Here is a 44,760-nt window from a genome sequence, read left to right on the forward strand (position 1 = left end):
AAATCTTTGAAAACTGAGTTTGAAGATATTGATTTGAAATTTGATAATTTATCCCATGAAAAATTGATGGATAAATTGGCTATTTTCCAAAAGATTGTTAAAGATATAAAAGGAACAGTCATATTAAAAGGTAAAAACGATTTAATTTTCAAAGGTAACAAATTAAGAGTTAATAAAACAGGAAATCAAGGAATGACTGTTGGAGGAACGGGTGACTCTCTTGCAGGAATAGCTGTAAGCTTATTATCTCAAGATCTATCTTCTTTTGATGCAGGAGGATTGAGTACATACCTAAATGGTAGGGCCGGAGATTTAGCTATGGAAAAATACGGAAATGGATTCAGAGCATCACAACTCAGTGAATTTTTAGGTTATTTAATGAAAGGTAATTGAGGAATTGAAATAAAATTATTTTGGCTTTGTAGAAATCATGTTTGAATTTTTGTATTGTAATGTTTTTGTGTGGTGATATATGTCATAATAAGTGTTTTTGAGTTCAGTTTCTTTATTTTTTTTAGTTGATTACGTATTTTGGTTAATAGCTTTGTTTTGCTGTTTTTTTTATCATTTGTTCTTTTGATTGAATTGTTATTATAATTTTTATATTTTATTGTTGATAGCTATTGTTTTAAATTTTATTTGTTTTTATTTTTATATATGGGAGGGTCGGCCAAAAATAGCTTTTTTCAAAAAAAAGTTTCTTCTTTTGCTAAACAAAAGATTTTCCTAAGATTTTGACAAGCCGATATGGAATTTTGGCCGACCCTCTATGGATATTATATATTATTAGGTATGTTGTTATAATTTGTTATTTTGATTTTGATATTGTTGTGTATAGATATTATCTTTTTGTAGGTTTTTATTATAAATAGTTCGTATTTTTATAGTAGTTAATTATATATAGTATTAATTATTTATGTAAGTTAGAATAGTTATTCATGATTTGAATAATATATATATATATATATATATATATATTGGTGTAATGTTTAGTATTGAAGTATAATTACACGATGATGATAATTGGTGAATTAATTATGTATATCATTTTATTATTTTTTGGGGTTCATTGATGAGAGAAATGTTCTATTAGTATTTATTGATTAACTAATTTTTGAGAGTGTAAATTTTTGTGGAGTTTTTTCTAAAATTTTCAGTTTTAATTATAAATGTTTATAAATGAAAAGTGATTTTTTTCAAAAAACTCCACACTTTTTTACACTCTCTAATTTTTTTTGGAATTTTTCTCTGATTAATGGGTTTTTGATAGATAAAAAATGATCATAGTTCTGGTAATAATGATATAATCATCTATAATTAATCTGAGCTTTGTCTGTTTAGATAGTTATCTGACATAGGGATTCATAATTTCTATGTTTCATAATCCATTAATCAAAATTTTAAAAAAGAATTTTTTTTCATTTTGGAGGTGAAAAAATATGATAATGAAAAATAAAAATACAATAACTAATAAGTTTGAAACGAATAACTATTTTCCTAGTGGAACTCGTTTAAAGAATGTGGTACTTGTAACCTTCTTGTTTTTGTGTTTTTTTGCACTATTGTCTGGTGCTAGTGCTGCTAACTTTAATAGTTCTTCTACTAATCAGGAAGTCCAGGATTTCCTCAGTGATACATCTGCGGGCGACAATGAGGTTGTTTTTGAGGAAGGAGATTATAACCAATTCACTGGTTTAACTGTTTCAAGAAGTGTTAATATTTCATCCATTGGTCAAGTGAATATAGTAGGTACTACTGGTACACTATTTACTATCACTTCACCGAACGTGAAAATAGTTAAATTGAATATTAGTGGATATACAACAGCTATTAATTCAAACACAGGTAATCTATCAGTTATTGGTTGTAATATGAGTACAGCTAGTAGTAGTGTCTCTTTGTCTGGTAACTCTTTAACTGATGTATTACTGGAAAATAATACTATAATTTCTTCTGTAACTGGCACCTCTGGTGCTGTAAATGTAGGTGCTACAGCTGGTTCAGTTGTTAACATTACAATTAAAGGTAATAATATTACAGGTAACAGTTCATCTCAAGGAGTAGGTGTGCGTTTCAGCGTTTCTAGTTGTAATAACACTCTAATTTCCGAAAACAACAACATCACAATAGGATCAGGTCGTGGTTTTTATTTGACTCTTACCAATAGTAACAACACCATAACTATCAGCAACAACAACATCACAGGAGTAGGAAACAGTGCTGTTGCTCTGTCTGCAGCAACTAGTAACAACACCATAATCATCAATAACAACAACATCACATCAGCAGTCTCATACGTTGTTACTCTGTCTGCAGCAACCAGTAACAACAACATAACCATCAGCAACAACAACATCACATCAACATCAACAGGAGCAAATTCGGCGGGTGTTAATCTGGATGTAGCAACTAGTAACAACACCATAACTATTAACAACAATAACATCACAGCAACATCAACAGGAGCAAGTTCGCAGAGTGTTAGGTTGGCTGCAACCAATAGTGACAACACCATAACTATCAGCAACAATAATATCACAGCAGCATCACAGGGTAGTTATCTGAATGTAGAAACCAGTAACAACACCATGACAATCAATAACAACACCATCACAGGAGCATCTGGATACGGTGTTGCTCTGTTTGCAGAAGCCAATAGTAACAACAACATAACCATCAATAACAACAACATCACAGGAAAATCCTCATACGGTATTTCTCTGACTGCAACCAATAGTAACAACAACATAACCATCACCAACAATAACATTACAGGCACCTCAGGAGCATCTGGATACGGTGTTGCTCTGTCTGTAACAACCAGTAACAACAACATAACCATCGCCGACAACAACATCACAGGAAAAACCTCATACGGTGTTCAGTTGTCTGCAGCAACCAGTAACAACACCATAATCGTCAATAACAACAACATCACAGGAGCATCTGGATATGGGGTTCTTCTGATTGCATACACCAGTAACAATACTATCAGTTTCATTGATAACATTATTAGGGGTACGAATTATGGTATGTATGTTAACTGCAATAATAATCCAAGTTTTAGTGGTTTGTCTGTAGTGAATAACACTTTGAATGCTAGTAACTCTAATGGTATTGGTATTGGGTTTGTTAATCTTAATCCCTCTGATTTAAGTGATATCTTAGTTTCTGGTAACAACATTTTTGCTGGAACAACTCTTGGTACTGGTATTAATTTTGATACTGGTCTTAATTCTGTAAATAATGTTACTATTAATTATAATCGTGTTTTATCTGGCACTGGTTTAAATATTCCATCTATGGCTAGTGGTATAGATGCGAGCCTTAATTGGTGGGGAATTAACAATATAACTGGTAAAATTGTGGGTATTAATACTAGTAATCATTATATTTTGAATATTACTAACTCTAGTAGTTTGAATGATGTTCATGTTGGTGATAATGTTAGTTTTTCTCTGTTAGTCTTGAATGATACTTTGAATAATACTGGTGTTGGTAATTTACCTGATTTTGTTATTAATGGTAACTTTAGTGGTGTAGCTTATAATTCCAGTCGTAATAGTAATTTTACTTATCTGTGTCCTGTTTCATCTTTAGGAATTCAGACTGTAAATGCTTCTTTAGATGGACAATATGTGAATATAACTTTTTACGCGATAAAAAATTCTACGAATTCTACTATTGTTATTAGTCCTAATCCTGCTCAAATTGGTGAAAATGTCACTGTTAGTGGTGTTTTAGCTAATCATACAGGTATTGATTTTGTTAATGTTACTGTTGATGGTACGCTATTTAATGTGACTGTTGATGGTTCTGGTTATTGGGAGTTAAATTACACTACTAATCGTAGTGGTACTTTAGATATTGTTGTTAGTTTTTCCGGTAATGATAATTATACAAGCTTTAGTAATGGTAGTATCTTTAATGTTACAAAGGCTAATGTAACTATAAACATTAACTTACCGAATAATGCTACTTATGGAGGAAATTCTACTATAAACGGCAATATAACTTCTAATGGTAACTTAATAAATGGAACATATAATATCGAAGTAGTTATCGGTGATGTAGTTTACAATGTGACTGTTATTGATGGTGTTTGGAGTTTAATAATACCTAATACAAGTGCAGGAATAGCTAATGTTGATATATTTTTCTCTGGAAACAGTAATTACAATGATGCAGCAATAGCTGCTAATTATACTGTTGCTGCGAAGAATCTTGGAACTAAAATCACAATAACTTCAACAAGAAACGGTAATAAAATTACCTATAAAATCACACTCAAAGACAGTGAAGGAAATATATTAGGTAATCAAACTATTAGTTTAGCTATTGCAGGTAAAAATGTGAATGTTAGGACAAATAGTCAAGGGATTGCACAGTACACATACACAGCAACTAAAGCAGGAAAATACTACGCAAACGCAACATACAACGGACTAAACACTGAAAACATCATCTATGGCTCTTCCAGTGCAAAATCCAACAGTATATCAATCACAAAAACAAGTATAAAAATCTACCTCATCAAAGTAAGTGCTAAAACCGTAAAATATCATGGAAAAAGATACAGAGTCTATTATAAAACTTATTATCTTAAAAATTATGGTATTTTAACAGGTTCTAAACTATTCCAGAAATCTTTAAAAGGTTTCACACTAAGCAAAATCAGCAAAACAAGCAACATAAAAACAAACTACAACAAAACCAAAAAAATCCTAAAAACTACCGTCAAAAACCTCGCACATGCAAAAATAGCCAAAATCAAAATAAAATTCTACAAAAGAATCGCATAAAAAAAACCTTTAGCCAATATAAAAGCTAAAAAAAAACCAAAAAAAATTTAAAAAAGGAGAGGATAAATTAATTTTTTTCCATTATTCTCTCTTACTTTTTTTTGTTAAATTGGACAAGAATTTTTTTTTTTTGAAGGTTGTGATTTCTTTTTTTTAGAATATTATGATGTTTTTTTGGTGATATATTTGTATATTTCTTTGTATATTGTTGATATAAGGTTGATGTCATTTTGAATTTTTCTATAATCTTCTGGTTTCGACTTGTTTATATTTTTTGTCATGTTTTATGGGTAAAAGGTATTTCAACTATTATTTTTTTCTTTATAAGTTTCTTTATTTTCTTTTTTTCTCTATGTTGTATTGAAATTTTGATTTGATAAGCTTTTTTTTCAATGTTTACACTTTAATTGACATTAATAGATTTAATTTGTTTCCATATCAGTATTTTTCCTGTAAATTTAGAAGTAATTTCATCAAAAGATGCATGATTCACTAAATTTTTCATGAAACAGCAAGGATAGTTTTTATTGGGATCAAATCTAAAAAATCAGTAGGAATTAGAAAAGTTTGATCAATCTTGTCTTATGTAAACCATAATCTTATCATTGAAAAATTTATTTTAGCTATATAAATAATTTATCAAAAATAATATCTAAATTTAAGGATTTTAAACAATAAAAATATTAAAATAATTGTTTCCTAACTTTTAGATCATAAAACATGTGAAATAGCATATTTTCTTTTTTTAGAGGGTGAAAATAATGAATTATAGTATCATGACAATTTAAATATTAATTTATTTATATTTCTCAACAAAATTATTAAAAAGTATTTTATCTTCTTAATTCAATCTTAAACCTTTTATTTAATCTTACTCTATAAAATCTATATTAATAAAATTATAGAAAAAATTAAATTGTCTTAACAATAGTATCTATATTGAAAAGTTTAAAAATAAATCATGAAAACAAAATTATAACACCCAAAATATAATCTCTACAGAGCTATTATTTTAAAGAATTAATTATTAAAAAATAATTATTAAAAAATATTGATATAAATCGTAAATATGTGTATTAATATAAAAATAAAAGAGATAATGATTTTTTTAAAGAAGTTCCTCTTTTTCCTCTTTTTCTAGACTTGCCCAAGTATTGGAATCACATGTAGGGCAAGGTGGAAGTGCTGGAGATCCATTCTCAATTATCATCTCTTCACTAAAATAATCACATGGAGAGCGAATTGAAAACACTCTGGATTCTTCATCGATCACTATTTCTTCACCACAATAATCACATTTATAACTTCCATAACCTGGTTCATCACTATATGCATAGTTTTCCATTTTAAACACCTCTGATCTGTTTTTTTATTTATAATAATGATTATTGGAAATATAAGCATTACATTACTATTTTATGATATTTAAATTTTCACCAAAGATGAAAACTTCCATTAATTATTGAATGTTGATATTTAAAAATAAAAATAAATAGCTATTGATTTTTATAATAAAAAATATAAATAAAATTTTAAAAGGTATTGATTTGAAAATTTTTTAATACTCTTATTTTGTCAATATAAATGATATTAAGGAACTATTTCATGAACAATTATGTAAAAGCTATTTTTAAAAGTAGACCTAATAGATTTATAGCTAATGTGGAAATCAACGGCGAAGAAACTGTTGCTCACGTTCCAAATACTGGAAGATGCAAGGAATTATTGTTGGATGGAGTTACTGTTTATTTGCTTCCAAGTAATGATCCTAAAAGAAAAACAAAATACACAATTCACTTTGTAGAAAACAATGGAGTTTTAGTATCAATTTACTCACAGTTAGCTAATACGATTGTATATGATGCAATAGTAAATAATAGGATAAAAGAACTTAGCTATTATAATCATCACAGTAGGGAAAAAACGGTTGGAAATTCACGAATAGATATCCATCTCTCTAATGATAATGGTGAACAATGTTACATTGAAGTTAAAGGAGTGACTTTAATAGAAAATGGAATAGCTAAATTCCCAGATGCTCCAACAACACGGGGAAAGAGACATCTTGAAGAGTTAATTGAACTTAAAAAGCAGGGACATAGAGCTATTGTCTTCTTTTTGATCCAACATCCAAATGGTGACAATTTCGAACCAAACTGGCACAATGACCCAGATTTTAGTCAAACATTGGTTAAAGCAGAAAAACATGGGGTTGAGATATTGGTTTATAAAACAAGAAATACTTTAAATAAAATTGAAGTTATTGAGAAAAGTTTAAAGTATGATTTGAAAAGAAAAAGTTTAAAGTAACTTTTTTCAAAATTTTAACTTTTAAAATATCTAAATCTGAAAATCCACATCTAATCACATCTATCTACTTTCATCTAAGTAATAATATGGGTATTGTTTCGTTTCAGCATCTCATATTTTGATTAAACATATTCAGTTAATCTTTCTTTACTTAAATTACATTTTTTTTATTTTGACAATTATATTCCATATTTAGTTTTATAAATATCTATAATAGTTGTTATTTCTGTTCATATAGTTAGTAATCTTATTAATCATGCTTTCCTATATGTTGAATTTTTAGTTAATAATATGTTAATAATATAATATCGCAGTGAATTACTATGATATTCATGTCTTTCATCAATTACAGGTTCATCTGCAATTTTAAAAATTGCTAATTAATTATTAAAAGCAAGTTATTTCTTCAACTGCAGCAATTCTAAGTAAGATGTTCTTTCAAAACCACTATTCACGCCTAATTTGTTGAATATATTAAATATGTTATCTAAAGTATCTTGGTAATCAGTTCCGTCGTCTAAATCTGCTTCTATTTCCATGTATGGTTGGAGTCCTTCAACTTTATCAAGACTTATGATGTATTCATCCAATTTATAGATAGTTCTGTCTTTGATAACAATAGCTGCTTGAACAAATCCTAAGTTGGTGAATATACTAGCTATTTTACTGGCATCTTGGATTCCTACTTCTATTTCTTCTCTTGTTTTACTTGATTTGTTTAGTTTTGGTCCTTTGTATGTTATAAAAGTAGAAAGGTTTTCATCAATTGTCACTTTTCTTATTCTCAAAGCTTCGTCTGTTTTTGCAAAATCACGTAGAGGACTATTAAAATAGCTATCTTCTTGATGCTCTATATGACTTTTTTTAGCTCCAATTACTTTTAATTTATTTATTACATAATCAAAATCATTTATTTTAGCTTTAACTTCAACTTCTATCATAATATCCCTTAAAATATTTTCTATTATTAAAAATTTGTTTCTTATATTAATATGAATTTTAACTATTTCTCTTATTAAATAAAATGTTTAAAAATTATTATTTTTTTTAAATAGATCGTTTTTAACTTCATTAAATATTAAATAATCATTATTAAACTATTATTATTCAAATAAAATATTTTTAATTCTTTAATCATTATATAAATTATTATTAAATTCTTAATTTTTAAATAAAATATTATTAAGTTTTTAATACTTATATAAATTATTATTAGATTCTTAATTTTTAAATAAAATATTATTAAGTTTTTAGTACTTGAATAAGTTATTATTAAATTCTTAATTACCAAATAGAATATCTTTAATTTCTCAATTATTATATTTTATAAAATCATATTCTAATTATTTAATTTTTTATACTATATTTATACTATTTTTCTAACTTTATTGAAAAATTATTTATAATATATTGAACATATAAATTTAGTAATAGCAACTATCATATTAGAATATAAATTTCTTGAGTTCTATTATGAAATAATTATTACTCATATCTTTATTACTATTATATATTTCATTTTATTAAGTATGGTTTATATAAGATTATTTATATGAATTTTTATATTTTGAAATTTTTTAAATAGGTTTATATATCATATAAATAAAAAATTGATATAAGTAATAATTTACTTATTTTTTTTTAAAATTTGATTGGGAGGTATATTAACTTGACTGATGTTGATATCAAAATAGAGAACATTGTAGCTTCTGCTAGCATTGGAAAGGATATAGAGTTAACTGAAGTTTCCGCAGCTTTAGAAGGTGTTGATTTTAACCGTGAACAGTTTCCGGGATTAGTCTTTAAACTTAAAGAACCTAAAACTGCAGCACTAATTTTCAGTTCAGGAAAATTAGTTTGTACTGGGGCTAAGTCTATAGAAGATTCTAAATTAGCTATTAAAAAAACTGTTGATATGATGAGGACTATTGATAAAGACATTCCTCATGAATTTGAAATTAAAATACAAAATATTGTAGCTTCTGCTAACTTGGAAGCAACCCTAAATTTAGAGTCAGTAGCTCTAGAATTAGAAAATACGGAATACGAACCTGAGCAATTCCCAGGATTAGTTTACCGTTTATCAGACCCTAAAGTTGTTTTATTATTATTTGGTTCAGGAAAAGTTGTTTGTACTGGTGCCAAAACAAAAGATGATGCTAAACTCGGTGTAGAAAGGGCCTACGATCGACTTAGCGAGTTGGATTTAATATAATTGGTGATGTGATTGATTAAACTTGTAGTATTTGACTTAGATAATGTTATTATTGATGGTGAAGCCATAGATGAAATCGGGAAATTAGTAAACGTTGAAGAACAGATTGCGGAAATCACCGAACAAGCTATGAACGGTGATTTGGACTTTGAAACATCTATTAAAGAAAGAGTTAAGCTTTTAAAAGGAGCTTCAGTCGATGAAATTAAAAAAATTGGAAATGAAGTAAAACTCATGGAAGGGGCTGAAGAAGCTATTAAAGGTTTGAAGGACGAAGGTTTTGAAATAGCTGTTATAAGTGGCAGTTTTGACTTAATTGCAAACCCTTTGAAAGATAAGCTTAACTTAGATCATGTTTTTACAAATTCTTTATTAGAAAAAGACGGATTATTAACTGGAGAAGTTGAAGGTCCTCTAGTCGAGGGTACTAAAGCTGATGTTCTAGTTAACCTCATTGAAGAGCAAGATATTTCCTTAGATGAATGTGTTGCTGTTGGTGATGGCGCAAATGATATTTCTATGATAGAAATAGCTAAGTATGGAATTGCATTTAATGCAAAACCAGCTGTTAAAGAAATAGCTGATATCATCATAGAAAATAATGATTTAAAAGAAGTTTTATTTTTTATAAATAATTTAAACGCTGATTCTGATGAACTAGAAGAATCAACCGAATTAACTGAAGAAATAGCTGAAGACACTGAAGACATATCTAGTGAAGATGTAGCTTCTGAAGCTGCTGAAGTTGTATCTAGTGAAGATGTAGCTTCTGAAGCTGCTGAAGTTGTATCTAGTGAAGATGTAGCTTCTGAAGATGTAGCTTCTGAAGATGTAGCTTCTGAAGCTGTATCTAGTGAAGATGTAGCTCTTGAAGACAATGAGGATGCAACTTCTGAAGTTGCTGAAAATGTATCTGCTGAGGCTGTTGAAACCACATCTAGCGAAGATGTAACTTCTGAGGAAAGTGGAAAAACATCTGAAGAAGAAACTGAAAAAGTATCTGAAGATAAAAAAGGTTCTAAATCTAAGAATAAAAAATCTAAAAAGAATCAGCTTCCTGAAGTAGATTTTGATGTTGCAACTACTCCTGAAGGAGTTAGACAACAAAAAGATGAGAGAGAAGCTCTTATAAGTAAAATAGCTGATGAAAGGGAAGAATTCAACAAAGTTGCAAAAGAACATCGTAAAATTCGAGATGAACTTAATGATAGTCTTAAAGAAAACTTAAAATTAGCTATTGATTTCAGAGATAAACGTAATGAAATAAATAAAGATGTTGAAGCATCTAAAAAATTACGTGATGAAGTTAATGAAGAGCTTAAAAAACTTGAATGGTCTTCTGGAAGAAGAGATAGATTAAAACTCGAAAATGAGATTAAAAAAATTGATAAAGTCATTGAAACTCGAGTTTTAGATATTAAAAAAGAAAATCAACTTGTTAAAAATGCTAATGACTTAAGAAAGCAATTAATGGAAATTAAAGAAGACGAAAAAGTTAAAGATGCTGCTCAAGATCTTAAAAAGGTTTCTGAAGAACATCATGCTAAAGTAGTTGAATTTTCTGAACAAGCTCAAGAATTCCATGAAAATATGCTTAATTACTTCAGAAAAACTGATGAAATTAGGACCACTGCAGATGAAGCACATAAAAAGTTCATTGAAGCTAGGAAAGCTGCTTCAAGTAAGCACGAAGAATTTAAGATAGTTTTAAGTGAGATTCACGTTATAAACAAAGCTCTTGGAACAAACAAATCCAAAAGACGAAGATCTGAAAAACAATCTAATACTAAAAAAAATCGTGAAGAAAAAGAAAAAGCTGAAGATATATTTGAAAAGTTCAAACAAGGTAAAAAACTTAGTACTGAAGAGCTTTTACTTTTACAAAAGCATAATATTGGTTAATAGTTTTGTTGCTACTTCAAGTTCAATAGCTAGTATTAACTAGCTATTATTTTCTTAGCTTATTTTTAAACATATCTACATGATTACATAATTTCTTTTCTTTATTTTTTTTCTTATTTTTTTTAATAACTTAATAATCAACATATAATTTTAATTATAAATATATTATTGGTGAGAATGTGCATAAACAAGTTGAAAATTCTAAGTCTAATGACAAAATTGAAAAAATAGAAGTTTGTTATCTATGTGGTAAAGAATTCAATATCAATGAAGATGACGAAAGTCATTACCATTATGGACAATTTCCAATGTGTGATTATTGTAGTGAATTTTATGGTTTTTATAAAAAAGATAGATAATTTATATAATGAGTAGATAATAATTTTAAATAATAAAAAGATAATGACTTTAATTAATTTTTAGATAAACAATTAGATAATACTATTTAATTCACAATTTAAACTTCTTATAATGATTCTAAATAATATTTTTAATATATTCAAATAATCAAGTTTTTAATAATTAAAAAATATATTATTTTTTAAATTAATTTTGATATATCATTCTTCTTATGGCCAATATATATTTTAAAAATAATTAATATTAATAATTAATATTTTAAAAATAATTGTTTTTATAATAATTGACTTAAAAATATTAAAAATATATATTTTAGATAATTTATTTATATACTTATTAACCAATAAATATATTTTAGCTATAGACTAAACTTATTATTTTCAAAGTTAATGCCTAATTGATATACCTCCTAATTGATATACATTTTATTCTAGTATTTAATTTAAGAAAAGCAAAAAGATTAAATAATACTAATTATAATATTTGTATTAAATAGCTTAAATAATAAAACTAAAATAATAAAATTTAATATAATCATAATAATTAGTGGTTGTTATATCATTAGAATAAATTAATTATATGATATACTTATATTATATTGCAACTCAAAATTAAAGTAGAATAATAAAATAGAATATAAATTTGAAAAATATATTGTTTATAAGAAAGTATTATAAGACTATATTATCGATAAGTGTATATTGTTTATAAGAAAGTATTATAAGGCTATGTTATCTATAAGTATATTATTAGTTATATTAATTAATGGAATAAGTTATTAGTTATATTATTTAATGGAATAAGTCGAAAAAGTAATATAATTGCAACTTTAATAATTTATTGAGCATATGAGCTCTTTTTATAATATTGATTATTTATATTCTATTTATAGAGTATTAGGGATTTATTTTTAACAAAATGATAAGTGATACAATGCATGAGGTAATTATCTGCGAAAAACCTAAGTCAGCTGAAAAAATAGCTCAAGCTCTTTCTTCTAAAGCCAAGAAGATGAAATATAATAAGAAGCTTACATATTGGGAGATTAATGAAGATGGTAAGAAAACAAATGTTTTATCAGCAGTAGGGCATTTATATTCTCTTACTCCCACCAATCAAAATGAAAAGGTTTATTTTGATTTAAATTGGGCACCAATTTATGAGATACAAAAAAATAAAAATTATATTAAGGATTATATTTATTCTATTAAGAAATTTTCTAAAGGTGCAGATAAATTTATTCATGCTTGTGATTATGATATCGAGGGAACTTTAATAGGTTTCAATGCATTAAAATATGCATGTGGAGAAGATTCAATAGCTAAAACTTCAAGAATGAAATTTTCAACTCTAACTAAGAAAGATATCATGGATGCATATGAAAATATGATTGATCTTGATATAAATCAGGTTAATAGTGGGATAGCTAGACATATTCTTGATTTCTATTTTGGGGTTAATATTTCTCGAGCTTTAATGAAATCGGTTAGAACAGCTAAATCAAGATTTTTAAAGCTTTCTGCAGGTAGGGTTCAAACACCAAGTCTTTCAATTCTTGTTGATAGAGAAAAACAGATTCAAAAATTTGTTCCAGAACCATATTGGTTGATTAAGGCAGTTTTAGAAGGAGAGATAATAGCTGATCATATTGCAGGAAAGATTTTCAATAAAGAAGAAGCTGAAAAAATATTTGCTGGGTGTAAAGAATCAGATGCTTTAGTCGATGATGTAAAAATAACTGAAACCATTAGAAAACCTCCAATTCCTTTTAACCTAGGTGGATTACAATCAGAATCTTATGGAGTCTTTGGTTTCAGCCCAAAAAAGACTCAAATGATTGCTCAGAATTTATATACTGAAGGATATACTTCTTATCCTCGTACATCTTCACAAAAACTCCCTGCAAGTTTGGAATTTAAAAAAATCTTCAAACAATTGTCTGGCAGGTCTTTATTTAAAGACCATATAAGTAAACTTCCTCAACAAACCAAACCAAATGAAGGTAAAAAAGAAGATGCTGCTCATCCAGCTATTCATCCAACTGGAATTTTACCTGAAAAATTATCTGATGATGAGCAAAAGGTATATCAGCTCATTGTTTTTAGATTCATAAGTCTTTTTGCTGAAAATTCTAAATTAGAAACCATGAAGACTTTGCTTAAAATAGCTGAAGAAGAATTTGTATTTAAAAGAAAAAGAGTCTCCTATCTTGGTTGGTTACAGCATTATCCTTTCCGTAAACTTGAGGATGAATTTTTCCCTAATATCAAAAAAGGAGACCTTATAAAGGTAGAGGATGTATTATCAGAGGAAAAAGAAACTAAACCTCCTGCAAGATACAATGAGGCTTCTCTTATAAAAGAACTAGAAAAAAGAGAACTAGGTACAAAAGCCACTAGGGCAGATATAATAGCTAAGCTATATGATAGAGAATATATTTCCGGTAAAAAAATTGAAGTTAATCAACTGGGAATTAGTATAATAGAAACTTTAAAAGAATATTGTAAAGATTTGACCAGTGAAGAACTAACTAGACAGTTTGAAAAAGAATTACAAGGAATAATGGCTGATAAAATAACCAAAGATAAGGTTATTGGTGAAGCAAAAAAAGAAGTTCTAAGTATTTTAGGAGATATTGAGGATAGTGAAAATAAAATTGGTGAAGGAATTTATAATGCTTATCAAGAAAGTTTGATACTTGGAAAGTGTGCTTGTGGAGGAAATCTTATAATTAGATACTCTCCAAAAACTAAAAGTCATTTCGTAGGCTGTTCTAATTATCCTGATTGTAATATAATATACTCTTTACCAAAAGGAGCCAATGTTCTAAAGAGTACATGTGAAAAATGTGGATTGCCAATGATCTCATTTGGAAAACCCAAGCAAAGAGCTTGCTTAGATCCTAAATGTGGAAAAGATTCTACTAAGACTCACGATTCGGAAATCGTTGGAACTTGTCCTGATTGCCATAGTGATTTATTAAAAAGGTCTGGTAGATATGGTGATTTTGTTGGTTGTAGCTCATTTCCAAAATGTAGATTCACATGTTCGGTTGAAGAGCTTAAAGATTTAAAAACTAAATAAAAATATTAATAAGTTAACTGATTAGTAGTATTGAATAAATTAATATTTAACATAAGTAATTAAATAAATTAATATCTAAATTTTTGAAATTGTCAATAGTAAATTATTTATTTATTAAAATTTACTTATTAAATAAATTTAGATTAGCTTTTTTAATTCTTATAAATTATTTCAATAAAAATGATAATCCTTCTATAAAGTGATAATGTTGCGTCATAGACACAAATATAAAATATTAGAAATGTTATAATATTACAATATATAAAATGAAATTATATATAACATGAATATCATATTATAAAGAATATTATAAAAATTATAAAGTTCTTTAAAGAATAGCTCGTCTTGAAATTAACAAGTTTTAAGAATTTTATTAGTTAGAAATGTAATAGAAATTTACTATAAATTTACTAATATTTAATCATGAATTTTTAAATTTTTTATATTAAAAATTATATTAGATTGAAATCAAGTTTAATTTGTTATTAAATATTAAAATATTAATAAATTAGAATATTATAACTTATATTAGATTGAAATCAAGTTTAATTTATTATTAAATATTAAAATATTAATAAATTAGAATATTATAAATTATATTAGATTGAAATCAAGTTTAATTTATTATTAAATATTAAAATATTAATAAATTAGAATATTATAAATTATATTAAATTAAACTTATAGTAAAAACCGTATTATATAGATTTTATTATAACTTTAATTAAAGTTTTATAAAATTTTTTGAATTTTTTAAAAAATTATATAAAATTATTATAGCTTATGTAATAAATAATGTATTATTAAGAATTATATAATAATTATTTAGATTAAGTATAGCTTATGTAATAAATAATGTATTATTAAGAATTATATAATAATTATTTAGATTAAGTATAGCTTATGTAATAAATAATGTATTATTAAAAATTATATAAAATATATCACTCAAGATTATGAATAATAAAAAGTAAAAATAATGAATGTAATTCATATTCTTATTTGATGAATATTAAATTAGAGGATTTTTTATGGATAAGAAAAAAATACTAACAATACTTAAATCAGTGGCTATTATTTTAGTTTTAGTCTGCTTTGTGTTCTTACTGAGAGCACAAGCATATGATTTGACATTAATTCCTGAAGATCAAAAGTCCATGTTCACTGATTCCAGTGGACTTCCTTATTTCAGTGAAATGGATTCATATTATAATTTACGTTTAACAGAAGATTATATAGATCATGGTTACTTTGGTGATGAAATTAAAAATGGAACGCCGTGGGATAATCTTTCTTATGCTCCAGATGGAAGATCTGCAGCGTATCCTCCAATGATAGGGTATGTAACGGCATTTTTATATTATTTATCTGGGTTCTTTGGTGATTATTCAGTGAAGGAAGTTGCATTTTGGACTGGAGCAATAATAGCTTCATTGGCAGCTATACCAGCTTACATTATAGTTAGAAGAGTAACGAATGATTTTGGAGCCATTTCGGCAGCATTATTAGTTGCATTTGCTCCTAGCTATTTTGCACATACCTTTGCAGGTTTTTTTGATACAGATATGTTTAATGTTATATTCCCTCTATTGATTACATTATTCTTTATTGAAAGTATTAGATTGAAAAGATTGGTCTATAGGATAATATTTATATTAGCTACTGTAGCTTCTTTAGCCCTTTTTTCAGTATCATGGGATGGTTACATATTTTATCCAGCATTGTTAGTTATTATTGTAATAGTTTATTTCATAGCAAGCTACCTTTTCAAATTGCATTTATTTAAACCTTTTAAAGACTATCCAAATAAATTCAGTTGGTTTGTAAATCAAAAAGAAATATTTTCAATAGTTCTCATAGGTATAATTAGCTTTATAAGTTTGGTTCTTATTGTAGGATTTGATTCACTTATAGCAAATATCCAAGGTACTTTAGTTGGAGGACTTTCTCTACAAGATACTGCTGCACTAACATCAAATTATCCTAATGTAGCTATTTCCATTGCAGAACTGCAGATCCCAAATTTACTAGTTGGGGGAATAGTAGGAATGTTTTTAGCTAATTCAGGAGGAGTTATTAATGGTATGGGAGGTATTCTTTCTTTCTTAGGTGCTTTTGCCATTCTATTCTTATTTGCTCAAAGATTATGGTCATTAAAGTCTGATGATTTAAGAACTAGTTCTAAAAAGCCACCTAAAGGAAAGAGAAAAGCTACATCAATAAAGCAGGAAAGTAAAGATAAATCTTTTTTCATCGATGATGATTCTATCGGTAAATCAGGGGATGTTTATGAAACTAAGAGAAACGCACTTCTTTATTTCACTATATTTGCAGTGTGGATTTTTATAGCTATAGTAGCGGTTTCTAGAGGTTCAAGATTTCTTGCGATACTGGTTATCCCAGTCAGTTTATGTGCTGGTATTTTTGTAGGTTATGCTACTTCTTATATTACAAAAAACACTCTTAGTAATTTTAAGTTGGCAGTTATATCATTAGGAGGGGCTTTTTTAGCAGCATTTCCAGTTTTCAGTATAACTAATCAATATATAATACCTTTAGGGTTCTTTGCTGCACTTTCAATAGCTTCATTAGTATTGATTTATGGAATTAAAGGTCATCGCTCTTTAAATCATAAAAACAAAATAGGAACTAATAATAAAAATTCTAAATCAAGATTTATTTCTATCAGAAATTTTGTTGTGATGTTAATTATTTTGTTAGCATTTGTTTCGCCAATGGCCAGTGGAGCTTACCAAGTAGCAAATAATGTTGTTCCAGGTACTAGTGATCCAATGTGGAATGCAATGGAATGGGTAAAAGCGAATACAACTGATAATACTGTTATAATCTCTTGGTGGGATTACGGATATTTATTTGAAATTGCAGGAGATAGGCCGACTAGTTTCGATGGAGGATCTCAGACAGGTGATAGGGCATTCTGGGTTGGTAAAGCTATGACGACGAATAACACGGATTTATCAGCAGGAATATTTGAAATGTTGGCTACAACTGGAGATAACGCTTATCTGGCTTTAGATAATTACACAAATAATACAGGAAAATCTGTTGAAATTTTAGAAAAAACTTTACCACTTTCAAGAGAAGAAGCTAAAACTGCAATGACAGAAGAGTACAACTTAAGTTCTATACAAGCAGATACTATCTTAAAATATTCTCATCCACCTAATCCTACTCCTGTTATATTCGTAGCAAGTTCAGACATGTTAGGAAAAGCAGGATGGTGGACATACTTTGGTAATTGGGATTTTGCTGCTAAAAGTAGTGTAGGCTATCAATATTTAACTGCACAAGTACCAGCTCAATTGGAGAAAATTAACTCTACTGTTAGTCAAGCAACTATAACTAATAGCTTAGAAAATGGTATTGCAGTTCAAACAGTAGTTACTAAAGGAGTTGCAAATAACACTACAAATGCAACTGTTAAAACAGTGTATGAAAATGGAACTCAAATAATTGATCAAAATGGAACACTATATAATCCTTTCCCACTTTATAATAAAATTATCATTGAAGAGGGTATACTCATGGTAAATGAAACAGTAAATGAAAGTGGAAACTTTACTTTGCTTGTTATTGGAAACAATGGTACATATTCCTCCATTATAATGAGTAAAGAATTGGAAAATGCTTTATTTACAAGACTTTTCATATTAGGTGGATATGGTCAAGATAGATTTGAAATGGTTAATATGCAAGATGGAGTATCTTTATGGAGAATTAACCCAAAATCTTAAAAAAAAATGAATAATGGAGGTATGATTCGTGGGATACTTTGAAATGATTTTCAATTATTATCCACTACTTCATACCAATTTATATTTAAATGTATTAATTTGAATATCCTATTTTAATTTACATTGTTATTTACATCATTATTTAATTATTATTTAATCATTAGTTAATTATTTACTAATTATTTAATCATTTAATTATTTACTAATTATTTAATTATTTAATTTATTTACTAGCATGATATTACTATTTTAATAACTTACACTATTTCAATTAGAATTCTATTCTATTCATAATCTTTTTTTCATGAAATATAACCTAAAAATATTCCACAATTAAAATATGAAAGATTCAGAAATATAGATTTAATAATAATCATACTTAATAAGATGATTTAACATAGATACTTAATAAGATTATTATAATATAGTCAAAATTTAGATAATATATTCTAACTTAATTAATATTCAATATTATAGTTAATATCCAAGTGAGTTTAATGGAAATCGATGATAAAATAGCGAAAATTGAAGAAGAAATCCAAAAAACACCTTATAATAAAGCTACATCTCACCATATTGGTAAGTTAAAAGCTAAAATATCAAAATTAAAGGAAGAATCTTTACAACGAAAAAGTTCTGGAACTAAGGGGAAAGGATTTCATGTTAAAAAAAGTGGAGATTCAACGGCAGTTTTGGTGGGATTTCCTTCAGTTGGAAAATCAACTCTTCTAAATGAATTAACTAATGCGGAATCTAAAGTGGGATCTTATCAATTCACAACTTTAGATATTATTCCTGGAATCATGGAATATAGGGGGGCTAAAATTCAAATATTTGATGTTCCAGGAATTATAACTGGAGCTTCTAGTGGAAAAGGAAGAGGTAAAGAAATTCTTTCAGTAGCTAGAACTGCAGATCTTATTATAATTGTTTTAGATGTTTTTAATCCCCAACATTTGGATATTATTATAAGAGAACTTCGTGATATTGGAATAAGACCAAATGAAAAAGAGCCAGATGTTACAATAAGAAGAAAAAAGCTTGGAGGGGTTAAAGTCTCTTCAACTACAGAGTTAACTCATTTAGATGAGAAAACAATAAGATCAATCATAAATGAATATGGTATGCATAATGCTGATGTTTTGATTCGTGACGATGTTACAATGGATCAGTTTATTGACAGTTTAGAATCTAATCGTGCTTATGTGCCATCCATTGTTCTTTTGAACAAAGTAGATTTAGTTGATGATAGCTATTTAAATGAATTGAGGAAAACCATTCCTGACTTCACTCCAATTTCTGCAGATAAAAAACAAAACATAGAATATTTAAAGGATCAAATATTTGAGAATTTAAATCTTATAAGAATATATTTAAAACCACAAGGTAGAAAAGCAGATTACGAAGATCCATTGATTATAAAAAAAGGAGCTAGTGTTATAGATGTCTGTGGAAAGTTACATAGGGAATTTGTAAAAAATTTCCGCCATGCTAAAATTTGGGGAAAATCTGTTAAATTTCCAGGACAAAAAACAGGACCAGACCACATTTTGGAAGATAAAGATGTTTTAAGAGTAATTCTTAAAAAATAATAGCTATCTAAAAAAGAACCATCAAATAAATTCAATTTAAATTCAATTTAAATGAATATAAATGAATTGTTAAACTTAATTGATAAGAGCTATTATTGAAGCTTAATTTTAAAGAGGTTATTAAATTTAATTGAAAGATGGAATAATATGAGTAATAAAAATTCTTCCGATAAAATAGTCTTTATAACTGGAACTCCTGGGGTTGGAAAGACTACGATGGCATTGGAGTTAATTAAAAGGTTATCTAAAAATTTTGATTCAAAGCTTATTAAAATAAATGAGTTAGCTATTGAAAATGGCTTAATTGAAGGTGAAGATTTAGAAAAAGGATATAAAATTGTCAATATAACCGAATTAAATGAAAAACTTCATGAAGTCCTTGATTCTTTTTTTAAAGCTGAAAATAACTTTCAACATGACTATAATAAGGGATCTAACGTTTTAAAGTCAAAAATAGCTATTATTGAGGGTCATCTATCTCACCTCTGTGATAAATGCGATAAAGTCATAGTTCTTAGATTAGATCCAATTATACTTAAGACCAGACTTGAATCCAGAAAATATGGGAAATCTAAGACTTATGAAAATTTAGAAGCTGAAGCATTAGGTGTTTGTTCAGTTGAATCCTTTGAAAAACATGGGGATAAGGTTAATGAAATTAACACATCGCACATGACTAAAGATAATGTATTAGACATCATTGAAGATGTTTTATTCGATAACAAATCACTTCCTATTGGTGAAATTGATTTTTTAGATTGGATATTAAGCTAATATTAAATTATTTTTTGAAATAAATTAAAATGTATTAATCTAATTACAATATATTTTATAAGTCATGAAAATTATATATTATTTAATAAGTTTATAATTAGTTTTACAATGAATTTAGGAAAAGTTTTTTATATAGAAAAAACAAAACATTGTTAATATTCTTCTTGCATTAAAAATGGCCTAGGCTAACTTTTAAGATATTGTTTTAAACTATTTAAATCTTATTAAATTTACCTTATTAATGTTACATTCTATTTTAATAGATTGTTTGCCAATTTATGGGGTCTAAAGTTGAGAAGAGGAAAAAGACCTAAGTGGATGATTGACATAGCTAAAGAACGTATGAATATTCTTTTTGCTATGGCAAAAAGCGAATACAATCTGAATCCAGAAAGATCTAATAGATATGTGTATTTGGCTCTTAAAATATCCAAAAAATATAATACAAAAATTCCTCTTAAATGGAAACGTAACTACTGTAAAAACTGTTACAAGTTTTTAAAACCAGGTACTAATTCCAGAATTAGACTTTCTAATAGTCAAGTGAATATTAAATGTATGGAATGTAATTCAACAATGCATATTCCTTACATGAATGAGAAAAAATTAAAAAGGAGAGCTAAGATTGACACTTACATTATCAAAAAAAGAAATAATGAATAAAGCTCTTCATGCTATGATAATTAACATTGGAAAAGCTGGAATCAATGAGAATGTTATTGAAGAAGTTAAACGCCAGCTTAAAGATAAAGAAATTGTTAAGCTACGCTTTGCTAAAAATGTAGCAGATGAAAAAGAATCTTATATTGATAGCATAGTTCAAGGAACAAGATCCAAACTTATTGACTTAAGGGGAAATGTTGCTATCATTTACAAGAAAAAGCATTAATAGTGACTAGATATTACTATATTACTGGTAATTAGATATCATTGCATCAGTAGTAATTAGATATCATTGCATTAATAGCTATTATTACTTATATTAACAGATAGAATGTTAAACTAAATTTATTAGGAGAATTAAGATGACAACTGTATATGATGTACCTGCAGATTTATTAATAGATCAAGTTGCAAAAGATTTTAATGAGGAAAATACTAAAATAAATCCTCCAGAATGGACAACTTTAGTTAAAACAGGAGTCCATAAAGAAAGAAAGCCAGAAAATATCGATTGGTGGTATGTAAGATGTGCTTCTATTTTAAGAAGAGTTTATATTGATGGACCAGTTGGAATAAATAGTTTAAGAAATTTTTATGGTGGAAAAAAAGACAGGGGAGTTACTCCAGAAACCTTTAGAAAAGGTAGTGGAGCTATTGTTAGAGGAGCTTTACATCAATTAGAAGATGCTGGCTATGTTCAAAAGATTGATGCAGGGAGAATTGTCACTCCTCAAGGAAAATCTTTCTTAGACAAAAATTCTGGTGCTTTAATTAAAGATATTCCTGAACTTGAAAAATATTGATGGATTTGTATTGATTTTTAAATTCATAAAATTTTCATGAGCTAAATTGAATAAAATAAATAGCTCAATTAAATTAAATAACTACTAAAATATTAATTGGGGGCCATAATATGAGTGATCTTGATGAATTGCGACGTAAAAGAATGGCAGAGTTACAGCAGCAAGCTGTAGCTTCTGAGCACCAACAGATGCAACAAATGCAAATGCAACAAGAAATGGAAGCTCAGAAAAAGCAAATCATGATGCAAATTCTGACTCCAGAAGCTCGAAGTAGGTTAGCCAATCTTAAATTGACAAAACCAGAATTTGTAGATCAAATTGAACTTCAATTGATCCAACTAGTTCAAAGTGGGAGAGTTCAAGGTAAAATAACTGATGAACAATTAAAACTTCTGCTTAAACAATTATCTGGTAATAAAAGAGAGATTAATATCACTCGAAAATAATATGAAAGCTTGTGTTCTATATAGTGGGGGAAAAGACAGTTCATTAATGGCTATTCTTCTTAAAAGAATGGGATTTGATGTGGAGCTGATAACAGCTAATTTTGGAGTTTATAAATCTCATATTCCTGCTTCAAAATCTGCAAAAGCCCTTAATTTAAAACATAATGTTTTGGAATTGAATAAAAATATCTTAAAAAATTCTGTTTCTATGATATTAGAGGATGGATTTCCTAATAATGGAATCAGTTATCTCCACAAGGAAGTCATTGAAGAATTATCCAATAAAAATATTTATTCAATCATTGCTGATGGAACTCGTAGAGATGATAAAACTCCAAAATTGAATAAAAATGAAATCAGAAGTTTAGAAGATCGAAAAAATATACAATATGTAAATTTGGATAGTTTTGGATATAAGACAATAGACACTCTCGTTTCAAAGTTCTTTGAATTAGTAAATGAAAAGAGTAATAAAGAAAATAGTTCTGATTATGAAGTTGAAATTCGTTGTTTGATAGATGCCAGTGATGGAAATTCAAATGAAATATTCCCTGAACATTATCAAACAAGGGTCATTGGCTTGAAAAATGAGAATTCTATGTAAAAATATTAATAAAATATTAAAATATTACTAAAAAATTATAACAAATTGTATATAAAACTTACAATATATAAAATATTAAATAAATAGTTAATGCAATTATATTTGTAATATAATTTAGTCAAAATGATTATTGTATAATTATAATTTATAATATAATTAATAGTATATTTATAAAAATATTACTTTATAATAATATTATCTTTTTTAATATATTATCTATTAACTTATCAAAATTACTTATTAATCTATCTTATATATTCATGTTATTCATGAACATATTCTATTACTTTATATATAATATATGGCATTACTTTATCTATGATATATGGTATTACTATATATTTTATATTACTATATTATATTAAAAAATAACCAGATTTAAGACGAATATTATAGTATGGAGAAGATTCCTATATTGAGATGATTCTTATTCATATCTTAATATTTTACAGTGATAATATTTATATGGTGTAAAGATGAGCAGAAATAAACCATTAGCTAAAAAACTAAGGCTTGCAAAAGCTAATAAACAAAACAGAAGAATCCCTATTTGGGCATATACGAAGACTAAACGTCAATTAAGATATAGGGCTAAACCAAGACATTGGAGAAGAAATAGTCTTAAAGTATAGAGTTGAGTAATATGGAAAGAACTTATACAATACCACTTAGAGATGTTAAGAAAGTACCAAGAACTATTAGAGCTTCAAAAGCTATAAGATCAGTTCAAGAATTCTTAACTAAGCACATGAAAGCAGATGAAGTTAAAATTGATGCTTCATTAAATGAAAAAATTTGGGAAAGAGGGATTCAAAAGATACCTTCAAAAATCAAAGTTAAAGCAGTAAAAGATGATGATGGAGTTGTTGAAGCAACTTTAGTTGAATAATGCTTTAGTTGAATAATAATCAATAGCTTGATTATCACTTAATAACTAATTATTATATTAATGGAAGGCAACAATGCTTAAAAGAATTAATCTCACTGGAAATCCAAATTTAGGAGTATATATTACAGTAACGGATGAAATAGCTATTGTTCCTTTTAATCTTCCTGAAATAATGGAAAATAATATTAAAGAAGCTTTAGATATTGATGTTATAAGAACTTCGATAGCTGGGAGTAATTTAGTAGGAGCTTTAGCTATTGGGAATTCTAATGGCATTATAGTTTCTCCTTTTGCCTTTGATAGAGAAATTGAATTATTAGAGTCATATGGGTTAAATATAGCTAAAATTCCAGATAAATATACTGCAGTAGGTAATATAATTGCAGCAAATGATAAAGGAGCTATAGTTAGTCCTTTACTTTCTTCTAAATCATTGAAAATAGTTGAAGAAACTTTGGACATTAGAGTTGAGAGATCTGAAATTGCAGGCTTTGATATTATTGGATCTTTAGTTGCTGTTACAAATAAAGGAGCACTTCTTCACAAAGATGCATCTTTTGCAGAACTTAAATTAGCTAAAAGTGTCTTCAAAGTTGAAGCAGAAATAGGGACTGTTGGAAGAGGAATAGCTCTTGTAGGAGCTTGCTCAATTGCTAATTCTTATGGGGCAATAGTTCCTGAATCTAGTACAGGTCCTGAAATGGCTAGAATTGAAGAAGCATTAGGTTTTCTTGAAGAAATTTAAATAAAAATAACTAATTAATAACTACTAATTTAGATAATAATTAGCTAGTAGTTACTAATTTAGATAATAAATAACTACTAATTACTAATTCAGATAATAGTAACTAATTATTACTAATTTAGATAATAAATAGCTAGTAGTTACTAATTTAGATAATAATTAACTAATAGTTACTAATTTACATAATAAATAACTAGTAACTACTAATATAGCTTAATTTAATAACCAATCATTCAATATTCAATTTACAATTATTTTATAAATTATTTTAATAACTGAGGGATAATATGAAAACAAAGATATATAGAATTCGTGGTAAGTTTGCAATGGCTGATGAAACTAAAGTATTTACTAAAGAGCTCAAGGCCACAAATGAAGAAAACATTTATGAAAGAATTTATTCTGAGTTTGGAAGTAAACATGGAATAAATAGAAATCAAATTAATATTGATGAAATTAAAGAGATTTCAGAAGATGAAATAACAGATCCTTTGATTAAAGCAATATCTTAAGTTTAAGGGTGTTAAAATGGAAGACCAGCAAAGATTAGAAGAGATGATGAATGAGCTTAATTTATATAAAAGCCAGGCGGAGATGTTACAACAACAAGTCGAAGCAGTTCAAAGCTCAATAGCTGAAGTTGAAATTTTGGAGTCTACTTTAGAAGATGTGAAAGATAAAAATTCTTTAGAAACTTTAGTGCCTGTTGGGGCTGGCTCTTTCATGAATGCTGAAATTACAAAGACTAATGAAATTATTATGAGTGTTGGTGCAGGAATAGCTATTCCTAAAACTATTGAAGAAGCTAAAGAAACTATGGCTTCTCAGAAAGAAGAGCTAAATGAAAGTTTAGATAAAATGGTTGATAATTTGCAAAAAATTAGTCAAATTGTTGCTCAGTTATCTCCACAAGCTGAAGAACTCATGAGAAAAGTTCAAAGTGGACAACAAGCACCAATTTAGATATTTTTATCAAAATTAAGTATAACAATATCAATAATAATTTTTTTCTCTCTATTTAGTATTTCATTCTTTATTTTTAGTAATTTCTAGTATTTTTATCTTAATATATTATTATTCACATTTTAATTATTATTTATATTCAAATTATTATTATTTATTATTCTCATTATAATTTCACAATGTTAATTGTTTTTATAGGCACACTTATATTAATAACTTTATTATTATTCTTATTATCCATATCATTATTATTTTTATTAATTTAAACTAATTTTAAAAAAATATAGTTAATTTTAATTAATTCAATTTTCAAATTAAGTATTATATAGTATATTTTATTAAAGATTATATCACCATAATTAGCATAATAATTTCATTAGTCATATTAAAGATTATTTTGTAATTTGTTTTCTATTAATCTTAAAAGGAAGGTAATAATTTGTTTGATTCAATAAAGAAAAAATTTGCAGATGTGAGCAGTAAAATTACTAAAAAAGTATCTGAAGAAGCTGAAGAGGAAGGAAATATCAAAGCTATTGAAGAATCTACTCAAGAAGAATCTATTGAAACTGAAGTACCTAAAACTGAAAATAAACTAGATAAAGAGTTATCATCCAATATAAAAGGAGAAAATAAACTAGATAAAGAGTTATCATCCAATATAAAAGAAGAAAATGAAATAATAAATGATGATGAAGAAAAAAATAAGGATAATAAAAAAGGAAATTCTAAGTTTCTATCATTTATCAGAGAAAAAACTATTTCAGAAAAAGATGTAAATGACATTCTTTGGGAATTAGAACTTTCTCTTTTAGAAAGTGATGTAGCTATTGATGTTGCAAATGTAGTTGTTGAATCTGTAAAAGAAGATTTGGTAGGGAAAAAAATCAGAAGAAGCAGTGATATTGAAAAGCATACTTATGAATCTCTTAAAAAAGCTGTTTCTAAAATAATTTCTATTGATGGAAAAAGTATGACTGAAATGATTGAAGAAAAGAAAGCTAAAGGAGAACCACTAGTTGTAATGTTTGTTGGAATTAATGGAACTGGAAAAACAACTACAATAGCTAAATTAGCTAGTTATTACATGAAAAAAGGTTATACTCCAGTGGTAGCAGCTTCTGATACATTTAGGGCAGGAGCTATTGAACAATTAAACCATCATACTGATAATTTAGATGTTAAAATAATTAAGCATCAGAAAGGATCTGATCCAGCGGCAGTTGCATTTGACGCAGTAGAACATGCAAAAGCAAAAAGAAAAGAATTAGTTTTAATTGATACTGCTGGAAGAATGCAAAATAATATAAATCTCATGGATGAAATGAAAAAGATTAAACGTGTATCCAAGCCGGATCTTGTTATTTTTGTAGGGGATGCTTTAACAGGTAATGATGCAGTTGAACAAGCTACCAAATTCAATGATGCTATTGATATTGATGGTGTGATCCTTACAAAAGCTGATGCTGATTCCAAAGGAGGGGCTTCTCTTTCAATTGGATATGTTATAGGAGAACCTATAATGTTTTTAGGAATGGGTCAAAGCTATGATGATTTAAAAGAATATGACTCTGATTGGATGTTAGAGCAGATATTTAGCTGATTTCTCGGATTGGATGTTAGAGCAGATATTTAGTTGATTTTATTCAATTTCACTTAATAATTGTCCTGATACACCAATATTTTCATCTTTAAGTTCTTTTATTAAAACTGTAACTGTTGATTCTGGTAAATCATAAGCTTCAGCTGTTATTTTGGTTAAAGCTTTTACATATTCTCTTTTTTTATCTAAACTTATTTTATTTGATTCAACAATAATCACTGGCATTTTTATCTCTCCAATTTTTTTATTTCCTATTTTTTATTTTCCATAATTTATATAATTTATATAATTTATATGAATTAAATATTAATATTATTAACCTAATATAATAATATAACATTTCTAAAACATTATAATAATTTTAATATTGAGAATGATTTCATGTAGTTATTATCTTAGTTAAGAATCATATTCATTAAAATGTAGTATTTTATGATATTTTTTAATATGTTAATATTGTGATAGTGTATTAATGGGGGAATATCCATAATCTCTAGAATTAACTCACTAACAACCCCATTTTCTCAAATATTACTATTCCTTGAGAATAATATCATCATTCAATTAAATTAAAAGTAGCAGTGATTAAACATGCTTGGTGAAAAAGAACTTATAAAATTGTTTCCTGATTTTAAAGAATTAGTAGAACCTTCTGGAATTGATTTGGCTCTTGATGAGATATTTGTGCAAAAATCTTCTGGTTCCCTTATTGATAATGAAAAGAATCTACCTGATCTAGAACCATTAAATGGCCCTATTTATACACTTGAATCGCAAACTGCTTATTTAGCCACTATTGATCGGAAAATTAAGATACCAAAAGGATACACGATGCTTTATAAACCAAGATCAACTCTTCTACGTTCATTTGTTTCAGTTCAAACAGCTGTTGGAGATCCTGGATTCTATGGAACTTTGATGTTTATGCTTTATAATCATGGAAAGTTTGACTATAAAATAAAAAAAGGAGATAGAATAGCTCAAGGAGTTGTTTTTGAAGTCGATGGATCTGGGGAATACAATGGTAGCTATCAAGAAGAAGAATAATTTTTCAAAAATAATAAGTTAGTAAAGCGAATAAAATAAGTTAATAATTTAATAAAGTGAATAAAATAACTTAATAAACTGAAAAATAATCAAAGATTAAAATGAATACTTCTAAAGCTTTAGTAGAGATTCTTGAAGAATCAAATATTAATTTCATATTTGGCCATCCTGGTGAACAGATATTGCCTTTTTATAAGGCTCTTAATACCTCTAAAATAAAACATATATTATGTAAAAATGAACAAGGAGCAGCAATGGCTGCAGATGCCTATGCTCGAAGTTCTGGAAATTTTGGAACTTGTTTAGCCACTGCTGGGCCAGGAGCACTGAATATGGTCATGGGAATAGCTACAGCTTTTAAAGATCATGTTCCAATGCTTGTAATAACAGGGGATGTTCCAAATAGCTTCAAAGCAAATAATACGTTTCAAGATGTTGATTTAGTATCCATTTTTGAACCTATAACTATTAAAACTTTCAATCCACATAATGGAAAAACAGCTATTTTAAATATTAAAGAGGCTATAGAAATACTAACAAAAGATCCACGTGGACCAGTTCATTTAAATCTACCTAAAGATGTTTTACTTGATGAAGATATTGGGAAATCAATTAAGAAAAAAATTAATTTTACTCCGAATTATGATTACTCTAATATCGATTTAGTTATTGAAAAATTAGAAATAGCGAAAAAACCATTAATAATTCTTGGAGCAGGAATAAGATGGTCAAAGACTTCTGAAGACATTAAGACATTACTAAATAAATATGATGTTCCAATAGCTACCACATACCATGGAAACGGAATCATCGAAAATAATAATAAATTGAATCTAGGGATGGTTGGTGTTCGTGGAACTTCAATAGCTAACTTTGTATTTAAAAATTCGGACTTAATTTTAGTCTTAGGTGCGAGCTTAAATGAAAGAACGCTGAATGTGGATAATAAGCCACTAACAGAATTATCTGATATTTTTAGAGAATATAAGTCTAAAATCATCCATGTAAATATTGATAAATCTTCACTTAAAGGGAAAATTAATGTCCATGGTGATATTAAAGAAGTTTTAAATTATTTTAAAAATAATGATGGTATTTTTAGTAATATTAGCACAGAATGGATTAATGGAATTTACAAAAATCATTTTGAAGATGAAGATAAATATGGACATAATAATAATGTTCAAATCAAAGATAAATCAATAAAGATTGGAAAAAATGATGTTGAAACTAATAAAAACCTTTTAAAACCTCAAATAGCTATTAAAACAATTTTAAATAATTATCAAAATAGTTATATAGTTAATGATGCAGGAAGCCATACCACATGGGTGACATTATTTTGGGAGCCAAATGAAGGTGGTCAACTAGTTTACTCTGGAGGTATGGCTCCTATGGGTTATGGTTTACCTGGAGCTATTGGTGTTAGTATAGCTAATCCTGAAAGGAAAGTGGGTGTTATCGTCGGCGATGGTGGAATTCAGATGAATATTCAAGAATTAGCCACTATTTTTGAATATAATTTACCAATAACCATATTTCTTCTTAACAATTCTCAACTTGGTATAATAAGACAATGGGAAAAGCTTTTCTATGATATGGATCCTTATGAAGTTAATCTTGAAAATCCTAACTTTGTAGAAATAGCTAATGCTTACCATATTGATTCAAAAAGAGTTTTTACAAAAAATGAGTTGGATATAGCTATTGATGAAATTAAAAATTATAAAAAACCATTTTTAATAGAAATATTAGTTGATGAGGAAGATATACCTTTACCTGGAAATCTCAAAAAGAAATAGTAGTAAAAATACTTTAAAATTTTATTTCAACCTTTTTTTATTTTTAATTTAAAATTTTCTTTCATTTTTATTTCAAACCTTTTTTTATTTTTAATTTGAAATTTTCTTTCATTTTTATTGATGTAGGCGCTTTATATGAATATTGGAGAGATTATAGAAAAATTCGAAGAGTTAGCTGATCCAGAACAAATTGAGGGTATGGCAAGATTTGGAATTAATCCTAAAAATACTTACGCTCTTAGAATGCCAGTAATTAAAAAAATAGCTAAAGAAGCTGGAAAAAGTCATGAATTAGCTATTAAATTATGGGAAATTGATACAAGAGAAACTAGAATCATGGCTTCTCTTGTTGACATTCCTAAAGAGGTTACTTCCAAGCAGATGGATCAATGGGTAAATGAGTTTGATTACTGGGAAATTTGTGATCAGTGTTGTATTAACCTTTTTAGAAAAACAGAATTTGCATATACTAAAGTTTTTGAATGGACTAAAAATGATAAAGAATTTGTAAAAAGAGCGGGATTTGTTCTAATAGCTGTATTGGCAGTTCATGATAAAAAAGCAGATGATGATGTATTTATAGAACTTCTACCTATTATAAAAAGAGAATCAACTGATGGGAGGAAATTAGTTAAAAAAGCTGTTAATTGGGCTTTACGTCAAATTGGAAAAAGAAACCTAAATTTAAACAAAATAGCTATTGATTTTGCAATTGAAATTGACAAAATTGATTCAAAATCAGCTCATTGGATAGCTAAAGATGTAATTAGAGAATTAACAAGTGATAAAGTTCAAAAAAGGCTAAAAATGAGAAAAAATAGATAATTCATATTTAGACTACTATTTTAATTACATTTATTATTTTCAATTGCATTTATTATTTTCATTACATTTATTATTTTCAATTAGATTTATTATTTTCAATTAGATTTATTATTTTCAATTAGATTTATTATTTTCAATTAGATTTATTGTTTTTAATAATATTCATCATTTTTTTCAAAAAATTTATAACGTTCTTATCATAATATAACTATTGTTATATTATAATAGATAAAATGATTAAGAAAAAATATATAAAAAATATATAAAAAGATTATTTTCTATTTATATTTCCTATTTATATTTTTTATTTAATTATTTCTTATTAATATACTCTAATTAATTTAAAAAAGCTTATAAGTTGTTATTATGGGAAAAATAGAGAAAAATTATGAAAAACTTAGTTTTCAAACAAGAGCTATCCATGTAGGTAATAAGATAGATAAAGAAACAAAAGCAATTAAACGTCCTATAACTATGGGGAATAGTTATGAATTGCCTTATGATCCAAGTAATTTAAATTGGAGTAGTGCTGATGGAAATCTTTACACAAGAAATGGTGGTTCTAATCAACAATATCTACAGGAACGAATTAAGTCATTAGAAAATGGTGAGGACTGTATAGTTCTTGCAAGTGGAGTTGCAGCACTATCTGGTCTATTTTTTGCTCTTCTTGAAAGTGGTGATCATGTAATATTTTCAAATGTCACATATATTGCAACGTATCGTTTACTCAATGAATTATTCAATAAAAAATTCAATGTTCAAACAACAATCGTAGATACTTCTGATTCTAAAGCAGTAAAAGATGCAATTCGTCCCAATACAAAACTGATTCACATTGAAACTCCAGGAAATCCAACTCTCTCTATTTCTAGCATAAGAGAAATAGCTAAAATAGCACATGAAAATGATGCATTACTCTCTGTTGATAATACATTAGCTTCTCCATTTAATCAACGCCCTTTAGAATTAGGGGCAGATTTTTCGATTGAAAGTCTCACAAAATATATAAATGGTCATGGAGATTCTATGGGAGGATCAATCACAGGTAAAAAGAAATATTTAGACATTATTCGTCAACAATCACAGGTTAATCTTGGTGCTGCAATTAGTCCATTTAATGCTTGGTTAATAATGAGAGGGTGCGTAACTTTACCACTTAGGATGAAACAACATAACGAAAATGCATTAAGAATTGCTAAATTTTTGGAAAGTCTTCCAATTGTTAGTTTTGTTTCATATCCTGGATTAAAAAGCCATAAAAATCATGAAATAGCTAATTCACAAATGGTGCCTGGCTTTGGTGGCGTTCTTTCATTTGGTCTTAATACCAACCACGAAACACATAATAAATTTGTTAGTAATCTAAATTTAATCACATCTGCAGTTTCACTAGGACATGATGAAAGTTTAATAGTTTTTATCGGTGAAAATGATGAAAGACAGTATTTATATTTTGAAGAATTTCATAATGGCTTTTTCAGACTTAGTGTAGGAATAGAAGATGCTGATGATATAATCGAAGATATCAAACAAGCCTTAAAAAAGATAGGTTTATTATAATTCATGAATAACTTAGCTATTTATAGTTAAGATGCAATGTTCACCTTTAATAGTTTTTTAAACTGTTTTAGAAAAGATTCAATTTTTAATAATTTAAATATAGTTATGGAGATTGAGTTTGAAAATGATAATTTTAGTATAGATACCTAAAATATATCTAATAGATAATAACTATATAAATAAATTATCTAAAATATATATTTTTAATATTTCTAGTTTTTAATTCTTAACTCTATTATTATATCCATATTATATATTTTTAATATTTCTAATTTTTAATTCTTAATTCTATTATTATATCCATATTTTTAATTATAATGAATCAAGGCCGTTTCTGATTATTAAAATATTTTTTCTCCATTTATTTATAAATTTTCTTATGATATTGTATTGATCTTCAATTTTTTTATTTTTAAGATCTTGTAAGGTATCGTTCATTCCTTTTAAACTATTTAGATTGTCTAAAGATATATTGATCTCATAAGTAAGGTATTTAGTTAGTTGACGAAATCTAAACAAAAGTTTTTTATCATTTTCTTCTTCTATGAGTGAATTCAACAAAATTGCAAGTTTTATATTAACTTCAAAAGGTTTTAAAATCTCTTTTCTAAACATACTATAGTACTGAGTCCAATCATCTAAAAAATCACTTGTAGATATTATAAATTCATCATATTCTGATTCTTCTTTATTTATATTTTTAACTACATCTTCTTTTAATTCTCCACTTAATTCATCAGGATTATCAATATCTTCTTTTAATTCTTCACTTAATTCATCAGGATTATCAATATCTTCTTCTTTTTCTTCCCATTCTGAATTGTAAAAATCATCCACTATCTTTTTATTTATTAATTCACTGTAATACGCAGTGAACAACTCTAATTTTTCATTTAAATCAAAGAAAAAAGAAGTTAAATATAAAAAATAGCTATTTATTGAAGGCATTTTTAATTCTTTTTTCATTTTTTCTATTATTTTATGAATCTCTGAGTTTTCATTATCCTTCATATAGAGAATAAATGAGAATCTTCTAAGAGAATTTTTATAATCGAATTCTTCAAAAAGTTTAAAATCATCTAATTCTTTATATCCCAATTTTTCATCATCTGATTGTCCATATTCTAATTTTTTATCCTTTAATTCTTCATATATAACTTTTTCATCATTGGACTGTTTATCTTCTAATTTATCATCCTCTGATTTTTCATTAGCATTTTTAATAATATCTAAATAATTATTTTGGTTCATTTCATTTTTTAATTCATTATTATCTAAAAAAGCATTATTACTTAAATACTCTTCAATTTCATTTATTATCTTTTCAGCTTCCTTTTTCCTAAGATATAATTCTGTCAAGTCATGAACTGCTGATTTACACTCTTTATTTGTTAAATGTATGAAACCTTCTTCTATAAGATAAATGGCAGTATCTTCTAAGGAATTCTTTCCAAAACCTTCAACATATTCTTTTAGAGGGTATTCATTTTCTTCAAATAGCTCAGAAATAGCATCTTGTTCTATTTTTTTAGGTTTAAAATTATAAAGATATTTACCTATAGATGTAAGTAGCACGAAAATTGAGGATAAATTTTCATTGATTAGTGGAGTGTAATGATCGAATAATCTAGTTCTCTTGGCAGTTCTTTTTTCTTGATATATTATATCAGTTAGCTGTTTTTTAATAAGTTTATAAAATTCCTCAGAATCATAATAGCTAGTATATTTGTATCCTTCTGATTTTAAAGATTTTTTAAACCCATGCACTGTTTTTAGAGGATTTTGATTATAATTTTCAAATAAGCTATTTTCTCTATTTGAAAAATAGAAGAATGATTTCTCTTTTTCTTTATCAAAACTTTTGAATTCTCTAATTAAATCATATTCATCATCTTGCAGTGATTTTCTTGCAATTAATATGTATATATTAGAATAATTTTCAATTAATGAATATTCAATACCTTTTATTTTGAAGCAACCTTCTTTAAATTGATAATCACATGCTTCATATTTATCAAAAAGTACATCGGAGATGGATATGGGACTTAAGTTCTCAAGCTCTTTTATTTTCTTTTCAGATTTTTCTTCTTTTAATATCAGCTGTGATATAAAATCTTTTGCATAGCTATTTCCAATTATTTTAAATAAAACTAATTTTTCAGGTTTAATTCTAGAATTTAATTCAATTATAGCTTTTATAAATTCTAATAGCTCATTTTTAGTATTAGGTAATGTTGAAATAAAAATATTTATTATTTTCACATCTGCTTGGCTTTTATAGATCATAAATATTCACACAGCTCTTTACATAATTCAATATCATTAGTTTAATTGTTTCATTGTCCATAGAAATTATAGTAATTAGTTTCTATTTTTTAATTTATAAACATTTTTTAAAGTATTTACTATTTTTTTAAAACATATTTAAAATGGTCATTGATTGATATTTTAGTATTTTTGTAGTGTTAGTATTTCTAATATTTTTGTATTTTTAGTATCTTTAATATTTTTAATATTTTTCTAGCTTTATACTTTAATATACTTATAATAAAAGATTATTTTTCAAGTGCTCTATGAAAATCAGTTAATATTAGTTTAGCTTAAATTGAATAATATGATAACTAAAGTATCATCACTAAAATATGATAACTAAAATGTTATTATTATAACTTATTTCTATTATTTTCATTGAAATAGAGGGGTTACTAAATACTATTAATAATATCAATACTATCAATATTATCAATAATATTAATACTATTAATAATCATAATAGAAATCTGTGGATAATATGACGATTTAAGGGTTTTTAAATAATATACGGATAATATTTAGATATTAAATCATTTTAACATGAAATGCTTATTTGGGGTATGAAGGTTGAATTTAGATATAACTAAGGACGAATTTGATAAGATAGGATATAACCATAATAAAACTAATAGCTTAACAAACTATAAAAATATTCCAAATGAGATCATTGAAAATTTCCCTTTTACTGAACCAAGAAAAGGGCAATTGGAAATAATTTCAGAGATATATCACGCTATAGAAAAAGGATATAAATATATTGTTTTAGAAGCTGGAACAGGAACAGGGAAATCAGTTATAGCTGCTACCTTAGCAAAAATGTACAACTCAACATTTATTTTAACCATGACTAAACAGCTTCAAGAACAGTATTTAAATGATTTTAAAGACCATAATTTTCATGTAATAAAAGGAAGGAATAATTTCAAGTGCATGGAAAAATCATTATATTCTAACTCATATCAAGAAAAATCAAGTTGCAATAATGGAACTTGTCTTGAAAGATATGATTTTAAATGTAAATATGGGTTATCAAACATCGATTCGGCTGATGTTTATGGATTAGAACATGCTTTCAAGTCTTATTATTGGAAAGATGATGTTCATTGCAAATATTGGAGTCAAAAAGCAGAAGGTATAAATTCAGATCTTGTAATAATGAATTATGATTATGCATTGTATGAATTTAATTATCCTCATGATTTTGCAAAAAGGAATCTATTAATCCTTGATGAAGCACATAACATTGAAAAAAAGATAATGGGCTTTGTTGAGCTAGAATTAATAAAAGAAGACTTAGAAAACGAAATAAAATTAAAAATAGCTGATGATGAAATAAAACATATGGAAAAAGAAGGATATGTTTCATGGATAAGCTTTGTAAAATATATAAAAAGAAGATATAACAAAGAATCTAAAAAATTCATAAAAAAAATATCTAAAAAGAAAGATAATGAAACTGAAGCAATAATACGAAAATTAAAAGATGAAATTGACAAATTTAACAGATTCATAAATTATATTGAAAAAGACCCTAAAAATTGGATAATGATTCATGAAAAAGATTCTATATTCTTTAAGCCACTGAAAATTCATGAGTATGCTAAAGATTATCTTTTAAATTACGGAGATATTTGTTTATTCATGAGTGCGACAATTTTAGATTATGAAAAATTTGCAGAGTGGCTAGGTCTTAATAAAAAAGAGGTTTATCATTTAAAAGTTGAAACTCCATTTTCAGTTTCAAAACGACCCATTGAATCAAATAAAACTGTTGACATGACTTATAGAAAATTAAAAAAAAATGCTCCAGAAACATTAGATATTATATCAGAAATCCTAAATAAACACAAAAATGATAAAGGATTGATTCACACTGTAAGTTATAAATGTAAAGATTATTTAATAAAAAATTTAAATAATTCTCGTTTAATAACTCATGATGCAGACAATAGATTTGAAATTTTAAATAAATTTGAGAAAAGTAAGAAGCCATTGGTGCTTTTGAGTCCTTCTATGAATGAAGGAGTGAATCTTCCTTATGATAAATGTAGATTTCAAATTATTTATAAGCTTCCTTTTCCAAGTACAAGTGATAAACAAGTAAGTATGAGGATAAAAAGTGATAGACATTGGTACCCATATCAAACAATAATGAATTTAGTACAAGCATATGGCAGAGGAATGAGGGCTGAAGATGATTATTGCCAAACTTATATAATTGACAGTCGTTTGAAATTTTATGCAGAAAAAAGTCCATTATATAGGCGACTAGTACCTAAATTCTTCAAAGAAGCTATTGCTGAAAGGGAATAAGATAATTGAAATTTATTAGTTGAATGATTTTTCATAATTCACACAAGCATAAAGAATGAATTATAATGAAAAGTTTTATATAAAAAATTAAACATATAACTAATAATGTTATAATAGGTTATTCTTGGAGAAAATCACATGACTACTCGATTTGATGAAAGTACTATAGTTGATTATTTAAATAACTTCAAGAAAGAACATATAAGACGAAATCATAAGTATAATGATAAAATCAAAAAGAGAAAAATCTCTCATGAAGAAATTGTTAAATTTTTAACTGAAGAAGAACCTCTTCTTATTGAGCAACAAGAATCTAAAAAATTTGCTTTATTTTATGATTATAATACTAACTACATTATTAAGATTATAATTGTTCTAAAAGATAAATTTATAAATCTTCCAACTGCACATCCAATAAAAAAAGGCAGCTTTGAAAATATTAAAGAGGGAAAAGAAAAATGAAAAAAAAGGTAATGGAAGTAGATTATGATTATGAAAATGATATTCTATTTGCTTTTTTAGATGACGAATATTATAAAGACTTTGAATACTCAGAATTTTTAGATAGTTCAGTAAGCATAGACTTTGACAAAAAATCTATCCCTATTGGTATTGAAATATCAAATGCATCTAAAAAATTCAATACAAAAAAACAATACCTAAATGATATACTGAGTGGAGCATTATATATTTCAATTCATGAAAAAAAAATTGAATTAAATGTCAACTTATTTGTAATAATCCATAACAAGCCTACTTCTTTAAATCCAATTGATTTAGTTGAAGATAACATTTTAAACATGCCTAACATTGAAACTTCAATGGCAATAGCCTAAAAAATAAAAAATCTCAATATCACAAACTAATAAAGGCTATAACTTTGAGGAGTTAAAATATCACTTTTAATCTTTTTTTAATTAGATTCTACTTAATGTAAATTGGCGTATGACTTAAGTTAGCTATATTAATTATAATTGGCTTTTTATTTTTATTCTATTGTTTTTAATCTTTGTGTTATTCATTATTCAGAATAACATTTTCATAGTAGTCGCTTATTGATCTTTCAATAGCTAGTTGTGGGTCAGCTATTTCATTAAGTCTTCTAGGACCTATTTTTGCAAATCATATTTTTAATTGTTCTATATTAGGTTATGGTATTGATTGAATTATTCTTAATATTCAATCAGTCTCAGCTACATCTGTTAATTGCATTTTTTTATCTTTTGCATGAGAATTTTAAGCGGTTACAATTTGTAACCAGTTTATTTCCTTCATTCAAAGGCTTTTTCAGCACTTTCCAATAATTTCTAGGATATTCACTTTCACTAAGCACATCTATAACAGCTATGACTTAAAAAACCATTCTTCTTTATTTGAATTTAAAAAAGAAATAAGATAAGTGTTTGGATTTAAGAGTAAATGGGGGAAAATGAGATAAGTATTTGGGTTTAAGAGTAAATGGGGGAAAATGAGATAAGTGTTTGGATTTAAGAGTAAAATGAGGAAAGAAATAAGATAAATATTTGAATTTAAAAATAAAAAGAATAAAATAAATAAAAAAAGTTTAGATATAAGATTCACTAACTGCAGATACTCCTGCACCCATGTCTATATCAAAACCTAATTTCTTTAATGTCATTCCTAATGCAGAGAATGTAATAGCTAATTCTTTATAAGTTATATTACCCATGTGTCCAATTCTAAAGATGTTTCCTTTTAAATGATCTTGTCCACCAGCTAATTCTACTTTATATTCATTTCGCATGGTTCCTCTAAGTTGTTTATCTGTCACACCTTCAGGCATTTTAATTGCAGTTACAGTTGCAGAGGAAACTTCTTCTTTAGGGAACAATTCTAATCCTAAAGCTTTAGCTGCATTTCTTGTGGCTTCAGCTGCGGTTTCATGTCTATTTATTCTTTTTTCAAGTCCTTCCTCTTTAATGACTTGTAATGCTTCAAATAATCCGTAGATTAACGTGACTGAAGGAGTATAAGGTGTTTCTGGAGGAGTTCCAGCTCCACTCTTTCTGTATTTCTTTAAATCAAGATAATATGTATTAGAATCAACGGAATCAATGACTTTCCATGCATCATCACTTAAAGTAATAGCAGCCATTCCTGGTGGAGCAGCTAAACATTTTTGTGAACCAGTGAAACAGATATCAATTCCATCTTTGTCAACATCAACACGGTCTCCCCCAAGAGATGATACAGTGTCTGCAACATACAATGCATCATAGTTCCGTAGCAATTTACCAATTTCATCAATTGGTGCAGCTACTCCTGTTGAAGTTTCATTGTGAACTACAGTTACAGCTTTTATGTCTTCATTTTCATCTAAGACTTCTTTAATTTCTTGAGGTTTTACTGCATCTCCCCATTCAATAGCTAATTCCACACTTTCTCCGCCATGGGCTTTAACTATATCTCTAAGCCTTTCACCAAATTTACCCCCAACAACATTCAATACTTTTTCACCAGGGCGTATGATGTTAGCTATAGATGCTTCCATAGCAGCAGTACCAGAACCAGTTAGTAAATAAGATTTATTTTGAGTTTTAAACACGTCTGACATTAATTCTGTAGTTTCTGTATATATTTCACCAAATATAGCACTTCTATGGTTAACAACATCTTTAGATATAGCTCTTAATACTCTTGGAGCTACCGTTGTCGGTCCAGGAAGCATCAATAATGTTTGATCCATTTTTAATATTCCTCCAATTTAAAGATTTAAAGCATTTTTCTATTATTTATGACATTCTTCAACTTTATTTAAATATTAATCATTTAAATAATTTATCAATGATTTCAATATTCTCAGATTTTTTAACTTTAAATTATACTTCTACTTTAAAGATTTCTTATTTTTAAAAATATTTGATTTTTATAAGCTTAAAAACGAAATTTTTATTTTTCATGAAATTTTTTTTACTTTTATAATTTAAAAATCTTTGATTATTAATATTTTATTAGCAAGTATTTTTAAAGTTATTACAAATTTTTAATTTGTATATTTAAAAGCTTTACTATAGGTTATTTTCATTTAATATTTTAATTTTAATTTTTATTACTAGGAATTTTAATTTTTTTATTTTATTTCTACTCTATTTCATTTTTTAAGGTAGAAACAGCTTTATATATTTTAATGGTTAATTAAAAAGCATTTTATTTATATATTTGACTTCTTTGTCAATTTTTAAAATAATGATTTCATGAGGTTTAATTATATAATCAATTAAGAATATTATAATTAAGAATATTATTCTATATTTTCCTTTTCTTTTTCTACAATATCATTTTAAAATAATAATATTTTTTAATTTTTTCAATACCTTTCCATATTGTCTGTAAGGTTTTAGTATTTTTTTAGATAATTTTTTAGGGAATTTTAAGAAATTAATCCTATATTATTTTGTATAAGTTATATCTATGGGGTTTCAATATTGTTTAATGAATTCATGATTATTTTCCACTTTTATAATCATATTATTTTCATAGTTTATTTCATTCTTTAAGGTAGAAACAGTTTTATATATTTATTTATAAGTGGGGGGGGGGGGTATAGTTTGTTTTAGTGGCAATTATGAGCGTATAGCCTTTCAAAAGCTTTATATGGTCTTTTAAATAAACGCATAACTATATAAAAATTAATTATTAGTCATGATTTATTTTAAGGGCATAATTAGCCTTGTGATAGTGGAAGGTGTGAAAATGGATTTAAGAGATTATACTAAATTAGGAATTGGTGCTGGTGTATTAGGGACTATACTTAATTTAGGTAACTTTGTAACGGGTTTACTTAAAGATGTTTTGAATATTTATGCATTGATCTTGTTGGTTATTATTGGTGCCTTAATTATAATTCTCATACATTACATGAACAGTTCAGATGAATCTAAGGACATTAATAAAGTGGGTATTGGACTTGTAATAGCCTTATTGCTAGTTTCAGGCATTTGTTTTGGATTTACTTTAGTTAATAATGATTTACAAAGTAATCCTTCTGGTCCAATTAGTGGTTCAGATGAAGGAAATAATAATAATTCGGTAATTAATACTACTGATTCAAAAGAAAATTATCCATCAGATTATAAGATTGTAATTGATTATGATGGTCCTTATACTTCTGGATATGGAACTGAATTTACTAACGATGATTTTACAACTAGTGGGCGAAAACAGATTGATGTAGGTCAAACATCTCATATTGATGTTGGTGCTAAAAAGTCTGATGGAAGTAATGAACAGCTTACTCTTTCAATCCTTAAAGGAGATAAAGTAGTTGAAACGAAATCAACTACAGATCCATATGGAGAAGTTATTATTAATTTTAAAGAATGAAAAATTAATCATTAGGGGAGAGAATATCATATAATGATCGATCTTTAAAATATTGGGAGTAATTGGTATGGGAGTATTGGATAAATCTGGAAAATATATTAATCTATTATCTTCTTTATTTACTATCCTCATGGCGTTAGTAACTGTTTATAATCTGATTAATAGTTTATTTAATATAATTGAATTTATATTATTGATTTCTATCCTGTTCATATGTATTTTCCTTACTATATTCATAAGAAATAAAAATCTATGTTTACGTGATAAATCAATTATCTTGCTTTCAATAGCTATGATAGCTATTTTATCTAGTACAGTTGGATATGCAGCATATTATTACCAAGATTACAAGATTGTGGTTGATTATAATGGTTCATATACTATGGGTTATGGTTCTGATTTTACTCATGATGATACAAGCAGTAGTGGACATAAAGAATTTAATCTCAATCAGTCCTCCTATATTAATGTTGGTGCTAAAAAGTCTGATGGGAGTGATGGAAAGTTAAATCTTTCGATAATGAGGGGAAATAGGGTTATTGAAAAGGAATCAACTACAGACCCATATGGGGAAGTTATTATTCATTTTAAAGAATAGCTATTTAACTATTTAACTATTTAGCCATTTAACTATTCTTTAGAAGATTAATTAAATCTTTTATTTAGACTAATCATGATTTATTACAATTATCTAAAAATTATTTATCGATATATATTTTGGTGAGTTGAATGTATTTAAAAATCAATTTTAAAAGTATAGGATTTGTATTTTTCTTATTAGTGTTAGCTATTGGAATATCTTATTTTGTTACAAGTGTTGATGCGAAAACAATAGATATAACTACCAATTCCACAACTAATGAAATTAATAGTTTCTTTAATAAGGGAGAAGTAATTGGAAATCAAAAGTTAAGAAATGGTGATACTGTCATATTTCATAAAGGAGACTATGATAATCTACGTTTAAATATTAAAAAAAGAATCACTCTAAAATCTAAAGGTAGTGTATATTTTGGTGGCTACAGGGGAAGTAAGATTATTATAGGAAGCAATGTTAAAGTTAAGGGGTTTAAATCAGATTCCTATAGTTTAACAATGGTTTTAAAAGGCAATAATAATGAATTATCTCGCAGTATTATTAATTGTGAAGTGTTAATAAAAGGATCTAAAAATAAATTATACAAGAATTCAATAACCAATGTAATTATTCAGGGTGGAAAAAACTATTTAAAAGGAAATAAAATAAGTTCAAGGTCTATGGATTATGGTGTATATATATTAGGCTCTAAAAATAGGATTTATAATAACTATATACATGATTCAAATGATGGGATATGTCTAAAAAAAGGATTTAGTAATGTGATTAAAGGCAATGTCTTAAGTAGTAATTATTGGAACGGAATTTACATAATTGGAAGCAATAATAACAAAATAACTAAAAATAAACTCAAGTACAATAATTGCGGAATTTATTATAGATATGGTTATGGGAATAATATCTTTAAAAATCATTTTTACAGAAATAAGATAAGAACACAGAGTTTTTACTAATTTATTTAGTGATAGGGGAGTATTTAATGTTTAATATAATAAATGAAAAGAAAACATTCTTTTTATTGTTAACAGGGTAATAGCTATTTTAACTATTAGTATGGTTGGTGGTGTTAGTGCAGCTGATAAAACAATAACTAATACTACAGATGGTGGTTTGAAAACAGCTATTGATGGTATGGCTTCTGGTGATAGGATAACATTGGATAATGGTGTTTATTCTGGTGTGAATAATAGGGGAATTGTCATTGATAAGGATTTAACTATTGTTGGTAAATCTAAAGATAAAGTTATTATTGATGCTCAGAAAAAAGATAGGATTTTTACCATTGAGTCTGGTTCATTGACATTAATTAACTTAACAATAATTAATGGTTATAGCCAAGCATTTGAATCTGGTGGAGCTATTTCTAATGGTGGGAATCTTAATATAAGTGGTTGTACTTTTAGTAGTAATCAAGCATTTGAATCTGGTGGAGCTATTTCTAATGGTGGGAATCTTAATATAAGTGGTTGTACTTTTAGTAGTAATCAAACGTCATGGGATGGTGGAGCTATTTCTAATGGTGGGAATCTTAATATAAGTGGTTGTACTTTTAGTAGTAATCAAGCATTTGAATCTGGTGGAGCTATTTCTAATGATGGGAATCTCAGTATAAGTGGTTCTACTTTCAATAGTAATCGAGCAAAACTTGACGGTGGAGGAGCTATTTTTAATGATGGGAATCTTACTATAAGTGGTTCTACTTTCAATAGTAATCGAGCAAAACTTGACGGTGGAGCTATTTGTAGTTTTAAGGGTATTCTTAGACTTAATTCAGTTACTTTCAAAAATAATATAGTGGGTAATAAATATAATGCAATAGGTTTATGGTTTGGAGCTAAAGTTTATAAAACTAAAGTAACAATAACTCCTGCTGAATGGAGTAATATTCCTTCTTCAACTAAAAAACCAGATCTTAAAATATCTAAAATCAAAAAGAGTGGTAATTATAGGTATGTTTATATTAAAAATATTGGTAAGGCTGCAGCGGGTAAATCTTATCTTGGTGTTTATGTTGGTAAGAAGAAGGTAAAAACTGTTAAAGTGGGTTTTATTAAAGCTGGAAAATACTTGAAAGTTAAAGTTTTGATAGCTAAAAAGTATAAAAATAAGCAAAAAGTCTTTAAAGTGGATATTAAAAATGTTGTGAAGGAAAGTAATGAGAAAAATAATTCTCTTAAAGCTAAATAGCTAATGAGTAATTTGGATTTTTTTTCATTTTCTTTTTTTTTATGGATAATCATTTAATTATCATTTTTTAATTTTGTTGTTTATTTTTATTCTGCTTTTTGCATGCTTTTATCATTTTTCATTATTATTTATATTTTTTAATTTTAGTTTTCTTATTTTATTTCTATTCTAGTTCATTTTTTAAGATAAGAACAGTTTCATATATTTATTTATAATTGGGGGGGGGGGGGTATAGTTTGTTTTAGTGGTAATTATGAG

Annotated in this window: 37 protein-coding genes (1 of these 37 cut by a window edge); 32 read left to right on the forward strand and 5 right to left on the reverse strand. The window is 26.7% G+C overall.

Annotated features, from left to right (window positions below; all coding sequences use genetic code 11):
• On the forward strand, window positions 1-393 hold the 3' portion of the coding sequence (locus tag MBCUT_RS03160; protein WP_067258786.1) for a bifunctional ADP-dependent NAD(P)H-hydrate dehydratase/NAD(P)H-hydrate epimerase. It extends 1,182 nt beyond the left edge of the window; only the last 393 of its 1,575 coding nucleotides appear in the window; its start codon lies beyond the left edge, outside the window; the stop codon is at window positions 391-393.
• 1,046 nt (window positions 394-1,439) lie between these two features.
• Window positions 1,440-4,802, forward strand: coding sequence for a beta strand repeat-containing protein (locus MBCUT_RS03165; RefSeq protein WP_067258788.1), 3,363 nt, complete (start codon window positions 1,440-1,442; stop codon window positions 4,800-4,802).
• 1,108 nt (window positions 4,803-5,910) lie between these two features.
• On the opposite strand, the gene MBCUT_RS03170 is transcribed toward MBCUT_RS03165, so the two are convergent.
• A complete protein-coding gene (locus tag MBCUT_RS03170) occupies window positions 5,911-6,147 on the reverse strand; it encodes a hypothetical protein (protein WP_067258791.1) in 237 nt (78 codons plus the stop codon).
• 260 nt (window positions 6,148-6,407) lie between these two features.
• Here MBCUT_RS03170 and sfsA point away from each other — a divergent pair, with 260 nt between their 5' ends.
• Window positions 6,408-7,112 (forward strand): DNA/RNA nuclease SfsA, encoded by a 705-nt coding sequence (sfsA, locus tag MBCUT_RS03175; protein ID WP_084270695.1) that lies wholly within the window; start codon window positions 6,408-6,410, stop codon window positions 7,110-7,112.
• Window positions 7,113-7,510: 398 nt separating this feature from the next.
• On the opposite strand, the gene cyaB is transcribed toward sfsA, so the two are convergent.
• Complete coding sequence (cyaB, locus tag MBCUT_RS03180; RefSeq protein ID WP_067258795.1) at window positions 7,511-8,053, reverse strand: class IV adenylate cyclase; 543 nt, start codon at window positions 8,051-8,053, stop codon at window positions 7,511-7,513.
• A 728-nt stretch (window positions 8,054-8,781) separates the two neighbouring features.
• On the opposite strand from cyaB, the gene MBCUT_RS03185 reads away from it, so the two are divergent.
• From MBCUT_RS03185 to ftsY, 18 genes are all read left to right on the forward strand, one after another.
• Window positions 8,782-9,327, forward strand: coding sequence for a TATA-box-binding protein (locus tag MBCUT_RS03185; protein WP_067258796.1), 546 nt, complete (start codon window positions 8,782-8,784; stop codon window positions 9,325-9,327).
• A gap of 12 nt (window positions 9,328-9,339) precedes the next feature.
• Window positions 9,340-11,229, forward strand: coding sequence for a phosphoserine phosphatase SerB (gene serB / locus MBCUT_RS03190; RefSeq protein WP_067258798.1), 1,890 nt, complete (start codon window positions 9,340-9,342; stop codon window positions 11,227-11,229).
• A 179-nt stretch (window positions 11,230-11,408) separates the two neighbouring features.
• A complete protein-coding gene (locus MBCUT_RS03195) occupies window positions 11,409-11,588 on the forward strand; it encodes a hypothetical protein (protein ID WP_067258800.1) in 180 nt (59 codons plus the stop codon).
• A 934-nt stretch (window positions 11,589-12,522) separates the two neighbouring features.
• Window positions 12,523-14,673 carry a DNA topoisomerase I gene (topA, locus tag MBCUT_RS03200; protein WP_067258802.1) on the forward strand — a complete coding sequence of 717 codons (2,151 nt, stop codon included), beginning with the start codon at window positions 12,523-12,525 and terminating at the stop codon, window positions 14,671-14,673.
• A 1,031-nt stretch (window positions 14,674-15,704) separates the two neighbouring features.
• Window positions 15,705-18,428: an STT3 domain-containing protein gene (locus MBCUT_RS03205; protein WP_067258804.1), complete on the forward strand. Its 2,724-nt coding sequence runs from the start codon at window positions 15,705-15,707 to the stop codon at window positions 18,426-18,428.
• Window positions 18,429-18,925: 497 nt separating this feature from the next.
• The gene (locus MBCUT_RS03210; protein WP_067258806.1) at window positions 18,926-20,020 is read left to right on the forward strand and encodes an OBG GTPase family GTP-binding protein; all 1,095 of its coding nucleotides are present in this window, start codon (window positions 18,926-18,928) and stop codon (window positions 20,018-20,020) included.
• Between the two features lie 147 nt (window positions 20,021-20,167).
• Complete coding sequence (locus MBCUT_RS03215) at window positions 20,168-20,794, forward strand: adenylate kinase family protein (protein WP_067258808.1); 627 nt, start codon at window positions 20,168-20,170, stop codon at window positions 20,792-20,794.
• Window positions 20,795-21,085: 291 nt separating this feature from the next.
• Entirely contained in the window at window positions 21,086-21,457 is a 372-nt protein-coding gene (locus MBCUT_RS03220; RefSeq protein ID WP_067258809.1) for a ribonuclease P protein component 4, read from the forward strand.
• Window positions 21,450-21,683: a YhbY family RNA-binding protein gene (locus MBCUT_RS03225; protein WP_067258865.1), complete on the forward strand. Its 234-nt coding sequence runs from the start codon at window positions 21,450-21,452 to the stop codon at window positions 21,681-21,683. Before MBCUT_RS03220 ends, MBCUT_RS03225 begins: the two co-directional genes overlap by 8 nt.
• Before the next feature lie 136 nt (window positions 21,684-21,819).
• The gene (locus MBCUT_RS03230; RefSeq protein WP_067258811.1) at window positions 21,820-22,260 is read left to right on the forward strand and encodes a 30S ribosomal protein S19e; all 441 of its coding nucleotides are present in this window, start codon (window positions 21,820-21,822) and stop codon (window positions 22,258-22,260) included.
• 110 nt (window positions 22,261-22,370) lie between these two features.
• Complete coding sequence (locus tag MBCUT_RS03235; RefSeq protein ID WP_067258813.1) at window positions 22,371-22,706, forward strand: DNA-binding protein; 336 nt, start codon at window positions 22,371-22,373, stop codon at window positions 22,704-22,706.
• 1 nt (window position 22,707) lies between these two features.
• Window positions 22,708-23,310, forward strand: a complete 603-nt coding sequence (locus tag MBCUT_RS03240; protein WP_067258816.1) for a DUF7411 family protein — start codon at window positions 22,708-22,710, stop codon at window positions 23,308-23,310.
• 476 nt (window positions 23,311-23,786) lie between these two features.
• A complete protein-coding gene (locus MBCUT_RS03245; protein ID WP_067258817.1) occupies window positions 23,787-23,942 on the forward strand; it encodes a 50S ribosomal protein L39e in 156 nt (51 codons plus the stop codon).
• Between the two features lie 11 nt (window positions 23,943-23,953).
• Window positions 23,954-24,199: a 50S ribosomal protein L31e gene (locus tag MBCUT_RS03250; protein ID WP_067258823.1), complete on the forward strand. Its 246-nt coding sequence runs from the start codon at window positions 23,954-23,956 to the stop codon at window positions 24,197-24,199.
• Window positions 24,200-24,272: 73 nt separating this feature from the next.
• Window positions 24,273-24,944 carry a translation initiation factor IF-6 gene (locus MBCUT_RS03255; RefSeq protein WP_067258825.1) on the forward strand — a complete coding sequence of 224 codons (672 nt, stop codon included), beginning with the start codon at window positions 24,273-24,275 and terminating at the stop codon, window positions 24,942-24,944.
• A 287-nt stretch (window positions 24,945-25,231) separates the two neighbouring features.
• Window positions 25,232-25,456, forward strand: coding sequence for a 50S ribosomal protein L18Ae (rpl18a, locus tag MBCUT_RS03260; RefSeq protein WP_067258827.1), 225 nt, complete (start codon window positions 25,232-25,234; stop codon window positions 25,454-25,456).
• A gap of 16 nt (window positions 25,457-25,472) precedes the next feature.
• Complete coding sequence (gene pfdA / locus MBCUT_RS03265) at window positions 25,473-25,907, forward strand: prefoldin subunit alpha (protein WP_067258829.1); 435 nt, start codon at window positions 25,473-25,475, stop codon at window positions 25,905-25,907.
• Window positions 25,908-26,346: 439 nt separating this feature from the next.
• On the forward strand, window positions 26,347-27,510 hold the full coding sequence (gene ftsY, locus MBCUT_RS03270; protein WP_067258831.1) for a signal recognition particle-docking protein FtsY: 1,164 nt from the start codon (window positions 26,347-26,349) through the stop codon (window positions 27,508-27,510).
• 39 nt (window positions 27,511-27,549) lie between these two features.
• Here ftsY and dmpI read toward each other — a convergent pair whose 3' ends face one another.
• Entirely contained in the window at window positions 27,550-27,735 is a 186-nt protein-coding gene (gene dmpI / locus MBCUT_RS03275) for a 4-oxalocrotonate tautomerase DmpI (RefSeq protein ID WP_067258833.1), read from the reverse strand.
• A gap of 366 nt (window positions 27,736-28,101) precedes the next feature.
• Here dmpI and MBCUT_RS03280 point away from each other — a divergent pair, with 366 nt between their 5' ends.
• The 4 genes from MBCUT_RS03280 to MBCUT_RS03295 all read left to right on the forward strand — a co-directional run bounded on the left by MBCUT_RS03280 (window position 28,102) and on the right by MBCUT_RS03295 (window position 32,747).
• On the forward strand, window positions 28,102-28,557 hold the full coding sequence (locus MBCUT_RS03280; RefSeq protein WP_067258835.1) for a dCTP deaminase: 456 nt from the start codon (window positions 28,102-28,104) through the stop codon (window positions 28,555-28,557).
• Between the two features lie 101 nt (window positions 28,558-28,658).
• Window positions 28,659-30,359, forward strand: a complete 1,701-nt coding sequence (locus tag MBCUT_RS03285) for a thiamine pyrophosphate-binding protein (protein WP_067258837.1) — start codon at window positions 28,659-28,661, stop codon at window positions 30,357-30,359.
• 135 nt (window positions 30,360-30,494) lie between these two features.
• Window positions 30,495-31,184 (forward strand): DNA alkylation repair protein, encoded by a 690-nt coding sequence (locus MBCUT_RS03290; protein WP_067258839.1) that lies wholly within the window; start codon window positions 30,495-30,497, stop codon window positions 31,182-31,184.
• Between the two features lie 366 nt (window positions 31,185-31,550).
• Window positions 31,551-32,747 (forward strand): trans-sulfuration enzyme family protein, encoded by a 1,197-nt coding sequence (locus MBCUT_RS03295; protein WP_067258841.1) that lies wholly within the window; start codon window positions 31,551-31,553, stop codon window positions 32,745-32,747.
• 312 nt (window positions 32,748-33,059) lie between these two features.
• On the opposite strand, the gene MBCUT_RS03300 is transcribed toward MBCUT_RS03295, so the two are convergent.
• Window positions 33,060-35,033: a hypothetical protein gene (locus MBCUT_RS03300; protein ID WP_067258843.1), complete on the reverse strand. Its 1,974-nt coding sequence runs from the start codon at window positions 35,031-35,033 to the stop codon at window positions 33,060-33,062.
• A 594-nt stretch (window positions 35,034-35,627) separates the two neighbouring features.
• On the opposite strand from MBCUT_RS03300, the gene MBCUT_RS03305 reads away from it, so the two are divergent.
• The 3 genes from MBCUT_RS03305 to MBCUT_RS03315 all read left to right on the forward strand — a co-directional run bounded on the left by MBCUT_RS03305 (window position 35,628) and on the right by MBCUT_RS03315 (window position 38,209).
• Window positions 35,628-37,373: a helicase C-terminal domain-containing protein gene (locus MBCUT_RS03305; RefSeq protein ID WP_067258845.1), complete on the forward strand. Its 1,746-nt coding sequence runs from the start codon at window positions 35,628-35,630 to the stop codon at window positions 37,371-37,373.
• 138 nt (window positions 37,374-37,511) lie between these two features.
• On the forward strand, window positions 37,512-37,835 hold the full coding sequence (locus MBCUT_RS03310; protein ID WP_067258847.1) for a hypothetical protein: 324 nt from the start codon (window positions 37,512-37,514) through the stop codon (window positions 37,833-37,835).
• Window positions 37,832-38,209, forward strand: a complete 378-nt coding sequence (locus MBCUT_RS03315) for a DUF2283 domain-containing protein (protein ID WP_067258849.1) — start codon at window positions 37,832-37,834, stop codon at window positions 38,207-38,209. The genes MBCUT_RS03310 and MBCUT_RS03315 overlap by 4 nt, the downstream gene beginning before the upstream one ends.
• A gap of 728 nt (window positions 38,210-38,937) precedes the next feature.
• Here MBCUT_RS03315 and MBCUT_RS03320 read toward each other — a convergent pair.
• A complete protein-coding gene (locus MBCUT_RS03320) occupies window positions 38,938-40,080 on the reverse strand; it encodes a pyridoxal-phosphate-dependent aminotransferase family protein (RefSeq protein WP_067258851.1) in 1,143 nt (380 codons plus the stop codon).
• 1,007 nt (window positions 40,081-41,087) lie between these two features.
• Here MBCUT_RS03320 and MBCUT_RS03325 point away from each other — a divergent pair.
• From MBCUT_RS03325 to MBCUT_RS03340, 4 genes are all read left to right on the forward strand, one after another.
• Window positions 41,088-41,717 (forward strand): hypothetical protein, encoded by a 630-nt coding sequence (locus MBCUT_RS03325; RefSeq protein WP_067258853.1) that lies wholly within the window; start codon window positions 41,088-41,090, stop codon window positions 41,715-41,717.
• Window positions 41,718-41,784: 67 nt separating this feature from the next.
• Window positions 41,785-42,315, forward strand: coding sequence for a hypothetical protein (locus tag MBCUT_RS03330; RefSeq protein WP_157082452.1), 531 nt, complete (start codon window positions 41,785-41,787; stop codon window positions 42,313-42,315).
• A gap of 131 nt (window positions 42,316-42,446) precedes the next feature.
• A complete protein-coding gene (locus MBCUT_RS03335) occupies window positions 42,447-43,268 on the forward strand; it encodes a right-handed parallel beta-helix repeat-containing protein (RefSeq protein WP_067258857.1) in 822 nt (273 codons plus the stop codon).
• A gap of 100 nt (window positions 43,269-43,368) precedes the next feature.
• On the forward strand, window positions 43,369-44,502 hold the full coding sequence (locus MBCUT_RS03340; protein WP_067258859.1) for a CARDB domain-containing protein: 1,134 nt from the start codon (window positions 43,369-43,371) through the stop codon (window positions 44,500-44,502).
• Window positions 44,503-44,760 lie beyond the last annotated feature (258 nt).

The sequence above is a fragment of the Methanobrevibacter cuticularis genome (genome assembly GCF_001639285.1).
GTDB classification, from domain to species: domain Archaea; phylum Methanobacteriota; class Methanobacteria; order Methanobacteriales; family Methanobacteriaceae; genus Methanobaculum; species Methanobaculum cuticulare.

What these genes read in the sequence shown, in the direction of transcription:
- MBCUT_RS03165 (WP_067258788.1), top strand. Translation starts at nt 1,440, where the DNA reads ATGATAATGAAAAATAAAAATACAATAACTAATAAGTTTGAAACGAAT.
- MBCUT_RS03170 (WP_067258791.1), bottom strand. Translation starts at nt 6,147, where the DNA reads ATGGAAAACTATGCATATAGTGATGAACCAGGTTATGGAAGTTATAAA.
- sfsA (WP_084270695.1), top strand. Translation starts at nt 6,408, where the DNA reads ATGAACAATTATGTAAAAGCTATTTTTAAAAGTAGACCTAATAGATTT.
- cyaB (WP_067258795.1), bottom strand. Translation starts at nt 8,053, where the DNA reads ATGATAGAAGTTGAAGTTAAAGCTAAAATAAATGATTTTGATTATGTA.
- topA (WP_067258802.1), top strand. Translation starts at nt 12,523, where the DNA reads ATGCATGAGGTAATTATCTGCGAAAAACCTAAGTCAGCTGAAAAAATA.
- MBCUT_RS03205 (WP_067258804.1), top strand. Translation starts at nt 15,705, where the DNA reads ATGGATAAGAAAAAAATACTAACAATACTTAAATCAGTGGCTATTATT.
- MBCUT_RS03210 (WP_067258806.1), top strand. Translation starts at nt 18,926, where the DNA reads ATGGAAATCGATGATAAAATAGCGAAAATTGAAGAAGAAATCCAAAAA.
- MBCUT_RS03215 (WP_067258808.1), top strand. Translation starts at nt 20,168, where the DNA reads ATGAGTAATAAAAATTCTTCCGATAAAATAGTCTTTATAACTGGAACT.
- MBCUT_RS03225 (WP_067258865.1), top strand. Translation starts at nt 21,450, where the DNA reads ATGAATAAAGCTCTTCATGCTATGATAATTAACATTGGAAAAGCTGGA.
- MBCUT_RS03230 (WP_067258811.1), top strand. Translation starts at nt 21,820, where the DNA reads ATGACAACTGTATATGATGTACCTGCAGATTTATTAATAGATCAAGTT.
- MBCUT_RS03235 (WP_067258813.1), top strand. Translation starts at nt 22,371, where the DNA reads ATGAGTGATCTTGATGAATTGCGACGTAAAAGAATGGCAGAGTTACAG.
- MBCUT_RS03240 (WP_067258816.1), top strand. Translation starts at nt 22,708, where the DNA reads ATGAAAGCTTGTGTTCTATATAGTGGGGGAAAAGACAGTTCATTAATG.
- MBCUT_RS03245 (WP_067258817.1), top strand. Translation starts at nt 23,787, where the DNA reads ATGAGCAGAAATAAACCATTAGCTAAAAAACTAAGGCTTGCAAAAGCT.
- MBCUT_RS03250 (WP_067258823.1), top strand. Translation starts at nt 23,954, where the DNA reads ATGGAAAGAACTTATACAATACCACTTAGAGATGTTAAGAAAGTACCA.
- MBCUT_RS03255 (WP_067258825.1), top strand. Translation starts at nt 24,273, where the DNA reads ATGCTTAAAAGAATTAATCTCACTGGAAATCCAAATTTAGGAGTATAT.
- rpl18a (WP_067258827.1), top strand. Translation starts at nt 25,232, where the DNA reads ATGAAAACAAAGATATATAGAATTCGTGGTAAGTTTGCAATGGCTGAT.
- pfdA (WP_067258829.1), top strand. Translation starts at nt 25,473, where the DNA reads ATGGAAGACCAGCAAAGATTAGAAGAGATGATGAATGAGCTTAATTTA.
- dmpI (WP_067258833.1), bottom strand. Translation starts at nt 27,735, where the DNA reads ATGCCAGTGATTATTGTTGAATCAAATAAAATAAGTTTAGATAAAAAA.
- MBCUT_RS03280 (WP_067258835.1), top strand. Translation starts at nt 28,102, where the DNA reads ATGCTTGGTGAAAAAGAACTTATAAAATTGTTTCCTGATTTTAAAGAA.
- MBCUT_RS03285 (WP_067258837.1), top strand. Translation starts at nt 28,659, where the DNA reads ATGAATACTTCTAAAGCTTTAGTAGAGATTCTTGAAGAATCAAATATT.
- MBCUT_RS03290 (WP_067258839.1), top strand. Translation starts at nt 30,495, where the DNA reads ATGAATATTGGAGAGATTATAGAAAAATTCGAAGAGTTAGCTGATCCA.
- MBCUT_RS03295 (WP_067258841.1), top strand. Translation starts at nt 31,551, where the DNA reads ATGGGAAAAATAGAGAAAAATTATGAAAAACTTAGTTTTCAAACAAGA.
- MBCUT_RS03300 (WP_067258843.1), bottom strand. Translation starts at nt 35,033, where the DNA reads ATGATCTATAAAAGCCAAGCAGATGTGAAAATAATAAATATTTTTATT.
- MBCUT_RS03310 (WP_067258847.1), top strand. Translation starts at nt 37,512, where the DNA reads ATGACTACTCGATTTGATGAAAGTACTATAGTTGATTATTTAAATAAC.
- MBCUT_RS03315 (WP_067258849.1), top strand. Translation starts at nt 37,832, where the DNA reads ATGAAAAAAAAGGTAATGGAAGTAGATTATGATTATGAAAATGATATT.
- MBCUT_RS03320 (WP_067258851.1), bottom strand. Translation starts at nt 40,080, where the DNA reads ATGGATCAAACATTATTGATGCTTCCTGGACCGACAACGGTAGCTCCA.
- MBCUT_RS03325 (WP_067258853.1), top strand. Translation starts at nt 41,088, where the DNA reads ATGGATTTAAGAGATTATACTAAATTAGGAATTGGTGCTGGTGTATTA.
- MBCUT_RS03330 (WP_157082452.1), top strand. Translation starts at nt 41,785, where the DNA reads ATGGGAGTATTGGATAAATCTGGAAAATATATTAATCTATTATCTTCT.
- MBCUT_RS03335 (WP_067258857.1), top strand. Translation starts at nt 42,447, where the DNA reads ATGTATTTAAAAATCAATTTTAAAAGTATAGGATTTGTATTTTTCTTA.
- MBCUT_RS03340 (WP_067258859.1), top strand. Translation starts at nt 43,369, where the DNA reads ATGGTTGGTGGTGTTAGTGCAGCTGATAAAACAATAACTAATACTACA.